The 54736-nt window shown below is 68.4% G+C and carries 63 protein-coding genes and 1 tRNA gene (3 of these 64 running past the window's edge); 28 read left to right on the plus strand and 36 right to left on the minus strand.

Annotated features, from left to right (window positions below):
- Window positions 1-569 carry the 3' portion of a hypothetical protein gene (locus tag BKA02_RS00530; RefSeq protein WP_179430290.1) on the plus strand. Its footprint begins 82 nt before the window's first position, so 569 of the gene's 651 nt are visible here — the last part of the coding sequence; its start codon lies off the left edge, out of view; its stop codon occupies window positions 567-569.
- 5 nt (window positions 570-574) lie between these two features.
- On the opposite strand, the gene BKA02_RS00535 is transcribed toward BKA02_RS00530, so the two are convergent.
- Window positions 575-1114: a Dps family protein gene (locus BKA02_RS00535; protein ID WP_179430292.1), complete on the minus strand. Its 540-nt coding sequence runs from the start codon at window positions 1112-1114 to the stop codon at window positions 575-577.
- A gap of 150 nt (window positions 1115-1264) precedes the next feature.
- Here BKA02_RS00535 and BKA02_RS00540 point away from each other — a divergent pair, with 150 nt between their 5' ends.
- Together BKA02_RS00540 and BKA02_RS00545 are read left to right on the plus strand one after the other, a co-directional pair.
- Window positions 1265-1840 (plus strand): 1-acyl-sn-glycerol-3-phosphate acyltransferase, encoded by a 576-nt coding sequence (locus BKA02_RS00540; RefSeq protein WP_179430294.1) that lies wholly within the window; start codon window positions 1265-1267, stop codon window positions 1838-1840.
- Window positions 1840-2235 carry a barstar family protein gene (locus BKA02_RS00545; RefSeq protein ID WP_179430296.1) on the plus strand — a complete coding sequence of 132 codons (396 nt, stop codon included), beginning with the start codon at window positions 1840-1842 and terminating at the stop codon, window positions 2233-2235. The genes BKA02_RS00540 and BKA02_RS00545 overlap by 1 nt, the downstream gene beginning before the upstream one ends.
- A gap of 15 nt (window positions 2236-2250) precedes the next feature.
- On the opposite strand, the gene BKA02_RS00550 is transcribed toward BKA02_RS00545, so the two are convergent.
- From BKA02_RS00550 to BKA02_RS00575, 6 genes are all read right to left on the minus strand, one after another.
- Window positions 2251-2814: an alpha/beta fold hydrolase gene (locus BKA02_RS00550; protein ID WP_179430299.1), complete on the minus strand. Its 564-nt coding sequence runs from the start codon at window positions 2812-2814 to the stop codon at window positions 2251-2253.
- A gap of 92 nt (window positions 2815-2906) precedes the next feature.
- Window positions 2907-3521 carry a class I SAM-dependent methyltransferase gene (locus BKA02_RS00555; protein ID WP_343045305.1) on the minus strand — a complete coding sequence of 205 codons (615 nt, stop codon included), beginning with the start codon at window positions 3519-3521 and terminating at the stop codon, window positions 2907-2909.
- Between the two features lie 51 nt (window positions 3522-3572).
- Window positions 3573-4319, minus strand: a complete 747-nt coding sequence (locus BKA02_RS00560; protein WP_179430301.1) for a hypothetical protein — start codon at window positions 4317-4319, stop codon at window positions 3573-3575.
- A gap of 145 nt (window positions 4320-4464) precedes the next feature.
- The gene (locus tag BKA02_RS00565; protein ID WP_179430303.1) at window positions 4465-5022 is read right to left on the minus strand and encodes a dihydrofolate reductase family protein; all 558 of its coding nucleotides are present in this window, start codon (window positions 5020-5022) and stop codon (window positions 4465-4467) included.
- Between the two features lie 204 nt (window positions 5023-5226).
- On the minus strand, window positions 5227-6384 hold the full coding sequence (locus BKA02_RS00570; protein ID WP_179430305.1) for a low temperature requirement protein A: 1158 nt from the start codon (window positions 6382-6384) through the stop codon (window positions 5227-5229).
- Window positions 6385-6458: 74 nt separating this feature from the next.
- The gene (locus BKA02_RS00575) at window positions 6459-6839 is read right to left on the minus strand and encodes a DUF2255 family protein (protein WP_179430307.1); all 381 of its coding nucleotides are present in this window, start codon (window positions 6837-6839) and stop codon (window positions 6459-6461) included.
- A 263-nt stretch (window positions 6840-7102) separates the two neighbouring features.
- Here BKA02_RS00575 and BKA02_RS00580 point away from each other — a divergent pair, with 263 nt between their 5' ends.
- Genes BKA02_RS00580 through BKA02_RS00590 form a run of 3 tightly spaced genes read left to right on the plus strand, consistent with a single transcriptional unit; the run spans window position 7103 to window position 8949 of the window.
- Complete coding sequence (locus BKA02_RS00580; protein WP_179430309.1) at window positions 7103-7288, plus strand: hypothetical protein; 186 nt, start codon at window positions 7103-7105, stop codon at window positions 7286-7288.
- A 42-nt stretch (window positions 7289-7330) separates the two neighbouring features.
- Window positions 7331-8596 (plus strand): RNA polymerase sigma factor, encoded by a 1266-nt coding sequence (locus BKA02_RS00585; RefSeq protein WP_179430311.1) that lies wholly within the window; start codon window positions 7331-7333, stop codon window positions 8594-8596.
- On the plus strand, window positions 8593-8949 hold the full coding sequence (locus tag BKA02_RS00590; RefSeq protein ID WP_179430313.1) for a YciI family protein: 357 nt from the start codon (window positions 8593-8595) through the stop codon (window positions 8947-8949). The genes BKA02_RS00585 and BKA02_RS00590 overlap by 4 nt, the downstream gene beginning before the upstream one ends.
- A 158-nt stretch (window positions 8950-9107) precedes the next feature.
- Here BKA02_RS00590 and BKA02_RS00595 read toward each other — a convergent pair whose 3' ends face one another.
- From BKA02_RS00595 to BKA02_RS00605, 3 genes are all read right to left on the minus strand, one after another.
- Window positions 9108-9407, minus strand: coding sequence for a HigA family addiction module antitoxin (locus BKA02_RS00595; RefSeq protein WP_179430315.1), 300 nt, complete (start codon window positions 9405-9407; stop codon window positions 9108-9110).
- 9 nt (window positions 9408-9416) lie between these two features.
- Window positions 9417-9698, minus strand: a complete 282-nt coding sequence (locus BKA02_RS00600; protein ID WP_179430316.1) for a type II toxin-antitoxin system RelE/ParE family toxin — start codon at window positions 9696-9698, stop codon at window positions 9417-9419.
- A gap of 678 nt (window positions 9699-10376) precedes the next feature.
- Window positions 10377-10730: a nuclear transport factor 2 family protein gene (locus BKA02_RS00605; RefSeq protein WP_218844387.1), complete on the minus strand. Its 354-nt coding sequence runs from the start codon at window positions 10728-10730 to the stop codon at window positions 10377-10379.
- Between the two features lie 70 nt (window positions 10731-10800).
- On the opposite strand from BKA02_RS00605, the gene BKA02_RS00610 reads away from it, so the two are divergent.
- Window positions 10801-11673, plus strand: a complete 873-nt coding sequence (locus BKA02_RS00610; protein ID WP_179430318.1) for a LysR family transcriptional regulator — start codon at window positions 10801-10803, stop codon at window positions 11671-11673.
- Window positions 11674-11757: 84 nt separating this feature from the next.
- On the opposite strand, the gene ychF is transcribed toward BKA02_RS00610, so the two are convergent.
- The gene (ychF, locus tag BKA02_RS00615) at window positions 11758-12831 is read right to left on the minus strand and encodes a redox-regulated ATPase YchF (protein WP_179430320.1); all 1074 of its coding nucleotides are present in this window, start codon (window positions 12829-12831) and stop codon (window positions 11758-11760) included.
- A gap of 94 nt (window positions 12832-12925) precedes the next feature.
- Here ychF and BKA02_RS00620 point away from each other — a divergent pair, with 94 nt between their 5' ends.
- On the plus strand, window positions 12926-13516 hold the full coding sequence (locus BKA02_RS00620; RefSeq protein WP_179430323.1) for an exonuclease domain-containing protein: 591 nt from the start codon (window positions 12926-12928) through the stop codon (window positions 13514-13516).
- A 43-nt stretch (window positions 13517-13559) separates the two neighbouring features.
- A complete protein-coding gene (locus tag BKA02_RS00625) occupies window positions 13560-14846 on the plus strand; it encodes a DNA recombination protein RmuC (RefSeq protein WP_179430325.1) in 1287 nt (428 codons plus the stop codon).
- Here BKA02_RS00625 and BKA02_RS00630 read toward each other — a convergent pair.
- Together BKA02_RS00630 and glpX are read right to left on the minus strand one after the other, a co-directional pair.
- Window positions 14821-15033, minus strand: a complete 213-nt coding sequence (locus BKA02_RS00630; RefSeq protein WP_179430327.1) for a UDP-N-acetylmuramyl pentapeptide phosphotransferase — start codon at window positions 15031-15033, stop codon at window positions 14821-14823. The two genes, BKA02_RS00625 and BKA02_RS00630, sit on opposite strands and share 26 nt — an antisense overlap.
- Before the next feature lie 160 nt (window positions 15034-15193).
- A complete protein-coding gene (gene glpX, locus BKA02_RS00635) occupies window positions 15194-16180 on the minus strand; it encodes a class II fructose-bisphosphatase (protein WP_179430329.1) in 987 nt (328 codons plus the stop codon).
- 186 nt (window positions 16181-16366) lie between these two features.
- Between glpX and fbaA the strand changes: the two genes are divergently transcribed.
- Window positions 16367-17395 carry a class II fructose-bisphosphate aldolase gene (fbaA, locus tag BKA02_RS00640; protein ID WP_179430331.1) on the plus strand — a complete coding sequence of 343 codons (1029 nt, stop codon included), beginning with the start codon at window positions 16367-16369 and terminating at the stop codon, window positions 17393-17395.
- Between the two features lie 65 nt (window positions 17396-17460).
- Here fbaA and BKA02_RS00645 read toward each other — a convergent pair whose 3' ends face one another.
- Window positions 17461-18222, minus strand: coding sequence for a GntR family transcriptional regulator (locus tag BKA02_RS00645; protein WP_179430334.1), 762 nt, complete (start codon window positions 18220-18222; stop codon window positions 17461-17463).
- 244 nt (window positions 18223-18466) lie between these two features.
- Between BKA02_RS00645 and BKA02_RS00650 the strand changes: the two genes are divergently transcribed.
- From BKA02_RS00650 to ehuA, 4 genes are read left to right on the plus strand one after another with little or no spacing between them, the layout of a single operon-like run.
- Complete coding sequence (locus tag BKA02_RS00650) at window positions 18467-19384, plus strand: transporter substrate-binding domain-containing protein (protein WP_179430336.1); 918 nt, start codon at window positions 18467-18469, stop codon at window positions 19382-19384.
- 24 nt (window positions 19385-19408) lie between these two features.
- Window positions 19409-20128 carry an ectoine/hydroxyectoine ABC transporter permease subunit EhuC gene (gene ehuC, locus BKA02_RS00655; RefSeq protein WP_179430338.1) on the plus strand — a complete coding sequence of 240 codons (720 nt, stop codon included), beginning with the start codon at window positions 19409-19411 and terminating at the stop codon, window positions 20126-20128.
- Window positions 20125-20781: an ectoine/hydroxyectoine ABC transporter permease subunit EhuD gene (gene ehuD / locus BKA02_RS00660; protein ID WP_179430340.1), complete on the plus strand. Its 657-nt coding sequence runs from the start codon at window positions 20125-20127 to the stop codon at window positions 20779-20781. The genes ehuC and ehuD overlap by 4 nt, the downstream gene beginning before the upstream one ends.
- Window positions 20768-21583, plus strand: a complete 816-nt coding sequence (ehuA, locus tag BKA02_RS00665) for an ectoine/hydroxyectoine ABC transporter ATP-binding protein EhuA (protein WP_370467877.1) — start codon at window positions 20768-20770, stop codon at window positions 21581-21583. The genes ehuD and ehuA overlap by 14 nt, the downstream gene beginning before the upstream one ends.
- Window positions 21584-21604: 21 nt before the next feature.
- Here the strand turns inward: ehuA and BKA02_RS00670 are convergent, their stop codons facing one another.
- Window positions 21605-22186 (minus strand): DUF6264 family protein, encoded by a 582-nt coding sequence (locus BKA02_RS00670; RefSeq protein WP_179430342.1) that lies wholly within the window; start codon window positions 22184-22186, stop codon window positions 21605-21607.
- Between the two features lie 50 nt (window positions 22187-22236).
- Window positions 22237-23283 carry a 4-hydroxy-3-methylbut-2-enyl diphosphate reductase gene (locus BKA02_RS00675; protein WP_179435077.1) on the minus strand — a complete coding sequence of 349 codons (1047 nt, stop codon included), beginning with the start codon at window positions 23281-23283 and terminating at the stop codon, window positions 22237-22239.
- An 88-nt stretch (window positions 23284-23371) separates the two neighbouring features.
- On the opposite strand from BKA02_RS00675, the gene xseA reads away from it, so the two are divergent.
- The 6 genes from xseA to BKA02_RS00705 all read left to right on the plus strand — a co-directional run bounded on the left by xseA (window position 23372) and on the right by BKA02_RS00705 (window position 28784).
- Window positions 23372-24664, plus strand: a complete 1293-nt coding sequence (gene xseA / locus BKA02_RS00680) for an exodeoxyribonuclease VII large subunit (protein ID WP_179430345.1) — start codon at window positions 23372-23374, stop codon at window positions 24662-24664.
- 61 nt (window positions 24665-24725) lie between these two features.
- Complete coding sequence (locus BKA02_RS00685; protein WP_343045306.1) at window positions 24726-24980, plus strand: exodeoxyribonuclease VII small subunit; 255 nt, start codon at window positions 24726-24728, stop codon at window positions 24978-24980.
- Window positions 24977-25633 (plus strand): DUF4245 family protein, encoded by a 657-nt coding sequence (locus BKA02_RS00690; RefSeq protein ID WP_179430347.1) that lies wholly within the window; start codon window positions 24977-24979, stop codon window positions 25631-25633. The genes BKA02_RS00685 and BKA02_RS00690 overlap by 4 nt, the downstream gene beginning before the upstream one ends.
- Window positions 25630-26295, plus strand: coding sequence for a carbonic anhydrase (locus BKA02_RS00695; RefSeq protein WP_179430349.1), 666 nt, complete (start codon window positions 25630-25632; stop codon window positions 26293-26295). Before BKA02_RS00690 ends, BKA02_RS00695 begins: the two co-directional genes overlap by 4 nt.
- Before the next feature lie 49 nt (window positions 26296-26344).
- Window positions 26345-27739 carry an aspartate ammonia-lyase gene (locus BKA02_RS00700; protein WP_179430351.1) on the plus strand — a complete coding sequence of 465 codons (1395 nt, stop codon included), beginning with the start codon at window positions 26345-26347 and terminating at the stop codon, window positions 27737-27739.
- Window positions 27740-27950: 211 nt separating this feature from the next.
- Entirely contained in the window at window positions 27951-28784 is an 834-nt protein-coding gene (locus tag BKA02_RS00705) for a type IV toxin-antitoxin system AbiEi family antitoxin domain-containing protein (protein WP_179430353.1), read from the plus strand.
- Between the two features lie 88 nt (window positions 28785-28872).
- Here BKA02_RS00705 and phoH2 read toward each other — a convergent pair whose 3' ends face one another.
- Both phoH2 and BKA02_RS00715 read right to left on the minus strand, forming a co-directional pair.
- Entirely contained in the window at window positions 28873-30180 is a 1308-nt protein-coding gene (gene phoH2, locus BKA02_RS00710; protein WP_343045432.1) for an RNA 5'-3' helicase PhoH2, read from the minus strand.
- Window positions 30181-30432: 252 nt separating this feature from the next.
- A complete protein-coding gene (locus tag BKA02_RS00715; protein WP_343045307.1) occupies window positions 30433-31215 on the minus strand; it encodes an isoprenyl transferase in 783 nt (260 codons plus the stop codon).
- Window positions 31216-31337: 122 nt separating this feature from the next.
- Between BKA02_RS00715 and trhA the strand changes: the two genes are divergently transcribed.
- Window positions 31338-32075 carry a PAQR family membrane homeostasis protein TrhA gene (trhA, locus tag BKA02_RS00720; RefSeq protein WP_179430360.1) on the plus strand — a complete coding sequence of 246 codons (738 nt, stop codon included), beginning with the start codon at window positions 31338-31340 and terminating at the stop codon, window positions 32073-32075.
- A gap of 23 nt (window positions 32076-32098) precedes the next feature.
- On the opposite strand, the gene BKA02_RS00725 is transcribed toward trhA, so the two are convergent.
- From BKA02_RS00725 to BKA02_RS00740, 4 genes are all read right to left on the minus strand, one after another.
- Entirely contained in the window at window positions 32099-33040 is a 942-nt protein-coding gene (locus tag BKA02_RS00725) for a carbohydrate ABC transporter permease (RefSeq protein ID WP_246285945.1), read from the minus strand.
- On the minus strand, window positions 33037-33987 hold the full coding sequence (locus BKA02_RS00730; RefSeq protein WP_179430362.1) for a carbohydrate ABC transporter permease: 951 nt from the start codon (window positions 33985-33987) through the stop codon (window positions 33037-33039). The genes BKA02_RS00725 and BKA02_RS00730 overlap by 4 nt, the downstream gene beginning before the upstream one ends.
- 71 nt (window positions 33988-34058) lie before the next feature.
- Window positions 34059-35378 (minus strand): extracellular solute-binding protein, encoded by a 1320-nt coding sequence (locus BKA02_RS00735; RefSeq protein WP_179430364.1) that lies wholly within the window; start codon window positions 35376-35378, stop codon window positions 34059-34061.
- A gap of 216 nt (window positions 35379-35594) precedes the next feature.
- A complete protein-coding gene (locus tag BKA02_RS00740) occupies window positions 35595-35855 on the minus strand; it encodes a hypothetical protein (protein WP_179430366.1) in 261 nt (86 codons plus the stop codon).
- 70 nt (window positions 35856-35925) lie between these two features.
- Between BKA02_RS00740 and BKA02_RS00745 the strand changes: the two genes are divergently transcribed.
- Both BKA02_RS00745 and greA read left to right on the plus strand, forming a co-directional pair.
- A complete protein-coding gene (locus tag BKA02_RS00745) occupies window positions 35926-36318 on the plus strand; it encodes a DUF4307 domain-containing protein (protein ID WP_218844618.1) in 393 nt (130 codons plus the stop codon).
- Between the two features lie 99 nt (window positions 36319-36417).
- On the plus strand, window positions 36418-36906 hold the full coding sequence (gene greA, locus BKA02_RS00750) for a transcription elongation factor GreA (RefSeq protein WP_179430368.1): 489 nt from the start codon (window positions 36418-36420) through the stop codon (window positions 36904-36906).
- A 19-nt stretch (window positions 36907-36925) separates the two neighbouring features.
- Here the strand turns inward: greA and ilvA are convergent, their stop codons facing one another.
- Both ilvA and BKA02_RS00760 read right to left on the minus strand, forming a co-directional pair.
- Complete coding sequence (ilvA, locus tag BKA02_RS00755) at window positions 36926-38161, minus strand: threonine ammonia-lyase (RefSeq protein WP_179430370.1); 1236 nt, start codon at window positions 38159-38161, stop codon at window positions 36926-36928.
- Window positions 38158-39333 carry an AI-2E family transporter gene (locus BKA02_RS00760; protein ID WP_179430372.1) on the minus strand — a complete coding sequence of 392 codons (1176 nt, stop codon included), beginning with the start codon at window positions 39331-39333 and terminating at the stop codon, window positions 38158-38160. Before BKA02_RS00760 ends, ilvA begins: the two co-directional genes overlap by 4 nt.
- A 90-nt stretch (window positions 39334-39423) precedes the next feature.
- Between BKA02_RS00760 and BKA02_RS00765 the strand changes: the two genes are divergently transcribed.
- Window positions 39424-40695, plus strand: a complete 1272-nt coding sequence (locus BKA02_RS00765; protein ID WP_343045308.1) for a winged helix-turn-helix domain-containing protein — start codon at window positions 39424-39426, stop codon at window positions 40693-40695.
- Window positions 40692-41588 carry a hypothetical protein gene (locus BKA02_RS00770; RefSeq protein ID WP_179430376.1) on the plus strand — a complete coding sequence of 299 codons (897 nt, stop codon included), beginning with the start codon at window positions 40692-40694 and terminating at the stop codon, window positions 41586-41588. The genes BKA02_RS00765 and BKA02_RS00770 overlap by 4 nt, the downstream gene beginning before the upstream one ends.
- 71 nt (window positions 41589-41659) lie before the next feature.
- Here the strand turns inward: BKA02_RS00770 and BKA02_RS00775 are convergent, their stop codons facing one another.
- From BKA02_RS00775 to BKA02_RS00785, 3 genes are all read right to left on the minus strand, one after another.
- Entirely contained in the window at window positions 41660-42238 is a 579-nt protein-coding gene (locus BKA02_RS00775) for a LemA family protein (RefSeq protein ID WP_179430378.1), read from the minus strand.
- A 69-nt stretch (window positions 42239-42307) separates the two neighbouring features.
- Entirely contained in the window at window positions 42308-43621 is a 1314-nt protein-coding gene (locus tag BKA02_RS00780) for a D-arabinono-1,4-lactone oxidase (RefSeq protein WP_179430380.1), read from the minus strand.
- Entirely contained in the window at window positions 43618-44883 is a 1266-nt protein-coding gene (locus tag BKA02_RS00785; protein ID WP_370467876.1) for an alanine racemase, read from the minus strand. The genes BKA02_RS00780 and BKA02_RS00785 overlap by 4 nt, the downstream gene beginning before the upstream one ends.
- Before the next feature lie 63 nt (window positions 44884-44946).
- On the opposite strand from BKA02_RS00785, the gene BKA02_RS00790 reads away from it, so the two are divergent.
- A tRNA-Leu gene (locus BKA02_RS00790) sits at window positions 44947-45019 on the plus strand.
- A 44-nt stretch (window positions 45020-45063) separates the two neighbouring features.
- Here the strand turns inward: BKA02_RS00790 and BKA02_RS00795 are convergent.
- From BKA02_RS00795 to BKA02_RS00830, 8 genes are all read right to left on the minus strand, one after another.
- Window positions 45064-46512 (minus strand): FAD-dependent oxidoreductase, encoded by a 1449-nt coding sequence (locus BKA02_RS00795; protein ID WP_179430382.1) that lies wholly within the window; start codon window positions 46510-46512, stop codon window positions 45064-45066.
- Between the two features lie 39 nt (window positions 46513-46551).
- A complete protein-coding gene (locus tag BKA02_RS00800) occupies window positions 46552-47865 on the minus strand; it encodes a S8 family peptidase (protein ID WP_179430384.1) in 1314 nt (437 codons plus the stop codon).
- Entirely contained in the window at window positions 47862-48386 is a 525-nt protein-coding gene (locus tag BKA02_RS00805; RefSeq protein WP_179430387.1) for a DUF501 domain-containing protein, read from the minus strand. Before BKA02_RS00805 ends, BKA02_RS00800 begins: the two co-directional genes overlap by 4 nt.
- A 56-nt stretch (window positions 48387-48442) precedes the next feature.
- Window positions 48443-48868, minus strand: coding sequence for an FtsB family cell division protein (locus tag BKA02_RS00810; RefSeq protein WP_343045309.1), 426 nt, complete (start codon window positions 48866-48868; stop codon window positions 48443-48445).
- A 207-nt stretch (window positions 48869-49075) separates the two neighbouring features.
- The gene (gene eno, locus BKA02_RS00815) at window positions 49076-50356 is read right to left on the minus strand and encodes a phosphopyruvate hydratase (protein ID WP_179430391.1); all 1281 of its coding nucleotides are present in this window, start codon (window positions 50354-50356) and stop codon (window positions 49076-49078) included.
- 110 nt (window positions 50357-50466) lie between these two features.
- The gene (locus BKA02_RS00820) at window positions 50467-51432 is read right to left on the minus strand and encodes a CPBP family intramembrane glutamic endopeptidase (RefSeq protein WP_246285946.1); all 966 of its coding nucleotides are present in this window, start codon (window positions 51430-51432) and stop codon (window positions 50467-50469) included.
- A 35-nt stretch (window positions 51433-51467) separates the two neighbouring features.
- A complete protein-coding gene (locus BKA02_RS00825) occupies window positions 51468-52514 on the minus strand; it encodes a DUF1648 domain-containing protein (protein WP_179430393.1) in 1047 nt (348 codons plus the stop codon).
- The gene (locus BKA02_RS00830) at window positions 52511-52861 is read right to left on the minus strand and encodes a GntR family transcriptional regulator (RefSeq protein WP_179430395.1); all 351 of its coding nucleotides are present in this window, start codon (window positions 52859-52861) and stop codon (window positions 52511-52513) included. Before BKA02_RS00830 ends, BKA02_RS00825 begins: the two co-directional genes overlap by 4 nt.
- A 121-nt stretch (window positions 52862-52982) precedes the next feature.
- Between BKA02_RS00830 and BKA02_RS00835 the strand changes: the two genes are divergently transcribed.
- Complete coding sequence (locus tag BKA02_RS00835; protein WP_179430397.1) at window positions 52983-53456, plus strand: PaaI family thioesterase; 474 nt, start codon at window positions 52983-52985, stop codon at window positions 53454-53456.
- Between the two features lie 45 nt (window positions 53457-53501).
- Window positions 53502-54736: the 5' portion of an APC family permease gene (locus tag BKA02_RS00840; protein ID WP_179430399.1), read on the plus strand. Its footprint extends 16 nt past the window's final position; 1235 of the gene's 1251 nt are visible here — the first part of the coding sequence; the start codon lies at window positions 53502-53504; the stop codon falls past the right edge of the window.
- On the minus strand, window positions 54694-54736 hold the end of the coding sequence (locus BKA02_RS00845) for an AraC family transcriptional regulator (RefSeq protein ID WP_179430401.1). The gene runs 761 nt beyond the window's last position; only the last 43 of its 804 coding nucleotides appear in the window; the start codon falls outside the window, past its right edge — the gene reads right to left on this strand; it ends in the stop codon at window positions 54694-54696. The two genes, BKA02_RS00840 and BKA02_RS00845, sit on opposite strands and share 59 nt — an antisense overlap.

The following is a 54736-nucleotide window of genomic DNA, read 5'->3' on the forward strand; positions in this document are numbered from 1 at the left end:
CAGCCCCGCATCCTGAGTCGTCAGCGAGTTCCACGCCGACGCCGACGGTATCCGCTTCTGCTCCCCCGGAGTCCGCGCCGTCGCCCGTCGATGCCGTCATCACGCTCGACGCTCTTGAGGTCGACGGCACCGCCATCGCCTATACGGACCATGAGGGCGTCATCGCCGCACTCGGCGATCTCCTCGGCTCGGTGCCCGCGCCCACGGAACCGGACGGGATGGGATTCCCCTTCTACGACTGGGGATCTGTCCGGCTCACCGTTCCGCAGGAAGGGCCGGCGTCGGTGTGGATCGGCGGAGAGACCGATGATGTGCGATTCTCGACCGCGCAGGGCATCGCGCTGGGCGCGTCGCGAGCGGATGCGCTCGCGGCAGGAGCGCAGGAGATCGGCCTTGACGAAGACGGCGACGGCATCGGCGACTATCTCGCGGTCGACATCGAAGAGGTGCCGAACACCACGTCACTGGTTCATCCCGGCCAGGTCGGGGTGCGCTACGTCATGCTCGCGATCGACGCTGACGTCGTGACCAAGATCTTCAGCAACGCCAACGACTACGCCGATCTCTGAGCCGCTCAGCGGGAACGAGGCGTGCGGTTCTCGGCCGACACCATCCACGCGAACTGCTCGAGTCCTTCGATCACGCCATGCAGGATGTCGGCCGTCGTCGGGTCTTCGTCATCGACGGCGTCGTGAACATCGCGGATCGTGCCGACGACGGCCTCGATGCGCTCGGTGATGAGATCGATCGCATCGGTGGTCAGCACCTCCCCCTGGGGGAAGACGGGGAGCGTGGTCGCTTTTGCAATCGTCGCGCTGCGCCCGTCGGGCACTGCGTGCAGGGCGCGCATCCGCTCCGCCACGGTATCGGCGAACTCGCGCGTCGCGTCGATGACCTCATCGAGCTGCAGATGCAGGTCGCGGAAGTTCGTGCCCACGATGTTCCAATGTGCCTGCTTGCCCTGCAGCGCGAGCTCGATGAGATCCACGAGCACGGCCTGCAGGTTCTTGGTCATCGTGGCGGACGCGCGGAAACCGCCCTCGGCGTTCTGCGGTCGAGTCCGCTTCGCCGCCCCCGTCGTACTGCCCGTCGATGTCTTCTTCGTCGGCGCCATCAGCGTCCTCCGTCCTCTCCGGGGCGCTCGAGAGCGCGCCTGGCCTCATCGTAGGCACGCATCCCCCGCCGAGAAAAGGGGGGCACTGAACCGCAGCCGCACCGCGGCCGTATGCCCCCGGACGCATACCGCTTCGCCTACCGTTGACGAATGGTGCGTCGTTTCCTCTCCCGTGTCTTCTGGAAGCTGAGCCGCTGGCGGCTCGCGACCGAGGCGGCGCCCGACCGCCCCACCGTGCTCGTCGGCGCACCGCACACATCGAACTGGGATTTCGTTCTCATGCTCGCGATCGCCTGGCGGCTCGGCGTGGACGTGCGCTGGCTCGGCAAGAAGAGCCTGTTTACCGGGTGGCGTGGACCGATCATGCGAGCCCTCGGCGGAATCCCTGTCGATCGTGCCGACCCGAGCGCGGTGGTCTCCGACGTCGTCGCCGAGATCCGTGATGGCGGCGTGTTCGGCCTGGTCGTCACTCCCGACGGCACGCGCGGTGCGCACACGCACTGGAAATCGGGCTTCTACCGCATCGCCCGCGAAACCGGGATGCCCGTGACCCTGGGATACGTCGACCGCACCACCATGACGACAGGGCTCGGCCCGACCTTCGAGCTCAGCGGAGACGTCGTCGCCGACATGGACCGGATCCGCGCATTCTATGCTGACAAGGCCGGCGTGCGTCCCGAGGGACGCGTGGAGCCCCGGCTGCGCGAAGAGCCGGCCCTGGTCTGATGACCATCGAGCGCTTTCGGATCGACGGGGCCGCGATCGGCACCATCGACGATCTCTACGACCAGCTCAATGCGCTTCTCATGGCCGACGAGGACTGGCGGATGGGGGCGAACCTCGACGCGCTCGATGATGTTCTCTACCGCTTCGACCACGATCTCGCGCGCGCGCCGCACGCCGAGTTCGTCTGGGACGGTCACGCCCACAGTGAGAGAGCCCTGGGCCTGGAGACGACGCGTCGGTGGCTGGAAGCGAAGCTCGACCGGCCCGGCATGTTCAACGAGAGCGGAATCCGTCGCCAGCTGGAGCAGTTGCTCGATGGTGAGGGGAAGACGTACTTCGAGATCGTGTGCCAGGTGTTCGGCGATCACCCGGGGGTTCGGCTCGATCTGCGGTGAGGCAAGCCCGCGGGATCAGTCCCAGTCGAGGTATTCCTCGAGGATCACGGCCGTCTCGATCGGGTGCGTCACCGGGAAGAGGTGATCGGCACCGTCGACGATCTTGATGCTCGCGCGCTCCGGCGCGGTGGCCTGCAGCGCCTCGGCGTTGGCCACGGGCGTCACGTCATCAGCCGTGGCCTGCACGATGAGCACCGGGATGGCAGGAGCCAGCGGAACATCCACGTCTTCCACGCCGAGCAGTGCGAGTCCGTTCACTCGATCCGGATGCGCCGAGGCGAATGCGCGGGCGACGGTGCCCCCGGCGCCGTGGCCGCCGATCCAGGTGTCGTCGAGACCGATCTCGTCGAGGATGGCGAGCACATCGGCCACGCGCTCATCGACGGACGAAGACGCTCCGCTGGCCGCGATCCGCACCAGGTGGAAGCCCGCCTCCTCCGCGAGGTAGTGGGCGACCACGCCCAACCCATCGCCTTCCAGTTCGCGTTCGGAGATCAGCACGAGCGAGACGGGGCCGTCGCCTTCGACGGCGTACGGCACGGCGCGTCCGGCGGGGTCGAGAATGCTCATCTGCGTCATCTGCGGATCGTCCTTCGGCATGGTCGGCGCGGGAGTGGGGAATTCTCAGTCTATGCGGGCCGCGCGACACGAACAGGGCATCGGGGTCGGCGTCATCCGTTGGAGACAGCCTCGATGGCGGCATGCGGTCGGCTGCCAGGATCGGAGCGCGTGACGACGTCCACGATCTCGAACCCCTCGTTCCGAAGAAGACGACGCATGGCGTCTACGGGCCAGAAGTATGCCGTGGTCACCGCATGGTCGAAGGGCTCGGTTCTCGGCCCTTCGAAGAATCCGAGGAGGAGGGATCCGCCGGGCGCGAGACAGCGCGCGAACTCGTGCAGGGTGGTCGGCATCCGGGCGGGTTCGACGTGGATCAGGGAGTACCACGACAGCAGGCCGGCGAGCGCGCCCGTGTCCACCGGGAGAGTCTCCAACGCGCCTCGTTGGAAGGCGGTATCGGGAAAGCGCGCACGTGCACTCGCGATGAACTCCGGCACGAGATCGACGCCTTCGATGTCAGCTCCGAGCCCACGCAGATATGCCGTCCAGTGTCCCGGCCCGCACCCGGCGTCGAGGATGCGACCATCGATCCGCGCCGCCCAGTCCGCGATCAGGGCACGGTCCCGCGGCGACATCGCGTCGATGTCTCCCAACAGGTCGACGTACTCGTCGGCGCGCTCGCCGTACGCCGCGCGGACCGCCGCGACGCTCTCGGATTCATCCACGTGCCGACGTTATCGGTTCGACCTGCCGCCCTGGCGCATCCAGGGGCGACGTCAAGAGAACATCTGGCCGAGCACCGTCAGGTCGCCCGAATCAAGCGCCTTCTGAATCTGATCGATCACTGCCGGGTTCGTGAACATGACCTTCAGGCTGTCATTCCAGATGCCGCGCATGGTGTCGACGTCGCCCGCATCGGCAGCACGGCCCATCCCCTCGATGGCCTCCTGATAGGGGATCTGCTGGAAGCCTTCTCCTGCTTCGTTCGGGTTGTAGTACGGCACCCACGCAATAGTGGGATCGGGGTCGAGCCGCAGCACCTGGTCAGGATGAATGTCCCGCGTGTGGTTGAGCGTCGCGAGCATTATCCCGTTGTAGATGCAGAGCCGGTCACCGATCACCGTCGGCACGTCACCGGGCGCAACGGTATATGACACGATGGCGCCCTCATCGTCGAGCCCCACGGTGCCGGAGGCGAAGTCGCGCGCGCCTTGATCCACGATCTCGCCCGTCACTTCTGCGCTCATCCCGCCGATATGGATGTACGCCGGTGACTCGCAGCCCGCGGTTTCGTCCGCAGGAACATAGGTCCCATGACCGACGTCCACATAGCCCTCCGGGAGGCCGGTCTCCACCTCAGGCTCGGAAGCGCTCGCCCCTTGGCTTGCCGAAGGCGTCGGAGACAGATCGTCCGCCATAGGCACCGTGGTAGCAGTGCATCCGGCGAGCGCGAGAGCGACCACCCCGAGAACGGCAAGGGCACTCGAAAGCGTGGCCGCGGGCATGACGCTTCTCGCACTCATGCAGCCAGAGTAACGCCCAGCGCAGCACGTTAAACCAGCGCAGCACGCTGAATCGGAACTCCATCGCGTTCACACACACACCAACGTCTGGCGCGAGCCGAGCCAGAGGTCGGGTCCGGCCGGTGGTCGCCTTCCGCGACGACGGTCAATTAGCCCGTCGATAGTGCATCGCAACCGCGCCGTTGCTGAGCGGATCTGTCGAGACCAGGTCGAGGCGACGGGTGCGGGGCAGCCCATCCTGATACAGGGTGGGGCCGTGGCCGGTGATCATGGGGTGGATGAGGAGTTTGTACTCGTCGATCAGATCCAACCGGTCCAGCTCTGTCGCGAGTCTGCCGCTACCGACGAGCACCCCGTTCCCCAGCCGATCCTTGAGGTCCTGTACCGCCGTGCGCAGGTCGCCGACGACGCGGTGGCTGTTGGTCCACGGGAAGTCGCTCCGGGTCGCCGACACGACGTACTTGGGCTTGGCTTCCAACTTGACGGCCCACTCGCGCATCGCCGGCGGCGCATCGATGCTTCCGCGGGCGACCGCCGGCCAGTAGCTCTCCATCATCTCGTAGGTGGTGCGGCCCCAGAGCAGTGCGTCGCACTCGTCCATCAGACGGGTGAAGTGGGCATGTGTCTCGTCGTCGGCGATGCCCTCCCGGTGGTCGACGCAGCCATCCAGAGTGACGTTGATGCTGAAGATCAGAGGAGCCATCCGGCGATTCTAGATCGCCGAAGTCGATTGCGATGCGCCTCGAAGAGCCGTCGAAGCTCTGTCAGATCGGCCTCAGAGCAATACCGCGACATCGCCCTGAACCTGCTCGCCGCCTCTACGAGCGGCACGGCTTCACTCCCGACTCGGAAGACGACATGGACGTCTGGATGACCCGCCACCGGCACCAGGGCCTCTGACGCCGGCTCACACGGCCTGGTCGAGCGGTCTGCGCCAGACGAGCACGGCGACGGCGACGACGAGGATGAGCGCGGTGAGCGCGAAGGGCACCGGGATCAGCGGATCGATGAGCACGAGGACACCTGCCAGCGGCACGACGGCATTGACGATCCGATCGGCGCGCGGCCGGATCCCCAGCACCCAGACGCCGAGGATGAAGACCGCGAGCGGGATGGTGTACGCGAAGGACGCCCAAGGCTGGTGCAGCTCGCCTTGCCCGGTCAGGACGTCGATCTCGACCTCGATTCCCGCAGAGAGCGCTCCCGCCGCCGCGAAGATGAAGTAGTGCCCGTAGCCGTAGGCCAGGGATCTGCCGAGTGAACTGATCGCGCGGTGGTGCGGCGGCCAGAAGTAGATCCACCACACCGCTGCGGTCGCGATCAACGCGAGCGAGGCGAGTCCGATCAGTGACCCGAGCCCCTCATTGTCGTGCAGGGCCTCGATGATCGCGTTCGCCGAGCCGAGCAGGCTCTCACCGAGGACGATCAGAGTGAACAGCCCGTAGCGCTCCGTGATGTGGTGCGGATGCCAGGGTGTCGTCCCTGTGCGTTCGGCAACGATCGGCACCGCGAGCTCCGCGGCGACCAGCACCACGAGCGCAACGAAGAACATCGATCTCGGAAGCAGCAGCGAGGCCAGCCACAGGGCTTGGACCAGAGTGATGCCGCCGGCGTAGATCAGCGTCGCGCGGCGGGCGGGGCCTGCCGATCGCGAGGCGCGCAGCCACTGTGCGACGAGCGCCAGGCGCATGACGACGTAGGCGATGATCAGCACGGAGAAGTCGTGGTCGTCGAAAGCCGGTTGGATGCCGGAGGCGAGGACGAGCACGCCGCCCATCTGCATAATCGTGAGAACCCGATAGAGCCAGTCGTCGGTATCGAAGGAGGTGGCGAACCAGGTGAAGTTCATCCATGCCCACCAGATCCCGAAGAACACGATCGCGTAGTTCACGATGCCGTCCAGCACGTGGCCCTCGGACAGGGCGTGATGCAGCTGGACAGAGGCGATGCTGACGGCGACCACGAAGACGAGGTCGAAGAAGAGCTCGAGCGTCGAGGCGGCGCGGCGCTCCTCGCCGGGGTCGCGAGGTCTCATGGGGACGAGGCGGAATCGGGATGTCGTCATGGTGAAGCCTTCTGTGCAGAGGAGGTCCCGGGAGCCGTCATGCGACGACTTCCGGGACCTCATCGTCGTCCACGTCAGTCCTCGGGGACAACCTCGAGCGTGTTGCGACGCACCGGCGCGGTCGACATCGTCACCGAGTACTGGCTATCGGAGTACTTCTCGAGGAAGGAGGCATCAACGTCCTGGTTCGTCTCCTCGTCCTCCGGGTCGACGGGCACGAAGCGCACCGCCTTCTCGACGCCTCCGGCCGAGATCCGGCCGCGGCCGGTCTCCAGCGCCGGCCCGTACCACTTGCCCTGCGTGCCGTTGAAGGAGCGGATGAAGATCCGGTTCCCCACCGGCACCGACCAGATGTCGACGGTCTTGGGAGTCGTCCCGTCGGGCAGGGTCGCCCCGACGGTGAAGTAGGTGTCGGCGTTGATGCGGTCGAGTTCGTCCTTCGTCCATCCAGCCATGATGTGGTCCTCTGTTCGAGATATGTTCAGTGTGCCAGGGCGACCCGCCCGCCATCCTGCTCGGCGGCCAGATATCGGCTGACCCCTGCCGTTCCCTCTTTCCTATTCAGGCAGGAGCCGAGGGCAACTGCGACCTCATCCGCCGTTCGTATTGTCGTGTCGAACTCCAACCTGTCAAGCCGGTGTCGAAATGAGCCGCGCCCGTTCGTGGTCCTGATAGCCGGGATGCAACGATTCCGGTCCGATCAGGAAGGGCGCCCTCCATGTATACCGATCCGATGTTGGCGATCACCTATCACCAGGCCGAGATCCAGCGGGCCATGGTCGAGGCGGAGCGGCGTCGCGTTGCCGCTGAGCGCGGGGCGGCCGCCAAGGCCGAGCGCCCGCTGCGGCAGTCTTCCGACCGCACGCCGATCCGACGGCTTTTCCGGAAGACTGTCGCAAGCTGAACGGCCCGGTCGGAGAGCAGATGCAGCGAGGAGATGATGACCATGCCGGAACCCCAGGACGACACTCGGGATGTCGCGACGGTGATCACGCGCACGCATCGCGAGGAGTGGGCGCGGATCGTCGCGGGACTCATGCGGCGGTTCGGAGACCTCGACCTGGCCGAGGAGATGACCGCGGAGGCGTTCGCGACCGCCGTCGAGCGCTGGCCGGCACACGGCATACCGCCGAACCCTGCCGGGTGGGTGACCACGACAGCGAATCGCAGGGCGATCGACCGGCTGCGACGTGAGGCGCGTCGAGACGAGAAGCACCGGGACGCGCTGCGGCTGCAGGATCCGGAACCCGCCGCCCCGACCGGCGCCATCGAGGATGATCGGCTTCGGCTGCTGTTCATCTGCTGCCATCCGGAGCTCTCGCTCGACGCGCGTGTTGCGCTGACCTTGAGGATCGTCGGCGGGCTCACCGTCGCCGAGATCGCCCATGCATTCCTCGTGCAGGACACGACCATGGGTCAGCGGATCAGCCGGGCCAAGGCGAAAATCAAAGCGGCCGGCATCCCCTTCGCGATCCCCGCGGCGGAGGACATCCCCGCGCGCATCGATGCGGTCCTCGTGGTGCTGTACCTCGTCTTCAACGAGGGATACCTCGCTTCGGGTCCCGACACGCCCGCGATCCGGCGCGAGCTGACCGCCGAGGGGATCCGGCTCACCCGGCTCGCACATGAACTCCGGCCTGACGATGCCGAGGTGGTCGGTCTGCTCGCGTTGATGCTGCTCACCGACGCCCGCTCTCAGGCCCGTGTCTCGGCCGACGGTGAACTGGTGCGGCTCGATGAGCAGGATCGTGGGTCCTGGGACCGCGAGCTGATCGCCGAAGGTCTGCACCTGCTCGGATCACGGGAGGGTGATGAACCCTCCGGCAGATACCGGCTGCTCGCGGAGATCAATGCTGCACACGTCACCGCCCCGCATCCGCGTGACACCGACTGGGCGCGCATCGCGCGCCTCTACTCCCGGCTCGAGGAGATCGACCCGAGTCCACTCGTCACGCTCAATAAGGCCATCGCGCTCTCCGAGCACGACTCACCCGACCTCGCTCTCGCGATCGTCGACCGACTCACCGACGAGCTCGACGGCCACCACGCCTTCCACGTCACCCGTGCGGAACTGCTGCGCGCGACCGGCCGCTCCGCAGACGCCCGAGCGGCCTATGACCGCGCCATCGATCTGGCCGGGAACACCGCCGAGACGGCTCACCTCATCCGCCGACGAAATCAGCTCGCACCATCGAATGGAGAACCCTCATGAGCAGCAAGTACCTCGTCATCCACATGTCCGACCCCACCGGCACCGATCTGACCCCGTCCGAGGACCAGGCGATGCTCGAACGCTGGGCTGCCGAGGGCGAAGCGACAGGACGTCTCGGCGAGGGGGCACCTGTCGCGGGTGCCGAGCAGGCGAAGTCCGTCGTCGTCCGTGACGGCCGAGCCCTGATTACCGACGGCCCGTTCCCCGAGTTCAAGGAGTGGTTCGCCGGCTATGACGTCATCACCGCCGACTCGATCGACGAGGCCGCCGAGTACATGACGAAGCATCCGGTCGCGACCCTCGGCCGCATCTACATTCTTCCGCAGGTGAGACTGCCGTGGGATGAGGAGTGACCGGCAACCTCGTCAACGACGCTAGACGTTGAACCGGGACTCGACCGGGTTACGTCACCGTTAGCGCTGTCACCGCAGGTGTGAAAACAAGCAACTGCTGATGATGCACGACGTATCCGACGCGACCTTTCGGACGAGTCGGCGTCACGTCCGCTCGCTCACGCGACCTTCAACGGTGTGATCTGGGCGATTTGCTCGGATACTCGATCCTCTGCGACCTCCAGTTCGTACTGCGTCTGCAGGTTCAGCCAGAACTGCGGCGAGATGCCGAAATAGCGCCCCAGCCGCAGCGCGGTGTCGGCCGTGATCGCACGCTTGCCATGGACGATCTCGTTGATGCGCCGCGGCGGCACTCCGATCGACACGGCGAGCTTGTTCTGTGTGATGCCGAACCCCTCGATGAAGTCCTCCATCAGAACCTCGCCCGGATGGATGGGCGGGTAGAGCTTCCTGGACATGATCACTCCTCAGTGGTAGTCGACGATTTCAACGTCCTCGGGTCCGGCGTCGGTCCACCTGAAGCAGATCCGCCATTGGTCGTTGACCCGTATGCTGTGTTGGCCGGCTCGATCACTCTTGAGCGCCTCCAGACGGTTTCCTGGGGGCACCCGCAACGCGTCGAGCGACGACGCGGCATCGAGCAGATGCAGCTTCCGATTCGCCGTTTTGTGTATGCGCGGATCGAATCGCTTCGCCGGTTCGCGACGCCAGACACGCGCGGTGTCACGGTCGGCAAACGATCTGATCACGGGCTCAGTCTATAACGCAATGCGTCAATAACGCTAGACGTTAAACCGGAACTCCACCTAGTTCCGGCGCGGACCAACCTCTGCTCCAGCATTTCGTCACCGTGTTTCGGCGTGCTCAGCGAGCCACAGTGCGGCTGTCTGACAATCATCGGGGGCAGCCGGCCACGACGGCAACACCCAGAGCATCCACGAGACGACGATTCGGTATATCGCTACCAGCGGCGGATCCGCGATAGAAGCCGCCCGTGTGGATCTCCAAGAGCACACCTTCGGGCGGTTGCCCCACCGGCATATGGATGCGCACACGCACGTCACGCTCGCCAGCGCTCACCGTCTCCACCGACGGAGCCGGCACGCACTCGGCTGGCGCGGGAGCAGCTTCTCGAGCCTGAGTGAGCTCACCGAGACCACGAGGCCCCTGCCCAGGACGTCGGCGTGCATAGAAAGCCTGGGACTCTTCAACCAGAGACAAGAGTTCAGGATCGATCAGAGACGACTTCTCAACCCGCATGGGATGCAACTTTACGGGGCATCACACGACCGCAACACGATCGGCAAGCGCCCATATTATGGCATCTCAACTCGTCAAAGGTTCAGTTTGAGAAGCGGAAATCCACCACGTTCCGGCAGATACGAACATCTACACTCAGGTACGTCAGCGTCCCCTGAATGAAGCGCTCAGGCGAACATCGGCCGCGGATCGAACGTCACGCGAACCGCAACGATCCTTCCGTCTTCGACGTGGGTCCAGTTCGCGACCTGCATCGGAGCTTTGTCGCCGATCCGGAGTTCCGACCAGGTGACGACGTCGTCTTCGGAGGCCAAGCGCAGCCGCACGGTGTTCGTCTCCGTCGCCGCGAACATTCCCGCCAGCCCTTCCAAGAACTCATCGGGACCGCGCGTGGATCCGAGAGCTCCATCAAACGTAACTTCCGGATGCAGCAGGTCGCGGAGCGGCTCGGGATCGCCGGCCGCCCAGCACTCGAAGTAGAACTCGGCGATTGCCGCGGGCGTCATCTCTGAGGAAGTCATGTTTCCATGCTCTCCTCCTCGATTACAGAAGTAAAACATCTACTCTTTATCTGAACTAGCATCCATGGTTATGGAACTGCATCAGCTCCGATACGTCATCGAGGTGGGCCGGCTCGGTTCGTTCACCGCGGCCGCGAGTGCGCTCCACGTCAGCCAGCCCGGCGTCTCCGCCCAGGTCGCGAAGCTCGAGCGCGAGCTCGGCGTCACGCTCTTCGACCGATCCTCGCGCACGCCACGTCTCACGCCCGAGGGCCAGGCGATGATGCCGACGATGCAAGCTGTGCTCGCAGGAATCGACGAGCTTGAGCTCGTGAGCAACGAACTGGTCGGACTCGTTCGAGGGAACGTGCGGATCGGCACGATCATCGGATGCACGATCCCGGGCTTCCTCGATGGCTTCGCGGAGTTCCGTACAGATCACCCGGGAGTGAGCGCGACGCTGGTCGAGGATGACTCGGACACATTGCTCGCGGGGTTGCTGGCGGGCGATCTCGACGTGGTGCTGCTCGCACATTCCGAACCGCTTCCGTCGACGATCACCAGTGTGACGTTCGTCGACGAGGCCATCTCCGTCGGAGTGCCGGAGGATCATCCGTGGTGCGGGAGCGGTGCGCTCGATGTCCACGAACTCGCGGATGTAGAAGTCATCACGCTCGCGGTCGGCACTGGCATCCGCGCCGCGCTGGATCAGATGAGCGACGCGGCGGAACGCGACCTCCGACCCGCGGTCGAAGCACACTCCCCCGACACCGTGCTCGAGCTAGCTGCCCGCGGCGCGGGCGTCGCTGTGCTCTCAGAATCGATGATCGATCCGCCGCTCGTCGCTGTTCCTCTGCGCCACGCAATGCATGCCGCACTTTCCGTTGCTGTTCGCCCGGGCCCTGGTCCTGCCGCCCACGCGCTGTTCAACGTCCTCCGCCGGAATCTCACTGCTGCGAGCTGAAAGCCACATCGCGCGCCGGTGCCAGACAGCGCCCCGCCCGCCCGTTGCAGACGACCGGGCGGCGAATCGCGAGCGAATCAGCAATCACACGTTGAAACGGAACTCCACCACGTCGCCGTCTCGCATGACGTAGTCCTTGCCCTCGAGGCGCGCCTTTCCCTTGGCGCGGGCCTCGAGCACGGATCCGGTCTCGATGAGATCGTCGAACGAGATCACCTCGGCCTTGATGAAGCCCTTCTCGAAGTCGGTGTGGATCACGCCCGCGGCCTGCGGCGCCTTCCAGCCCTTGCCGATGGTCCAGGCGCGAGACTCCTTCGGGCCGGCCGTGAGGTAGGTCTGCAGCCCCAGCGTCTCGAAGCCGATGCGTGCTAGTTGGTCGAGCCCCGATTCCTCCTGGCCCGTGGACGCCAGCAGTTCAGCCGCGTCCTCGGGATCGAGGTCGATGAGCTCCGACTCGATCTTCGCGTCGAGGAAGATCGCCTTGGCGGGGGCGACGAGCGCCTCCAGCTCGGCCTTGCGCGACGCATCCGTGAGCACGCCCTCGTCGACGTTGAAGACGAAGATGACTGGCTTCGAGGTGAGAAGCCCGAGCTCCTTGATGGGCCCGAGGTCGATGCCGCTGACCGACAGCAGGTGACCGCGCTCGAGCGTATCCTTCGCCTGGTTCGCGGTGTCGAGCACGGCGGGATCCGCTTTCTTACCCCGCACTTCCTTCTCGAACCGGGGAATCGCCTTCTCCAGCGTCTGCAGGTCGGCGAGCATGAGCTCGGCATTGATCGTCTCCATGTCGGATGCCGGGTTGACGGCCCCGTCGACGTGAACGACATCGTCGTCGGAGAACCCACGCACCACCTGGGCGATCGCATCGGCCTCGCGGATGTTCGCGAGGAACTGGTTGCCCAGCCCCTCTCCCTCGCTCGCGCCGCGCACGATGCCGGCGATGTCGACGAACGACACCGTCGCAGGAAGGATACGCTCGCTGCCGAAGATGCCGGCCAGCGTCTTCAGGCGCGGGTCGGGCAGGTTCACCACCCCGACATTGGGCTCGATGGTCGCGAACGGGTAGTTCGCCGCGAGCACGTCGTTCTTGGTGAGCGCGTTGAAGAGGGTGGACTTGCCGACGTTGGGCAGTCCGACGATTCCGATGGTGAGAGCCACGGGGTACGAGTCTACCGGCGCCGGACGGGGATGAATCGACTCCGTCGCGGCGCGCCTGACGTGATTCCGTCCTGCGCCCCGCGAGGGTGGATGCGTGGCCCTGGATTTCACCGCGATCGACTTCGAGACGGCGAACTCCTCCCCCGCCTCCGCCTGCTCGGTCGGCCTGGTTCGCGTGCGCGGCGGCGAGGTCGTCGCCACCGCGGGATGGCTCATCCGCCCTCCTGCCGGTCATGACGAGTTCCAGACCTGGAACGTACGCATCCACGGCATCCAGCCCGACGACGTCGCGGCGGCCGACGGGTGGAGCGAGCAGCTCGACCGACTCTGCGCATTCGCCGGCGCCGACGTTCTCGTGGCGCACAACTCCGGGTTCGACCTCAACGTGCTGCGTCGCGCGTGCGAGGCGACGGGAGACGCTCCTCCGCCCTATCGTTCGCTGTGCAGCCTCCAGGTCGCGCGCAAGGTGTACCAGCTCGACTCCTACCGTCTGCCCATCGCTGCGGCCGCCGCCGGGTTCGGCGCATTCGCTCACCACGATGCACTGGCCGACGCGAAGGCGTGCGCACAGATCGTCATCGACGCCGCGCAGCGCACGACCGCAGGCAGCGTGGATGAGCTGGCCGATGCGCTCGGCATCCGGGTCGTCGAGCCGCGGTTGCCTGCAGAGCGCGCCGCTGCCTGATCCTCCCCGCGGCGATGTCGGTGCCCCGCGCCATGATGACTCCATGGACGCTCTGACCATCATCGTCATCGCCACGGCGGCACTGCTGTTCGGCGCGGCGCTCGGCTGGCTCATCGGCCGAGCGCGCAATGCCGCCGCTCTCGCGCGCGCCGAGGCCGAGACCACCGCGCTGCGAGAAGAACGCGATCGGCAGTACGACCTCTACCGCGACGCCGTCGAGCACGCCCGCAGTGAGCAGCGCGAGAACGCCGAACGGGCGCAGCGCGAGAACGCCGTCATCACGGCTCTCGCGCCCGTCAGCGAGTCGCTCCATCGCATGCAGCGTGCCGTCACGACCCTCGAGCAGGATCGCCAGGCGCAGTTCGGCGCGCTCAGCGAACAGCTGCGGCGCGCCCACGAGAGCGATGAGGCGCTGCGTGCCACGACGGAGTCGCTCGCCGGCGCACTGCGCTCCACGTCGACGCGCGGCGTCTGGGGTGAGACGCAGCTGCGCCGTGTCGTCGAGGCCGCGGGACTCACCCGGCACGTGGATTTCGATCTGCAGGAGACGATCCGCTCCGACCACGGGCGCGGTCGCCCCGACATGGTGATCCGCCTGGCCGGGGGCGCATCGATCGCCGTGGATGCGAAGGTCCCCCTCGACGCCTACCTCGAGGCCAGCGCGCTCAACGGCACCGATGAGCCGCGCCGTCGCATCCTGATGCAGCAGCACGTGCGCGCCGTGCGCGCCCACGTCGACGCCCTGTCGAAGAAGGCGTACTGGTCGGGGCTGGAGTCGAGCCCCGAGTTCGTCATCTGCTTCCTGCCGAGCGAGTCGTTGCTCGCCTCGGCCATCGACGAGGACCCAGCACTGCTCGATCACGCCTTCGGCAAGCGGATCGCGCTGGCCTCTCCGGTCAACCTCTGGGCGGTGCTTAAGACCGTCGCCTACACCTGGACCCAGCAGGAGGTCTCCAGCGAAGCGCGCGACCTCCTCGCACTCGGCACGCAACTGTACGAGCGGGTGGGCGTCATGGCCCGTCACGCCGACGACCTGCGCAAGGCGCTGGAACGCACGGTCGACAGCTACAACCGCTTCGCCGGCTCGCTCGAGAACCGCGTGCTCGTGACCGCACGGCGCTTTCCCGGGATTGATCCGAACGGCCTGGACACTCCGCCGGCGATCACCGATAGTACGCGTCGATTCGGCGCCGAAGAACTGAATCTGCCCGAACCCCGTGCACACGAACCCGATGCGGAGTCCCCGCTGACCGCCGAGATCGGCGATCTGAGAGCACGTCTCGACGATGCGGATGCGGTGGAGGTCAGGCCCCGCCGGGAACCCAGCTGAGCAGAGCGACAACGGCGCCGGAGAACACGACGAAGGCGCCGATCATCCACCACGCGCTGACTTCGTGCCCCTCGTCGTGACGAACCCGGAACAGTACGTCGGTGCGGCGCTTCGCATCCATCTCGACGACGGTGATGCTGCCGGTGTCGGTGACCGTCGTCTGCCGGTACACGTTCTCGGTTGTCATCATGTCCCCTCTCGAAGCGGTTCTCGCAGCCGCGATCCGCAACGAATGCCGCCTCTATTGTGCCAGCCGCGCGGGAAGCATGTCGGAGAACAGCCCGAATCGGCCATACCGGCTCGATAACGAAAGCATCCGGCTCAGCCGTGCGATCGTCAGAGCAGGATCAGAGCCACTTCGAGACGAGGTGATCGGAGGACACGCGACGCAGCGTTCCGGAGGCTCCGCGGAGCACGACGCTCTCCGTGTACACGTATCCGCCCTCACGGCGCACACCGGCCACGAGCTGTCCGTCGGTGACGCCCGTGGCGACGAAGATCGTGTTGTTGCCCTTGACCAGGTCGTCGGCCTCGTAGACCTTGTCCATGTCGAGGCCGGAGTCGATGCCGCGCTGACGCTCGTCGTCATCGCGCGCCCACAGGCGGCCCTGGATGTGCCCGCCCAGCGCCTTGATGGCGCACGCGGTCACGATGCCCTCGGGGCTGCCGCCGATGCCGACGCACATGTCGGTGCGCGCGGCGTGACGTGCGGCATTGATACCGCCCGCGACGTCGCCATCCGACATGAGGCGGGTGCCGGCTCCCGCCTCGCGGATGTCGTCGATGAGCTGCTCGTGGCGGGGACGGTTGAGCACCGAGACGACGATCTCATCGACCGGCTTGCCCAGCGCCTCGGCGAGTCGGCGGATGTTCTCGCCGATCGGCAGGCGGATGTCGACGACGCCGACACCGGCGGGGCCGGTGACGAGCTTGTCCATGTAGAAGACACTCGACGCGTCGAGCATCGTGCCCCGATCGGAGACGGCGATCACCGAAAGCGCGTTCTGACGACCGGCCGCCGTGAGCGAGGTGCCATCGATCGGGTCCACCGCGATGTCGCACGCCGGGCCCTTGCCGGTGCCGACGTGCTCACCGTTGAACAGCATGGGAGCGTTGTCCTTCTCGCCCTCGCCGATGACGACCCTGCCGTCGAAGGCGACGGTGCCGAGGAACGCGCGCATGGCATCGACCGCGGCGCCGTCCGCCGCTTCCTTCTGCCCTCGACCGATGAACGGCACGGCGCGGATGGCCGCGGCCTCGGTCGCGCGCACGAGCTCGAGAGCGAGGTTGCGATCGGGGCGAAGAGGGCTGAGGTCTTCAGTCAGGCTCACCATGCCTCCAAGCCTAGGGCGGTGCGTCGTGCACGACGGCGAAATTCACAAGCGCAGTGAGCGAAAGTTCGACCGTTCTTAACATCGCTCACACCATCCGGTGCGGACGACCCCGCTCATCGCCGCTCGTGCCTGCACAGCACGGCGATAGAGTGTCTCTGACCCCCGCCGTACAGCACAGGAGATGCCATGCCCGTCGCCACCCCGGACCAGTACGCCGAGATGCTCGATCGCGCGAAGGCGGGCGGATTCGCCTACCCCGCGTTCAACGTCTCCAGCTCCCAGACGATCCACGCCGTGCTCCAGGGCCTGACAGAGGCCGGCTCCGACGGCATCATCCAGGTGACCACGGGCGGTGCCGACTACTTCGCCGGCCACACTGTCAAGGCGCGCGCCACCGGCGCCCTCGCGTTCGCGAAGTTCGCCACCGAGGTCGCGAAGTCGTACCCGATCACCGTCGCGCTGCACACCGACCACTGCCCGAAGGATGCCCTCGCCGGCTTCGTCGAGCCCCTCATCGCCGCCAGCGAAGAAGAGGTCAAGGCCGGCCGCAACCCCATCTTCCAGTCGCACATGTGGGACGGCTCGGCCGTGCCGCTGCAGGAGAACATCGAGATCGCCAAGGATCTGCTCCCCCGCATGAAGAACATCAACGCCATCCTCGAGGTCGAGATCGGCGTCGTCGGCGGCGAGGAGGACGGCGTCTCGCACGAGGGCTCCAACGAGGCCCTGTACACGACCTTCGCCGACGTCGATCAGGCGGTGCAGGCCCTGGGCCTGGGCGATCAGGGCCGTTACATCGCCGCGCTCACGTTCGGCAACGTGCACGGCGTCTACAAGCCCGGTGGGGTCAAGCTCCGGCCCGAGCTGCTCGGCGACATCCAGGCCGACGTCGCCGCCAAGTACGGCACGGGCCCGAAGCCGCTCGATCTCGTCTTCCACGGCGGCTCGGGATCGACCGACGAGGAGATCGCGCTCGCGGTGGCCAACGGCGTGATCAAGATGAACATCGACACCGACACGCAGTACGCGTACACCCGTGCGATCGCCGACTACATGTTCAAGAACTACGACGGCGTGCTCAAGGTCGACGGCGAGGTCGGCAACAAGAAGCAGTACGACCCCCGCGCCTGGGGCAAGATCGCGGAGTCGGCCATGGCCGCCCGCGTCGTCGAGTCGACCAAGCAGCTCGGCTCGGCGGGTCAGTCGCAGAGCTGACGCACCGCCCTCGAGTGCCCCGGTCGCTTCGGCCGGGGCACTTTCGTCTTCCCTCTCCGCCGTCGCTACTCGGCGGCGGGCGCGTCGATCGGCTGGAAGACCTGGCGATCCTCATCGACGTCGGTCTCGACCGTGTCGACGGTGTCGTCCTCGCCGTGCAGGCGCAGGGCGGCGTCGGCGAACTGCTCCTCCAGCGCCCGGATCCCCGCCGGGGCGTCTCCCGCGGCGAGCGCAGCCAGCAGCGTGTCGTACGTGGGCGAGACGGAGCGGCGCACGGTGTACCCGTCGGCGACGCTGAAGCTGGCGATGCGGGTCTGCATGACCAGGGCCGCCATGGCGCGGGAGAGCCGTTCGCTGCCGGCAGCGTCGACGAGCACCTGGTGGAACTCCAGATCGGCGTTGCCGATGGTCATGGCGTCCTCGCCGCGGCTGGCTCCAGCGTATTCGTCGAAGGCGACGCGGATGCGCTCGAGCACGGCGGCATCGCCGGTGCGGGTGATGATCCGCACGGCCTGCGCTTCCACGGCGAGGCGCATGGCATAGACGTCGTCGATGTCGTCGCCCTCGATGACGGCGACGCTCATGCCGCGGCCGGGGACGGAGACGAGCACGCCGTCTTGCACGAGCCGCTGGGCGGCCTCGCGCAGCGGGCTCCGACTCACGCCCAGCTGCGAGGCGATCTCGACCTCCCGCAAGGGCGCCCCGACGGGAAGCGCGCCGGAGAAGATCGCCTTACGCAGCTCGATCGCGATGAGATCGACCGTGGACAGGCGTGGCACGCGCAGCACGGACGCCCGGCCGACGGATCGGGGCATCTCACGGGGCATTCACGTCTCCTCTGCTCGCGGACGCGCGGAGCGTCTGATGATCAATTGTCGCCCCATCGGAGCCGTAAGACATGCACGACCCTTCGGCAACATTTTTGTCTCATTGTCGACAATCCGCGCGTCTGATTGTACTTGCATCGACAGAATCCGTATCGTGAACCGCGGCCGTCGCGCCCGAGCACGGTTGTCCAATCCGCGAGCACCCTCGCATGTTCACGAGGCCCCGCGACGAACAGGGAGCACTATGAGAAAGCGCACAGCAGCACGACTCGCACTCGCTACCACGGGGGTGCTGACGCTCGCCCTCGCCGGATGCGCATCCGGCGGCGACGGCGGTTCCGCATCCGGCGAGGACAGCGGCCAGAGCACCCTCGAGCGGCTGCAGGAGGAAGGCACCGTCACGCTCGCGATCAACGGCGAGCAGCCCTACTCGTGGATCGGCGACGACGGCGAGCCCACGGGCGCGACCATCGCCATCCATAAGGAGATCTTCTCCAACCTCGGCATCGACAACATCGAAGTGGAGCAGGTCGACTGGGACAACCTGATCCCCGGTCTCAACGCCGGGCGCTGGGATGTCGTCAGTGCCGGGATGTCGATCCTTCCCGATCGATGCGAGCAGGCCGCCTTCAGCGACCCCGAGATCATGTACACCACCACGCTCGCCGTGCCCGCGGGCAACCCCAAGGGCCTCAGCGACCTCGACTCCGTGCTGGCATCCGGCGGCGACGTGAAGCTCGCCATCCAGTCCGGCGCGATCGAGGCCGGGTACGTCGAGCAGCTGGGCGGCTACAGCAACACCGTCGAGGTCGACAGCGCCGCCAATGGGCTGGAGACCGTGGCATCCGGCCGCGCCGACGCCTTCGCGCTCACCGCCGTGTCGCTGAACTGGATGACGGAGGACATGGACGACCTGGAGACCACCGAGGCGTTCGTGCAGGAGATCGACGGCGTCAAGCAGATCGGCGCCGGCGCCACCGTGTTCCGCGCCGCGGACTCCGAGCTGCGGGAGGCATACAACGAGGAGCTGGCCAAGATCACCGGCGACGAGCAGGCCTACCTCGACCTCGTGGAGCCGTTCGGATTCACCGCCGAGAACCTGCCGCCCGAGAACGTCACGACCGAGAAGCTCTGCGCCGGCGACCTCGCCGACCTGCAGTGACGACGAGAGGCTGAACCGACTCTCGTGAGCGAGAACCTCGACGCGCTCGGGAGAGCGCTGCCGCGGCTGTTCGACGGGTTACTGATCACCCTCGAGCTCAGCATCGGCGGCGCTCTCCTGGCGTTCCTCATCGCCGTCGGCCTCGGGCTGATGGCCCGGCTCGACAACATCGTGCTGCGCGGCATCGCCCGCACGATCATCGAGTTCTTCCGCGGCACGTCGCTGCTGGTGCAGCTGTTCTTCCTGTTCTTCGTGCTGCCGCTGCCTCCGATGAACGTCGAGCTGCCCGCCGTCGTCGTCGGCATCGTCGGGCTCGGCCTCAACTACGGCGCCTATGGCGCCGAGGTGGTGCGCGGCTCCATCAACTCCGTGCCCGTCGGCCAATGGGAGGCGACCACCGCCCTCAGCATGGGACGGATGCAGCGGATGTGGCGCATCATCTTCCCCCAGGCCTGGGCGCTGATGCTGCCGTCGCTGAACAATCTGCTCATCCAGCTCATCAAGGGCACCGCCGTCGTGTATCTGATCACGATCATCGACCTCACCGCCGTGTTCAACGACCTCCGCCAGGAGACGCGCGACGTCTTCTTCACATACTCCCTCGCGCTGGTGGTCTACTTCGGCATCGCCTACGCGTTCTCCGGTCTGATGACGCTCCTCGAACGGCGTGCCAAGCGTCGCCTCGGCCAGGCGCCGCGGCGCACAGCCTCGGCCGTCGCCGCCGCGGTGGGAGGCGCACCATGATCGACGACTCGCTCTGGAACTGGCAGCACGTCTGGGCGGCGCTGCCCGACATGCTGTGGAAGTTCCTCACCGTGACTCTCCTCGTCACGGTCGTCGGCAGCGCCATCGCCGCACTGCTCGGCCTGCTGATCGCGCTCGCGCGCCGCACCGCACCGCGCCCCATCGCCGCCGTCCTCACGTTCGTCATGAACTTCGTGCGGATGACACCGCTGGTGGTGCAGCTGCTGTTCATCTACTTCGCCTTCACGAGCATCGATCCGCTCGTGATCGGCATCGTCGTGTTCGGCGTGCACTACGCCACATACATGGCGGAGGTGTATCGAGCCGGCATCGACTCGATCCCGGTGGGGCAGTGGGAGGCGACGACGGCGCTGTCGATGTCGCGCCGCCGCACCTGGGTCGCCGTCATCATCCCCCAAGCCGTGCGGGCGACCGCTCCGGCGCTGGGCAACTACGTCATCTCGATGTTCAAGGAGACGCCCTTCCTCGCCACCATCACGGTGGTCGACATGCTGGGCGCGGCGCAGACCTACGGCGGCAACCACTTCCGGTACATCGAGGTGATCACGATGGCGGGCATCCTGTTCCTCGTCGCGAGCTACCCGACCTCCCTCCTCGTGACTCGATTGGAGAAGCGCCTTGCCTACCACTGAACAGACCCACACTGGAGCCCTCCGGCTGGACGACGGCGACGTGCCCGCCATCCGCTTCGACAAGGTGGTGAAGCGCTTCGGTGACAACGTCGTGCTGGACCAGCTCGACTTCACCGTCCGCCAGGGCGATCGCGTCACTCTGATCGGACCGTCGGGATCGGGAAAGACGACCATCCTGCGCCTCGTGATGACTCTCGAGGAGGCCGACGACGGCTACATCCTCATCGACGGGCGACCTCTCACGCACGAGTCGCGCGACGGCAAGCGGGTCGAGCTGAAGGAGAAGCACAAGAACGAGATGCGAAAGCGCATCGGCATGGTCTTCCAGCAGTTCAACCTCTTCCCGAACATGACCGTGCTGGAGAACATCATCGAGGCACCCGTGCATGTGCTTCGCCAGTCGAGGGCGCAGGCCGTCGCCCGCGCGCACGAACTGCTGGGAATGGTGGGCCTGCCCGACAAGGCCGATGCGCACCCCACCCAGCTCTCCGGGGGTCAGCAGCAGCGCGTGGCGATCGCCCGCGCCCTCGCGATGGATCCCGAGATCCTGCTGCTCGATGAGGTCACCAGCGCCCTGGATCCCGAGGTCGTCGGCGAAGTGCTGGGCATCCTCCGCGATATCGCGAAGAACACCGATGTGACGATGCTCATCGTCACCCATGAGATGCAGTTCGCCCGCGACGTGTCGAACCGGGTGCTCATGTTCGACGGTGGTCGCATCGTCGAAGAGGGCTCGCCCGAGCAGATCTTCACCGACCCTCAGGAGCGGCGCACGAAGGACTTCCTCTCGGCCGTGCTCTGACCGCTCGGGTCGCGGCGGCTGTCAGGATGCGCCGCCCGCCCCGGCGTTCAGCGCGTCGAGGAAGGCGGGGTCGCCGAGCAGCGGCACCGTCAGGCACACGGATGCGGCGACGGTGAACACCACCGCGCCGACGAGCGGCACCCACCACGCGGAACGGCCGGCCCGCAGACGCATCGCCGCCCATCCGGCGGTGAGTGTCCACCCGGCGATGAGCACGACCGCGGCGATGATCCCCCACAGCTTGCCCTGCGCGTGATTGGTGAACTCGCCCTGCGCACCCATCATCGACAGCGCCTGGTTCATGAGCGTGGTCATATCGCTGTACGCGACCGCCGACGAGACCACGGTGAACAACCCGTAGCCCAGCAACGCCAGCGTGATGATGCGGTCCGCCGGATGCGTCCGCCGCGCTTCCCCGGCTGACGAACGCGGCGCCGCAGACGCGGTCGACGCGCTGCCGGGCCGAGCCGTCGGCGCGGACGTCGACGGTTCCGCGTCCGCGACCGGCTCAATCGATCGGCCTGCGCGGCGGGCCTGCTCCTCGGGGCTGGCGTACTCGCCGAACTGAGGATGGGAACCGGAGGCGGCAACGGGGTCGGACACGCCGCCATCGTATAAGCGCCGCCTTGGAGCGCGCTCAGCGATTGAAGCGCTCAGCGGCTGCGTCCGCCGAGGCCGCGGGCGTCGCGCTGGCCCGACGCATCCTGGCGCAGCTCCTTGGGCAGGGAGAACATGAGATCCTCCTCGGCCGTGCGCACCTCGTCGACGTCGCCGTATCCGGCGTCCGCGAGCGCGGCGAGCACTTCGTGCACGAGCACCTCGGGAACCGAGGCGCCGCTGGTCACGCCGACGGTCTCGACGCCATCGAGCCATTCCTGCCGGATCTCGTCGGCGTAGTCCACCCGGTACGCGGCCGCGGCCCCGTATTCGAGGGCGACTTCCACGAGGCGCACGCTGTTCGACGAGTTGGCAGAGCCGACGACGATCACGAGATCGGCATCCTTCGCGACCTTCTTGATCGCCACCTGCCGGTTCTGCGTCGCGTAGCAGATGTCGTCCGACGGCGGGTCATGCAGCTCGGGGAAGCGCGCTCGCAGCCGTTCGACGGTCTGCATCGTCTCATCGACCGAGAGCGTGGTCTGCGACAGCCAGACGACCTTGGACGGATCGCGCACCTCGACCGTGTCGGCCTCGGCCGGAGAGTTCACGATCGTGACGTGCTCGGGGGCCTCGCCCGCCGTGCCCTCGACCTCCTCGTGGCCCTCATGGCCGATGAGGAGGATCTCGTAGTCGTCGCGCGCGAAGCGCACGGCTTCACGGTGCACCTTGGTCACGAGCGGGCACGTCGCGTCGATGGCGTTCAGCCCGCGATCGGAGGCGGCGTCGACCACCGCCGGAGAGACGCCGTGGGCACTGAAGACGACGTGCGCGCCTGCGGGCACCTCATCGACCTCGTCGACGAAGATCGCGCCCTTGGCCTCGAGCTCGGTGACGACGTGGATGTTGTGCACGATCTGCTTGCGCACGTACACCGGCGCGCCGAAGCGCTCCAGCGCCTTCTCCACCGCCACCACAGCGCGATCGACGCCGGCGCAGTAGCCGCGCGGGGCCGCCAGCAGTACCCGCTTGTGTCCGTCCACCGGGATATCCTGAAGGCGCACGTTCGCCTCGGCTCGACGCGAACGGGGAACGCGCGGCACGGGAAGCGGAACAGCGGTCGAAGTCACGGCTCGAGTCTACCGGCGCGCACTGCACAGAAGCCCGGAACAGCCCACGGAAGGAGCCGGCATGACCTCCTTCCGATCCGACGACGTCGCCGGCGAGGCCCCACCGGCCGATGCCGTGGCTCCTCGCGACTCCACCGCCGACGCGCCCACCTCGGTCGCACGGCTCAACGCCACCATCCGCGACTTCGTCGCCCGCTGGAACACGGTGTGGGTGGAGGGCGAGATCACGTCATGGAACCTGCGCGGCGGCAACGTCTTCGCGCGGATGAAGGACACCCGCTCCGACGCGCAGGTCTCGCTGCGCGTCTGGTCGACCGTACGCGCGCGCATCCCTGCTGATCTGGGCGTGGGCGATCACGTGATCGCCGCCGTCAAGGCCGACTACTTCGTCAAGGCGGGTGATTTCAGCTTCATCGTGTCGTCGATGAAGCCCGTGGGCCTAGGCGATCAGCTCGAGCGTCTGGAGAAGCTGCGCGTGCAGCTGCGCCATGAGGGGCTGTTCGCCGCCGAACGCAAGAAGCCGCTGCCGTTCCTCCCCCACGTGATCGGACTCATCACGGGCGAGAGATCCGATGCCGAGAAGGACGTGCACCGCAATGCCGAGCTGCGCTGGCCGCATGTACGCTTCCGCACCGAGCACGCCGCCGTGCAGGGCGACCGCTGCGTTCCCGAGACCCTCGCCGCACTGGAACGACTGGATGCCGACCCCGACGTCGACGTGATCGTCATCGCACGCGGCGGCGGCGATCCGCAGACCCTCCTCGGCTTCAGCGACGAACGCCTCATCCGCGCCGTCGCCGCTGCGCGCACCCCTGTCGTGAGCGCGATCGGGCACGAGAACGACCACCCGCTGCTCGACGACGTCGCCGATCTGCGCGCGTCGACCCCCACGGATGCGGCCAAGCGCGTCGTGCCCGACGTCGGCGAGCAGCGCGCGCTCATCGCGCAGCTGCGCTCGCGCGCGACATCGCGCGTCTCGCAGCGCATCGCACACGACATCGCCCAGCTCGAGCAGCTCCGCTCGCGCCCCGTGCTGCGCTCGCCCGAGCCCGTGATCGAGCGCCGGGCGCAGGAGGTCTTCCTGCTCGCCGCGCGCGGGCGCGACGCCGTGACCCGCGGTGTGGAACGCGCGGGCCGGCACACAGATGAGCTGCGCGCCTCACTCCGCGCGCTGTCTCCCGCCGCGACCCTCGCCCGTGGCTACGCGATCGCACATCTGGATGGCGGGGTCATCCTCCGCGATGCGGCGGATGCCGAAGCCGGCACGGCGTTGACGGTCACGCTGGATCGCGGATCGATCCGGGCGACATCCGAGGGCGAGATCGGCGAAGGCACTGCACCCGTCTCCGAGTGACGATGGGCCGAGTGACGACGGGCCGAGCAACCGCGGGCGGGAGCGCCCGTAGAATGGAGAGGTGACCGTGAGCGAGGATTCCGCGCCCGAGGCGCCCGACGACGCCGACCCCGCGACCCTCACCTTCGAGCAGGCCCGCGACGAGCTCGTCCGCGTGGTCGGCGAATTGGAGCAGGGGGCGCCCACCCTCGAGCACTCCCTCACACTCTGGGAGCGCGGCGAAGCCCTCGCGGCGCGCTGCGAGGAATGGCTGCTCGGCGCCAAGCGGCGTCTCGAGGCAGCCCGCGACGACGCGAGCGGAGATACGCCGTCATGACCCGCGAATCCGCACCGATCGTCGCCGAGCTCGGCCGCCCCGAGACCGCCGAAGAGACCGCCGGCCGCAAGGCCGCCGCCTCGGCCGCGTACCGTTCGAGCCAGACCTTCCGCAGCCTCATCGCCGCGCTCATCGTCACGGTCGGACTCGTCGCGATCATCGTGTTCATCGTGCCGCGCGGCGAACCGGCCACTCCCGCGTCCGTCGATGTGGCCGCCGCCGCGGCCAACGTCGAATCAAGCCTGGACCGCGCCGCGATCGTGCCGGATCTCGGCGACGAATGGCGCGCCAACGGGGCCGTGCTCGAGGGCGGCTCGCCCTCGGTCTGGACCGTGACGCTGGCGCCCGCCGCCGAAGACGAACGAGGATTCGTGCGCCTCGCGCAAGCCTTCGACGCCGAGGCCTCCTGGGCCGCGACGCAGCTCAAGGGCGCATCCCCTACGGGCACCGTGAACATCGACGGCCGCGACTGGGACGAGTACTCGATCTCGCATCCCGACCAGACCGGCAACATCTCCTACGCGATCGGTATACAGGCCGGCGCCGATTACATCCTGTTGGCGGGATCGCGATCGGCGACCTCCACGGCGCAGTTCGCCGCGACACTGACCGCGCAGATCGACCGCATCGCAAACGCAGAGGAAGCCCGATGACACTGACGACGCTCAGCCCCGACGAAGCATGGACCGAGATGCTGGAGGGCAACCGTCGCTTCATCGCCGGCGCCCCCGCGCATCCGCATCAGGATGTCGACCGCCGGGCCGAGCTCGCGAGCGGCCAGGGCCCCATCGCGACGCTGTTCGGATGCTCCGACTCGCGTCTGGCCGCCGAGATCATCTTCGACAAGGGTCTCGGCGACCTGTTCGTCGTGCGCAACGCCGGCCAGGTGACGGGCGAGTCGATCGTGGCGAGCCTGGAGTACGCCGTGGAGATCCTCAGCGTGCCGCTCATCGTCGTTCTCGCGCACGACTCGTGCGGCGCCGTGCGCGCCGCGATCGACGGCACCGCCATCGACGCCGCGCCCCTTCCCCCGCACATCTGGCGCCTGATCGCCCCGATCGTGCCCGCGGCCCGCAAAGTGCTCGCCGCCTCGGGCGGCACGACGCCCGCCGACATCGACGCCGAGCTCGTCGGCCGCGAGCATCTGCGCAACACCGTGGCGAGCATCCTGCACTCGTCGGAGTTGATCTCCACCGCCGTCGCCGAAGGGCGCGTGGGCATCGTCGGCGCCAACTACAAGCTCGCCGAGGGCACCGCGGTGCCCATCGTCTCCGTGGGGCTCGCGACCGACGCGGCCCTCGCCGATCAGGCCTGAGGCCCGTCAGGGCTCAGACCGCCACCCCGTCACATCTGGAGGAACAGCAGTGGCTGACATCGAGTACCGGATCGAGCACGACACCATGGGCGAGGTTCGCGTGCCCGCGAACGCGCTCTACAGCGCCCAGACGCAGCGCGCCGTGGAGAATTTCCCCATCTCCGGCAAGGGCCTCGAATCCGCGCAGATCGCCGCCCTGGCACGCATCAAGAAGGCCGCCGCCCTCGCCAACAAGGATCTCGGCACTCTCGACGGCGCCATCGCGGATGCGATCGCCCGGGCCGCCGACGAGGTCGCCACGGGCGTGCACGACGGTGAGTTCCCCGTCGACACGTACCAGACCGGGTCCGGCACGTCGTCGAACATGAACATGAACGAGGTGCTCGCGACCCTCGCCACCCGCATCCTCGGCTCCGAGGTCCACCCCAACGACCACGTCAACGCCTCGCAGTCGTCGAACGACGTGTTCCCGACCTCGGTGCACATCGCCGTGACCCAGGCGCTCATCGACACGCTCATCCCCTCGCTCGATCACCTCGCCGTGGCGCTGGAGAAGAAGGCCGAGCTGTGGAAGGGCGCCGTCAAGTCTGGCCGCACCCACCTCATGGACGCCACGCCTGTCACCCTGGGGCAGGAGTTCGGCGGCTACGCCCGCCAGATCCGCCTGGGCATCGAGCGGGTGCAGTCGGCGCTCCCCCGCGTCGCGGAGGTGCCGCTGGGCGGCACCGCTGTCGGCACCGGCATCAACACGCCGCTCGGGTTCCCGCAGAAGGTCATCGCGCTGCTGGCCGCCGAGACCGAGCTGCCGATCACCGAGGCGAAGGACCACTTCGAGGCGCAGGCCAACCGCGACGGCCTCGTCGAAGCATCCGGCGCCCTGCGCACGATCGCCGTGTCGCTGACGAAGATCAACAACGACCTGCGCTGGATGGGCTCGGGCCCGAACACCGGGCTGGGCGAGCTGCATATCCCCGACCTGCAGCCGGGTTCGTCGATCATGCCGGGCAAGGTAAATCCCGTCATCCCCGAGGCCGTGCTCATGGTGAGCGCCCGTGTCATCGGCAACGACGCCACGGTCGCGTGGGCCGGTGCATCCGGCGCCTTCGAGCTCAACGTGGCCATCCCGGTCATGGGCACCGCGCTGCTGGAGTCGATCCGGCTCATCTCCAACGCCGTGCGGGTGCTCGCCGACAAGGTCGTCGACGGTCTGGAGGCCAACACCGAGCGTGCGGCCGCGTTCGCGGGCATGAGCCCCTCGATCGTCACCCCGCTGAACAAGGTCATCGGCTACGAGGCCGCAGCGAAGATCGCCAAGCACGCGGTCGCCAAGGGCATCACCGTCCGCGATGCGGTGATCGACCTCGGCTACGTCGAGCGCGGCGAGATCACCGAAGAGGTGCTCGACCAGAAGCTCGACCTGCTCTCGATGACGCACGCCGGCTGATCCGCCGCCGTTCGGGGTCGAAACTTCCGCCCGATCTGCACACCGTGCCCCGTTCTGCATAGGACCTGTGTGGAACCGGATGCTGTCCGCAACACGGTGTGCAGATCGGGCGCCACCGCTCGTCCTCCACAACCTCGCGACGACGCCATCCTGTCCACAGACCGAGGGATACCGGGGTTCACGTCCTGTCTCCGCTGACAGGGTGATCGTCATGCTCTCCGCTTCCGACACCATCCGTCGCCTGGGCGGTCTCGCCCGCGGCGCGGACCTTCAACGCATCGGGTTCGATCGCGCTGCTCTCTCCCGACTCGTCGCATCGGGCCAGATCGAGCGTCTCCGACCCGGTGTCTTCGGCGTCGCGCCGATCTCTCCCGCCGTACGTGCGGCCACGATGCATGGCGGGGCTCTCACGTGCGTCAGCGTGCTCCGGGCACACGGGGTGTGGACCCTCCCTGCCGACGACGGTCCGCACGTCTGGCTGGGTGCGGGCCGCCATGGGCACCCGCACGACGGATGCTCGTGCACACCGCACTACTATCGCGGCCGTCCTCCGCTCGGCACCGCGACCATTCCCACGGCTCTGCTGCATCTGCGTCGCTGTGCGGGAGACGAAGCGTTCTTCGCCGCGCTGGAGTCGACTCGAGCCAAACGACTTCTGAACCGAACAGCGGTCGCAAGGATCCGATCTGCCCTGCCCGCCAACGCACGCTGGTTGGTCGATCTGTCGCGCAGCGATTCGGGCAGCGGATTGGAATCCCTTCTGCGACTGAGGATGCATGTTCTCGGTATCCGACTCGACTGCCAAGTACCGATCGCGGGCGTGGGTCGCGTCGACTTCGTGATCGAGAAGCGCCTCATCATCGAAGCAGACGGACAGGAGAATCACGCCGGCCCCGACAAACGGCACAAGGACCTCGTGCGGGATGCCGCGGCATCCGCTCTCGGATACGAGACCCTTCATTTCGACTATGCGCAGATCGTGCACGACTGGCCGACGGTGCAGAGGTCGATCCTGGCAGCCCTCCACCGCGGACAGACCTTCTGACTCCGCCCGATCTGCACAACGTGCCCCGTTCTGCACACCAATCGACGCCGACGGTGTGCGGAACGGGGCACGGTAGGCAGAACCTGGCTCAGCTGAGCTCGTCGCCCTCCAGCAGCTGGGTGACGAGTGCGGCGATCGCCGAACGCTCGGAGCGCTGCAGCGTCACGTGCCCGAACAGATCGTGGCCCTTCAGCGTCTCGATCACGCTGGCGACGCCGTCGTGCCTGCCGACGCGGAGATTGTCGCGCTGCCCGACGTCGTGCGTCAGCACCACCCGCGAATTCTGCCCCATCCGGCTCAGCACCGTCAGCAGCACATTGCGCTCCAGCGACTGCGCCTCATCCACGATGACGAAAGCATCGTGCAGGGAGCGCCCGCGGATGTGCGTGAGCGGAAGGACCTCGAGCATCCCGCGCTCGAGCACCTCGTCGATGACGTTGGTCGAGACGACCGAGCCCAGCGTGTCATAGACGGCCTGACCCCACGGGTTCATCTTCTCGCCCTGATCGCCGGGGAGGTATCCCAGCTCCTGCCCGCCGACGGCGAACAGCGGCCGGAAGACGATGATCTTCTTCTGCTGCTGCCGCTCGAGCACCGCCTCGAGCCCGGCGCAGAGGGCGAGCGCCGACTTGCCCGTGCCGGCACGACCGCCCAGCGAGACGATGCCGACCTCCGGATCCATGAGCAGGTCGATCGCGATCCGCTGCTCGGCGGAGCGGCCGTGCAGCCCGAAGACCTCCTTGTCGCCGCGAACGAGCGAGAACTCTCCGTCGCCGGTGACCCGACCCAGGGCCGAGCCCCGCTCGGAATGGATGATCAGACCGGTGTTGATCGGCAGGCCGAGCGCCTGCTCGCTGGTGCCGACCTCGCTCTCGTACAGATCACTCATCTCGTCGCCCGACAACGCGAGCGGGGCGATCCCGGTCCATCCGGAGTCCACCGCCTGCTCGGCGAGGTATTCCTCGGCGCTGAGTCCGAGAGACGCGGCCTTGACCCGCATGGGAAGGTCCTTGGACACGATCGTGACATCTTGCCCGTCGCGCTGCAGCGTGGCCGCCGTGGCGAGGATGCGCGTGTCGTTGTCGCTGAGGCGGATGCCTGCGGGAAGGACCGAGACGTCGATGTTGCCGAGTTCGACGCGCAGCGTTCCGCCGTCGCCCACCTCCACGGGGAAGTCGAGCCGACCGTGCTCGATGCGCAGCTCGTCGAGATGCCGCAGCGCGCGTCGGGCGAAATAGCCCAGCTCCGGATCGTGGCGCTTCGCCTCGAGCTCGGAGATCACGACGACGGGCAGCACGATGGAGTGCTCCGCGAAGCGGAACAGCGCCTGCGGATCACTCAGCAGCACGGAGGTGTCGAGCACATATGTGCGAAGAGCCGTGTCATCCTGCGACACGGCTCCGGACTCTGCGGCCTCTCGGGTGGGCTGCTGCGCTGAACGTGTGGTCACGATCCACTCCCGACCCCGGGATCACTCCCGGTTCATAACGAGTCGACCAGGGCCACGAGTCGCGATCCTGAAGGCCGACTCGATCGGGCGCCGTGCCCGATGCACTGAACGTACGACTGCGCGGCGACCCCGGCGTGCTCCGACACGCGGCGAACACGTTAAGAGCCGATGAATTGCCGGTGCGACGACGGCTGGTGCTCACTTGCCGAAGCGGCGGTCGCGATCGGCGTAGTCGCGGATGGCGCGCAGGAAGTCGACCTCGCGGAGATCGGGGCCGAGCGCCTCGACGAAGTAGAACTCGCTGTGGGCGCTCTGCCACAGCAGGAAGTCGCTGAGCCGCTGCTCACCGCTCGTGCGGATGACGAGATCCGGATCGGGCTGGCCGCCCGTGTACAGGTGCTCACCGATCATCTCCGGTGTCAGCTGCGAGGCGAGATCCTCCATCGTGCCGCCGGAGGCGTCGTGCTGCGCGATGATGCTGCGCACCGCGTCGACGATCTCGTTGCGCCCGCCGTAGCCGACGGCGAGGTTGACGTGCAGCCCGGTGTTGCCTGCCGTGCGCGCTTCGGCGTCGGCCAAGAGCCTGGCCAGCTCGTCGGGCAGGATCTCGGTGCGCCCCACGTGCTTGACCCGCCACGAGCGCGCGTGAGAGAGCGCGTCGGCGAGCTCTCCGATGATCTCGATCAGATCTGTGAGCTCGGCGGAGTCGCGCTTGCGCAGGTTGTCGGCCGAGAGCAGGTACAACGACACGACGCGGATGCCGAGGTCATCGCACCAGCCGAGGAACTCACGCATCTTGGCCGCACCCGCCCGATGCCCGTGCGCGGGCGATGCGAAGCCCAGCTGCCGTGCCCATCGCCGGTTTCCGTCGATCATCATCGCCACATGGTGAGGCACGGTCGCCGGGTCGAGCCGGCGGCGCAGCCGACGGCTGTACAGCCGGTAGAGCGGACCGCTCCCCTGCTCCGACGCTGCATTCACATCCCTACGGTATCGCGCAGCGCCGGCTCCACCGCGACGTTCCGACCATCGGTGCAAAGGTCGTCGTGGAGCGCACAGGTCATGTGCCATGCAAGGAATGCGCGAACGCATACAGTGGGCGCATGAGCAGTGATACCCGGCCCGGCGGTCCCGATGTCCCGCAGCTGCCCCTGCTGGAGGCCGCCGCCGCCGATGCCGCAGTGGAGATACGTCCCACGTGGCGCGGCTGGATCCATGCCGGCACGTTCCCGGTGGCCATCGCGGCCGGGATCGTGCTCATCGTGCTCGCGCACGGCACGCCCGCCAAGTGGGCATCGGCGGTCTTCATGGCCAGCTCGTTGCTGCTGTTCGGCAATTCGGCGCTGTACCACCGATTCGACTGGCGGCCGGCCGTCAAGGTCGTGCTCAAGCGCATCGACCACGCGAACATCCTGCTGCTGATCGCAGGCACGTACACGCCGATCGCCGTGCTCGCACTGCCCCCGCAGAAAGGCACGATCCTGCTGTGCCTGGTGTGGGGCGGGGCCGTGCTCGGCATCCTGTTCCGGGTGTTCTGGATCAACGCCCCGCGCTGGCTCTACGTCGCGCTCTACCTGCTGCTGGGCTGGGCCGCGGTCATGTACCTCGTCGACCTCGTCACCGCGAACATCGCCATGATGGTGCTCGTGTGCGCGGGCGGCCTGCTGTACACCTTCGGCGCGGTCGTCTACGCGATGAAGCGCCCCAACCCGTGGCCGGGACGCTTCGGCTTCCACGAGATCTTCCACGTGTGCACCGTGCTGGCGTTCCTCTGCCACTGGACGGCGTGCCTGCTCATCGCGCTCAAGCCGCTGTCCCCCTCCCTCGGCATCCCGGGCTGACACTGGGAACCCGTGGAGGCGCGTCAGCCCTTGACGGCGCCCGAGACGAGTCCGCTCGTCATCCGCCCCTGCACGATGACGAAGAACACGATGACCGGAAGGGCGACGATCGTCGAGGCGGCCATCACCTGGGCCCAGTCGATCGCTTGGGTGGCGCTCTGCTGCACGAACCCGCGCAGCCACAGCGGGAGGGTCTTGTTGTTCTCCATGGTGACCAGTGCGATGGTGAACTCGTTCCAGCACTGCAGGAAGGCGAAGACGCCCGAGGCGACGAGTCCGGGAGCCAGCAGCGGCAGGGTGATGCGGATGAAGGCCTGCGTGCGGCTGAGTCCGTCGATCATGGCGGCCTCTTCGAGCTCGGCGGGCACGCCGGCCACGAAGCCGCGCAGCATCCAGATCGTGAAGGGCACGACGGCCGCGACGTAGAGGATGCTCAGACCGAGCACGTTGCTGAGCAGACCGAGCGTCGACATCATCTTGTACTGCGCGATGAACAGGCCCTCAGCCGGAAGCATCTGGATGAGCAGGATCGTGACGATGAAGCCCACGCGGCCGCGGAACTTGAACCGACTGATCGCCACCGAGGCGAGGAATGCGCAGACCAGGCACACCGCGACCGACAGCAGCGTGACGGTGACGCTGACGCCCAGTGCGGAGAAGAACGCCGGAGTGAGCACGCGCTCGAAGTTGATGAACGAGCCGCCGATCGGCACGAAGGTCGGCGTGGCCGATTCGAGGTCGGCGGTGGACAGCATGGACGAGTTGATCATCCAGTACACCGGGAACGCCCAGAACGCGGCGAGGACCAGCGCGAGGATGCTCCACAGCCATACCGAGAGGCGGAACCGTCGGCGGCGCCGCGGGATCCGGTGCGACGCCGCCGCGGCGTGGGTGACGGACGCTGTCGTGCGCGGGACGGACGACGCGGCCGTGGTCGGTGATGCATGGGCGGTGACGGTCATCATCGGGCCTCTTCCTTGACGAGACTGCGCACATAGAACCAGCTGATGGCGATGGTGAGCGCGAGCACGAAGATCGACATCGCCGCTCCCCCGCCGTAGTCGAATCCGGCCACGCCGGTCTTGTAGATGTAGGTGCCGAGCAGGTCGTAGTCGGTGGACTTGGGGCCGGCATCCTGCAGCAGGGTGATCTGGGCGAACACGCGGAGGTCCCAGATGAGGTTGAGCAGCAGCACGATCGCGATGATCGGCTTGAGAACCGGGAAGATGATGAAGCGGAAGCGCTGCCAGGCTCCGGCGCCGTCGAGCTGCGAGGCCTCGACGACCTCGCCGTTGACCTGGGTGAGGCCCGCGTAGGCCGAGAAGGCGACGAAGGGCACCGACATCCACGTCACGATGAGCCCCGCGACGAGGAAGAACAGCACCGGTGTGGTGCCGATCCAGTTGAAGCCCGTCATGTCGACGCCGGGAATCAGACTGAGCAGGTAGTTGATGACGCCGCTGCGGCGGTCGAAGAGCCAGATCCAGACGGTCATGGCGGCGATCACCGGCATGGCCCAGGCCAGCAGCAGCGCGATCTGGAGGATGAGCCGCACGGCTCCGGGGACCTTGCTCATGAGCAGCGCAAGGAGCACTCCGATGACGATCGTGATGACCGCCGTGATGATGCAGAAGGCGATGGAGCGGAAGGCGACGCCCCAGAAGGTGGAGTTGGTGGCGATCGCGATGTAGTTGTCGAACCAGACGAAGTCGGGGGCCTTGCCCCCGAGCTGCTGCATCGCCCCGTACTTCTGGAACGAGGTGACGACCTGCCAGATGACCGGGTAGCCCATGCCGAGCAGGAGCACGGCGACGGATGCGGAGATCAGCAGGTACGGCGCCCACGAGCGCCGGCGAGGCGACGCGGCCTCCGCGCGGGTGCGGGAGGTCGTGGCTGTCACGGTCGAGGTCATGGATTCACCTTTGCATCCTCTGGTGGGGAGACGAGACGGGGGCGGGCTGACGCCCGCCCCCGTCCAGTGCATCAGCCGTTGATGATGGCGTCGATCTTCTTGTCGTACTCGGCGGCCAGGGCGGTGACGTCGCCGCCCTCCGCGATCTTGCCGAAGAACTCCTCGAGGATCTTCTGGCCCTCGACTGCCGCCCAGCCCGGGGCCGCCGGGGTGAGCTTGGAGCCCAGTGCCGAGTCGATCAGCGCGGTGGCGAACTGGTCATCGCCGAGCGACGACACGAAGTCGGTGTTCGCCGGGCCGAGGCCGTTCTTGCCGAGCAGTTCCTGGTACTCGTCGGAGAAGATGATGCGCAGCAGCTCCTTGGCACCGGCCTGCTTCTCGCTCTTGGCCGAGATGGCGACATTCGAGCCACCGGCGAAGACCGGGGCGACCTCGCCCTCCTTGACGCCGGGGAGCGGGAAGACGCCGAACACGTCGTCGTTCCACTCGCGGACCTCGGCACCCTCGTCGTTGTCACCGGTGTAGTCACCCACCGACCAGTGCGCCCAGCCGGGTGCGATGATCGTCGCCGCCGTCGGGGCCGCGCCGTTCTTGTCGTTGTTGATGTTGACCCACGGCGTGGAGTCGTCTTCGGTCGACGGAGCGTTCGAGGCGTTCTCGAAGAGGTCCTGGAACTGCTCCAGGCCCGTGATGCTCTTGTCGTCCGACAGCGTGGAGACCCACTTGTCGCCGTCCTTCTTGGCGAGCTCGCCGCCGTTGGCGAAGATCCAGGAAACGCCGTTGCGCCAGTCCTGGCCGCCGATGTAGAAACCGGACTGGCTGTCGGTGCGCAGCTTCTTGACGTCCTCGTTGAACTCGGCAAGGGTCTTGGGCTGCTCGAGGCCGGCGGCCTCCCAGATGTCCTTGCGGTAGGTGATGTAGCGCGAACCGAAGTAGTACGGCAGGGCGTACTGCTTGCCGTCGACCGTGCCGACGTCGACGAACGACTGCAGCAGCTTGTCGCCGCCGAGGTCCTTGTAGATGCCGCTCAGGTCGGCGAAGGCGCCCGCGGTGGTGAAGGTCGGCGACCAGGTGTTGCCGATCTCGGTGACGTCCGGCGTGTTCTTCGCGTCGGGCAGCTGGTTGCTGAGCTTGGTGAGTGCGTCGCTCCAGTCCTGCTGCTCGATGGTCAGCTTGCCGCCGGTGGCCTCCTTGTACTGGTCGACCAGGTACTGGCGGGCCTCGTCGGGAGTGTCGCCGCCCATGACCCAGAACGTGATGTCCTGGCCCTTGGCGCCTTCGGTGTCGAACCCGCTGGCGTCGCCGCCGCCCGATGCGCCGGCGGTGCTGCAGCCGGCGAGGGTGATTGCCGCGATCCCAGCGATCGCGACGGCTCCGAGCTTCCTGTTCATTCTTCTCTGCCTCTCGGTTTCCCCGGCTTCCATGCCGGAGGTGTGCTGTCGGATTGAGAACCGCACGTCATCGTGTTCTCGCGGTTCGGTTCGTGTCGATGTTTTTGTTAGTACAGCTGACGAACTAATCCTATGCAAGCCGTTTTACCGAACCGTTATCAACGACGGACGACCCGGAACGGATCCGGGTCGTCGAAGGCAGGGGAACAAGGGGCGCTACGACTTCGGCCCGGCTTCATCCGCGTCGCTGTCGGGAGCCGATGCCGCCTGCTCCTCGGCGTCCAGTTCGGCGCGCACCTCTTCGCGGTAGCGCACGCGGCGCACTCGGCGCAGCATGTCCCAGATCAGCAAGCCGACCACGACGACGAGCACCGCCACGATCGCGAAGCCCACGGGGCCGGGCGTGACGAGCTCGGGATCGACCGTGGGGGTGGGAGTCGGCGTCGCCGCGGCAGCTCGTACGAGGAGCTCGATCATGTATCCGCCTCCCGGCATCACGCGTTAACCTGGAACTCCAGCCTAACGATCGGAAGACGCCCCCGTGACGATGCCCGTGACGACCCCCGCCGAACTCGACGAGCGGTACGGGCGCACCGGTTCGAAGCGCGTCCCGTGGATCGTCGGCGGCGCCCTCGCCGTCGCCGTCGTGGGCGTGGCCGGATGGATGACCGTGCGCTCGGCGATGGACGACGTCGACATCACCGGAACCGGGTACCGGGTGATCGACGAGCACTCCGTCACGGTCGACTTCCAGATCACCGCCCCTCGCGACCGAGACGTGCACTGCATCGTCGAGGCGCAGGACGAGGAGTTCGGCGTCGTGGGATGGAAGGTCGTGGAGTACCCGGCATCGGCCGACCACGCCCGCGCCTTCTCGGAGACCGTGCCCACCGTCGCGCTCGCGACGACGGGTTTGGTGAACTCATGCTGGGTCGCCTAAACTCGGTCTGAAGAAGTCGACGCCCCGGCAGGTGCCGGGGCGTCTTGGCATATCCCGGCCAGGATGCCGGATCGCCCTCGTCTCATAAGGAGTATCGCCGTGCCGAACGACGCTCAGGTCCCCTTCCTCACCCAGGAGGCGTACGACCGCCTCGTCGCCGAGCTGGAGAACCTCTCCACCGTCGGTCGAGAAGAGATCGCCAAGCGCATCGAGGCCGCGCGCGAAGAGGGCGACCTCAAGGAGAACGGCGGTTACCACGCCGCCAAGGACGAGCAGGGCAAGCAGGAGGCGCGCATCCGCACCCTCGAGCAGCTGCTGAAGACCGCCAAGGTCGGCGAGGCCCCCGCGAGCCGCGGCGTCGTCGAGCCGGGCACGGTCGTCACCGCGATCGTCGCCGGCGGCGAGGAGACCTTCCTGCTCGGCAGTCGCGAGATCGCCGGCGGCACCGACCTCGACGTCTACAGCGAGGCCAGCCCGCTGGGGACGGCCATCCAGGGCCTCAAGGTCGGCGAGAAGACCTCGTACGAGGCGCCCAACGGCCGCTCCATCCCGGTCGAGATCGTCAAGGTCGACACCTTCACGGGCTGACCGCCCGCGGCATGACGGCCTAATCCGGAACGACGACCGGCTCGAAGCCGGCGTCGCGCAGCGTCTGCAGCGTCAGCTCGGAGTGCTCGACGCCGCGCGTCTCGACGCTGAGCTCGAGGATCACATCGCTGATCTGAAGGCCGTGGCCGTGCCGCGTGTGCATCGCCTCGATGACGTTCGCGCCCGCCTGCGAGATGAGGGCGGACACGCGCGCGAGCTGCCCGGGGCGATCCGGAAGCGGGATGCGGATCGTCAGGTAGCGTCCGGATGCGGCAAGGCCGTGGGAGACCACCCGCTGCAGCAGGAGCGGATCGATGTTGCCCCCAGAGAGAACCGAGACGGTCGTGCCCGTGTCGGAGACCTTGCCCGCGAGGATCGCGGCCGTGCCCACGGCTCCGGCAGGCTCGACGACGACCTTCGCCTGCTCCAGCAGCACGAGGATGGCGCGGGCGATGTCGTCGTCCGTGACGGTGATGACCTCGTCGACGAGTTCCTGAACGATCTCGAACGGCACTCCCCCGGGCTGCGCCACGAGGATCCCGTCGGCGATCGTGGGCTGCGTGGTGATCTCCACCGGGTGTCCAGCGGCCAGCGACACCGGCATGGCAGCGGCGTTCTCGGCCTGCACGCCGACGATCCGCACCTCGCGGCCCCGGGCAGCGGCAGCAGCCTTGACCGCCGTCGCCACCCCGGCGATGAGCCCTCCCCCGCCGATGCCGATGAGCACCGTGTCGACGTCGGGCACATCGTCGACGATCTCGAGCCCCAGCGTCCCCTGCCCGATCACGATGTCGCGGTGGTCGAAGGGATGGATGAGCACGGCGCCCGTGCGCTCGGCGAACTCGTCGGCGAGGCGCAGCGACGTCGCCACCGTCTCGCCCTCCAGCACCACCTCGGCGCCGTACCCGCGCGTGGCGAGGAGCTTGGGCACGGGAACCCCGATCGGCATGAAGATCGTGGCCGGGATGCCCAGCGCCTGGGCCGCCAGTGCGACGCCCTGGGCGTGGTTTCCGGCCGACGCCGCGACGACGCCGCGGGCGCGCTCCTCGGCGGTGAGGCGGGACAATCGATGCGCCGCACCGCGGATCTTGAAGGAGCCCGTGCGCTGGAGGTTCTCCATCTTCAGCAGCACGGGTGATCCCAGCGCCTCCGACAGTGCGCGCGAAGGCAGCATCGGCGAGTGCATCACGACGTCGGCGAGTCCGCGTGCGGCCTGCTCGATCTCCTCCAGTGCCGGTATCGCGTCTCGCGTCATCCCGCTGTTCCCTTCCGTGCCCGTGGCACCGTGCTCCAGATCAGATCTCCGCCTGGCGGGGCACCCGTGCGCCACGACCCGCTGCTTATCGTCACCGCGAAGACGTTCACGAACGCGGCGAGCGGCACCGCGAACAGCGCCCCGGGGATGCCCGCGATCATCGCGCCGCCGGCGACGACGAGCACGACGGCGAGCGGATGCACCTTCACCGCTGCGCCCATCAGCAGCGGCTGCAGCAGATGACCCTCGACCTGCTGCACGATCAGGACCGCGACGAGCATCCACAGTGCGATCCACGGGCCGTTGTAGACGAGGGCGAGGAAGACGGCGAGCGCGCCGGTCACGACCGCACCGACGATGGGGATGAACGAGCCGAGGAAGACGAGCACGGCGACCGGGATGGCCAGCGGAACGCCGAGGAAGAACGCGCTCAGGCCGATGCCGATCGCGTCGATCGTGGCCACGAGAAGCTGCGTGCGGGCGTAGTTCACGACCGTGCGCCACCCGTTGTGCGCGGCCGCGTCCACGCCGGGGCGCGCGGTACGGGGGAACAGCCGGAGCGCCCAGCGCCAGATGCCGGCGCCGTCGGCGAGGATGCACAGCAGGATGAACACCGCGAGCACGGCGCCGGTGAGAACATGACCCGCCGTGGTGCCGATCGCCAGGGCGCCCGACCACAGCAGCTCGGCCTGCTCCTGGATGAACTGGAGCGCCTGCTGGAGATACCCCTCGATCTCAGCCGACGACAGGTGCAGCGGTCCGTCGATGAGGTACGCCTGGAAATCGTCCAAGGCCTTGAGCGTGCGGTCGCGCACCTCCGACCACTCCCGCACGATCTGCCACACGACCAGCCACAGCAGCCCGGCGACGATCGCGAGGGTGCCGACGACCGCGATGACGATCGCGAGCCATCGCGGCATGCGCGTGCGCAGCATCGCCTCGAACACCGGCCACAGCAATGCGGTGACGAGCAGGGCCACCATGAGCGGCACGACGATGAGCTTGAGCTGGATCACCAGCCAGATCAGCACCCCGATCGCCGCGGCGAGCACGAGGAAACGCCACGCGTACGCGGCGGCGACCCGCAGTCCGTTCGGCACCGTCTGATCGGCCTCGTTCGGCGCGGCCGCCACGCGCAGCAGGTCGCGGAGCCGCGGCTTCTCCGGTGTCATCCGCCCATTCTATGACCGGCCGTATTCCCGTCCCGGTATCGCGAGGGTCACGGCGGGGTCATGTCGTCGGCCGTGGGTACGCTGGCCGATGTGACCGATACGCCGCGATCCACGGATACGCTCAGCGCCGCCGATGCGCGCCGGATCGCCCTGGGCGCCCAGGGTTTCTCAAGGCGCCGGCCGCAGAATCCGTCGCCGCGGCACGCACATGCGGCCATGGCGCGGATGGGCGTGCTGCAGATCGACTCCGTGAACGTCTTCGCACGCTCGCACTACATGCCGCTCTACTCGCGGCTGGGCTCGTACGAGCCGGCGATGCTCGATCGCACGTTCATGTCGCGGTCGTCGCGATACGTCGAGTACCTCGCGCACGAGGCCACCTTCCTCCCCGTCGAAGACTGGCCACTGTGGCGCTTCCGTCGCGAGGGGTTCGCCCGCAAGTACGACCCGGAGTGGCACGGCGACCGCGCGCGCACCCTCCAACGCGTGCGCGAGGTGCTTCACGCCCAGGGCCCGTCGCGGCCCGCCGACATCCGCGACGAAGCCCCGCGCAACCGCGGACCATGGTGGGACTGGGACGACGTGAAGCACGCCCTCGAGCACCTCTGGCGCACGGGCGAGGTCGCGATCGCCGGTCGTGAGGGCTTCGAACGCCGATATGCGCTGGCCGAGCACGTCGTTCCCCGAGAGGTCCTGGGGCACGAGATCGCCGTCGACGATGCGATCCGCGAACTCGTGCGCCGCGCGGCGCGCTCGCACGGCGTGGCGACCGCAGCCGATCTCGCCGACTACTACCGCATCCGGGATCGCGTCGCTGTGCAGACCGCCGTGCAGGAGCTGGTGGATGCGGGCGAGCTGAGGCCGGTGCGGGTGCGGGGCTGGGAGCGCGGCGGCCGGCCCATCCCAGCCTGGCTGCACACCGAGGCGGCGATCCCCCGGCGCATCGGCGCCACGGCGCTGCTCACCCCGTTCGATCCCGTCGTCTGGTTCCGCGAGCGCGCGCTGCGCGCCTTCGAGCTCGACTATCGGATCGAGATCTATACACCCGCAGCCAAGCGGCGCTTCGGCTACTACTCGCTCCCTGTGCTCGTCGGCGATCGGATCGCCGCCCGCATCGACCTCAAGGCCGACCGCGCCGCGGGCGTGCTCCGCGTGCAGTCCGCCTGGTGGGAGCCGCAGGCCGACCCCGTCGCCGACGTGGAGCGGATCGCAGCCGAGCTGCGCACCGCTGCGGGATGGCAGGGGCTGGACGGCATCTCGGTGGCGCAGTGGGGAGACGCGACCGATGAGCTGCACGCGGCGCTCGACGCCGATGGCGCCGTCACACGCCACGCCGGCCCGAGGGACGAGGTCGTGGCGTGAGCAGGCGCGCACGCACGGCGCTGATCGCCGTCGGCGCCATGATCCTCCTCGGTGCGGTCGCCGGTATCTGGTGGATGCTGCGCCCCGCCCCCGGCCCGGCGGAGACGGCACTCGGCTGCTTCGAGGCGCTCGCACGAGCGGATGCGCAGGGCGTGCGCTCGTGCGGAGCCGATGTCGACGAACAGCAGGCCGCCGCCCTGGCGGCCGCCGATGCCACCGTCTCCGATCCCGTCGCCGTCGCCGAAGAGGTCGACGGCGATCGGGCGCGGGTGACGGTGTCATACACGCTGGACGGCGACGCCCACCGCACGACCGTCGAGCTGCGACGCGGGTCCGCCGGCTGGTCACCGTCGACGTCGCTCGCCGGCACCGTCTCGGTGACCCGACCATGGGGTGCCGTCTCCGTCGCAGGCATCGACGCCTCGGTCCCGATCGCCCTGCTGCCCGGCGTGTACGAGGCGAGCGCCGCGCCCGCCCCTTACATGACAGGCTCCGTGGGCATCGCGGTGCATCCCGGCGAGACGACGAAAGCCGAACTCGCCCCCGAGCTCACCGACGAGTCCACGACGGCGGCACAGGCCCAGCTCGAGTCGTACTTGGGCGAGTGCACCGCCGAGGCCGCGGAGATCCGGCCGCACTGCGGCATCCGCATCCCCTGGGGCGCCGATGCCGCGTCGCTCACCTCGGTGGCGTACCGCGTCGAGGCTATGCCGCAGATCGTTCTGACACCGGAATCGGCGTCGTTCGCGGCGACGGGCGGCGTGCTCATCGCCACTGTGCACGGGCTCGATGCGAACGGTGCTGAGGTGCAGAGCACCTACCGCACCGACGCATGGAGCGTCTACGGAGATGTCGTCTTCACCGTCGAGGCCCTGCGGATCGCGGTGCGCTGACGACCGTCAGCTCGCCGTCTTCCGCGGCTGAGAGATCCGGCCCAGAGGTCCAGAGCTGAGAACTTCGGGGCTCAGAACTGCACGCGAGGCGGCTCCGCGATCGCTGCACCGTCGACGACCTCGAAGAACTCGCGCTCGGAGAAGCCGAGGTTGCGGGCGAAGAGGTTGTTGGGGAAGACCTTGATCTTGGTGTTGAGTTCGCGCACGCCACCGTTGTAGAAGCGGCGGGAGGCCTGGATCTTGTCCTCCGTGTCGACCAGCGCGTGCTGAAGCCCCAGGAAGTTCTGGCTCGCCTGCAGCTGCGGATACGCCTCGGCCACGGCGAACAGGCTCTTCAGCGCCTGCTGGAGGTGCCCCTCGGCGACTCCCGCCTCTGCGGGGCCCGTTGCCGACAGCGTCTCGGCGCGCGCGCGGGTGACGTTCTCGAACACGGCCTTCTCATGCGCTGCGTATCCCTTCACCGTGTCGATGAGGTTCGGGATGAGATCTGCGCGCCGTTTGAGCTGCACCGTGATGTCGCTCCACGCCTCGTCGACGCGCACATTGAGCTGCACGAGCGAGTTGTAGGTGGACCAGAGGTAGATGCCGACGACGAGCGCCAAGAGCACGACGACGCCCACGACGATGAGCACTGGTACCAGAACGTCCATGAGCGACCCCCTTCAACTCGTTCGTCTCATCCTATCCCCGGCTCCCGGACGTCTCCTGAGCGTCTGCCATCACTCGCCGAGCACGCGCTCCAGGTAACGGTTCGCGAACCGGCGCTCGGGGTCGAGGCGGTCGCGCACGGCGATGAAGTCGTCGAAGCGCGGATAGCGCTCGCGCAACGAGTCGCGTGTCTGGGCGTGCAGCTTGCCCCAGTGCGGCCGGCCGCCGTGTTCGAGCATGATCGCTTCGACCGCCTCGAAGTACTCGCGCGGATCGTGCCGCCAGTACCGGTGCACGGCGACGTAGGCCGAATCGCGGCCGTGCGCTGTGGAGAGCCAGATGTCGTCGGCAGCCGCGAAGCGCACCTCGATGGGGAACTCGATGCGCCACCGGCGCTCGGCGATGAGCGCGCGCACGGCGCCGAACGCGGGCACGACGTTCTCGGCGGGCAGCGCGTATTCCATCTCGCGGAACCGCACCGTGCGACTCTGCGTGAGCACGCGGTGCGAGATGTCGGTGTACTCGCGGTCACCGGTGAGCTTCACGGCGAGCCGGTTGAACGGCGAGGTGACGGCGGGCAGCGCGGTGCCCGCCGCGCACACGGCCCGGTAGACGCCGTTGGAGAGCAGCGTCTCGTCGATCCACTTTCCCACGGCCGGCAACGGATGGCGCACGGCCGATTCGGGCAGCCGCTCCGCGCTCTTGGTGAGGGCGATGTCGGTGTGGGGGAACCAGTAGAACTCGAAGTGATCGGAGTCGGCGACGAGCGCGGGAAGGCCGTCGAGCACGTCATCGAGCGGCTGCGGGCGGTCGACCGCGTGCAGGACGAAGGCCGGGACGCACTGCAGCGTGACCTCGACGAGGATGCCCAGGGCGCCGAGCCCGAGGGCGACGGCGGGCAGGAGCTCGGGCTGGTGCTCCTCATCGATGCGCAGGAACTCCCCCGCGGCAGTGATGAGCGTGGCGCCGACGACCTGGGTCGTGATGCCGCCGAATCGCGCACCGGTGCCGTGGGTGCCGGTGGAGATCGCCCCCGAGATGGACTGCCGGTCGATGTCGCCGAGGTTCTCCATGGCGAGACCGTACGGAGCGAGCAGCCGCGGGATTCGATGCAGGCGCGTGCCGGCGAGCAGGGTCACCCGCTTGCGGTCGGCATCGACGCCGACCAGGCCCTGCATGTCATCGAGGTCGAGCAGCACATCCGGCGCCACGGCGATCCCGGTGAAGCTGTGCCCGGCGCCGACGGCCTTGACCCGCAGGCCCTGGGCAGCGGCGGCGAGAACGGCGCGCTGCACGCCTTCAGGGCTGCGCGGATGCTCCACACGCACCGGTCGCACCGATGCCGAACGCCCCCAGTTCCGCCACACTCCGCCGGGTCTCGTCACAGGAATGCCTTTCTTTCGCCGCGATAGGTCCTCAGCTCGTCGATCACGCGGTCGCCGTCGACGAGGTGGTAGGCATCGATCCGCTCGGCCGCCTCGCCGCTCTTCGCGTGGCGCCACCACACACGGTCGCCGATCCGCAGCGTGCGCGCCGCCTCGCCGCGCAGTGGGGATTGCACCTCGCCTGCGCCCTCGCGCGGCATGGTGCGCAATCCCGTCGGCCACACCGGCTGCGGCTGACGGGAGGCCACGGGCGGGCCGGAGGCGATCCAGCCGCCGCCCATCACCGTGGCGATGTCGTCGGCGGGGCGCCGCACGACATCGAAGGCGATCGCCGCAGCGGGCGCGGGCCGGAACGCACGGTAGTCGTCGAAAAGGTGCCCGGCGAGCAGTCCGCTGCCCGCCGTGATCTCGGTGAGCACGGGATCGGATCCGCTGTACTCGAGCGAGCCCGTGCCGCCGCCCGTGACGAACTCGAGGGGCACGATGGCGCGCACGGCCTCGAAGATCCTGGTGCGGCGTTCGCGCAACTCGCGCCGCGAGCGCTCCTGCACGACACGGATCAGCCCGTCTCCGCTGCCGGTGTCATCGGGCTGACCGGCGATCTGCGCCTCGTACATCTGCACGCCGACGAGTCGGAAACCCGGCCGTTCGGCCACCGCGCGGGCGAACCGGGCGGCATCGTCGGCGCTGAACAGCGGCGACCGGCGCACGCCGATGTGCCCGAGGGCGGCCGAGCGCCACGACGCATCCAGATCGATCGCGACGCGCAGTCGCGGACGGCTTCCCGGCGCGGCCACGGCGTCGATGAGGTCGAGGTGGGCAGGATCGTCGACCATGAGGGTGATGCGCGCCGCCGCCTGCTCGTCGGCGACGAGTCGGGTCAGGGCGGCGCGGTCGACGCTGGGGTAGGCGACGACGATGTCGTCGTGCTCCTCTGCCAGCCACAGCGCCTCGGGCAGCGTGAAGGCGAGCAGCCCCTGATATCCCGGGACCTTCAGCGCGGCGTCGATGACGGAGCGTACCCGCACCGATTTCGTCGCGACACGGATGGGCAGCCCGCCGGCGCGCACGACCATGTCGAGGGCGTTGTAGCGCAGCGCATCGAGATCGATCGCGCCGACCGGCGCCGGAAGGTGCGCCGTGGCCTCTGTCAGGCGCGGCCACCAGTGGTGCGGGTGCTCCCAGGGACGGCGCACCGTCGTGCGGATGCGCGGGTCGGCGGGCGTCGTCGCGGCGCCTCGGTCGGCGATGAGATCGAGCACTCCCCTACCCTACGACGTACCCGCATGCGGTGAGCCGCTCGACGCGATTAGGCTTCTGGGCGGGCCCCCGTAGCCCAATGGCAGAGGCAGGCGACTTAAAATCGCTTCAGTGTCGGTTCGAGTCCGACCGGGGGTACGTCACACGCATGGCTCGCGCCTCGAACCCCGGTTGCCCGGACGTCAGCCGGCGACCTTCTCCGACTTGCCGCGTGCCGCGGCTTTGGCGGGGCTCTTCTTCGCCGCGGTCTTCTTGGCCGGCTTCTCGTCGGCGCTGCTCTCCTGCGTCTTCCCCGCGGAGGCGGGAGATGCCGGTCGCGGCCGCGCTGCGAACTCCTCGAACACGTAGCGCGGGTCCTGCACCGTCTGCAGGTTCACGAAGTCGCGACCCAGCCACAGGTTGTTCCACCAGCCCCACAGCACGCGCCACTTGCGCTCCCACGACGGCATGGCCAGGCCGTGGTAACCGCGGTGCGCGAGCCAGGCGACGAAGCCCTTCAGCGCGATGCCGCCCGACTGGAAGACGCCATTGTAGAGGCCGAGCCCTGCCACGGCGCCGAGGTTCTTGTGCACGTAGTCCTTGGGCTCCTCGCCGCGCAGCACGGCCACGAGGTTCTTCGCGAGCAGTTTGGCCTGACGCACCGCGTGCTGCGCATTGGGCACGCAGAAGCCGCCCACGCCGCCGCCGGTGAGGTCGGGCACGGCCGAGACGTCGCCCGCGGCCCATGCGCCCTCGACGACGTCGTCATCGGTGCCCACGCGCAGGTCGGCACGGGTCTGGATGCGTCCTCGCTCCTCGACCGGCAGGTCGCCGCCGCGCACGACGGTCGGGTTGGCCATGACGCCCGCGGTCCAGACGATGAGGTCGGACGGGATGACCTCGCCCGTGGAGAGCTCGACGTCGCCGTCCACGGCGCCGGTGACCTGGGTGTCGAGATGCACGCTGGCGCCGCGCTTGGCGAGGTCCTTGAGCACCCATTCGCTCGTCTTCAGCGAGACCTCGGGCATGATGCGCCCCATCGCCTCGATGAGGTGGAAGTGGGTGTCCTCGAACGAGAGCTGCGGATACTTGCCCACCAGTGCCGAGGCGAGGTTGCGCAGTTCCGCGAACGCCTCGATGCCTGCGAATCCGCCGCCGACGACGACGACGGTGAGCAGACGGTCGCGCTCCGGCCCGGCGGGGATGGAGGCCGCCTTGTCGAAGTTCGACAGCAGGCGGTCGCGCACGGCGACGGCCTCTTCGATGGTCTTCAGTCCGATCGCGTTGTCGGCGATGCCGGGGATCGGGAAGGTGCGCGAGACGGCGCCGGCCGTGACGACGATCTGGTCGTAGGCGAACTCATACGGCTCGCCGGCCTCGGGCGTGATCGTCGCGACCTTGTTCGCGTGGTCGATGCCGGTGATCTTCGCCGTGACGACGTTCGTCCGGGTGAGGTGTCTGCGATGGGCCACCACCGCATGACGCGCCTCGATCGACCCCGCGGCGACCTCGGGGAGGAACGGCTGATAGGTCATGTACGGGAGCGGGTCGACCATCGTGACCTCGGCCTCGCCCTTGCGCAGATGCTTCTCCAGCTTCCACGCCGTGTAGAAGCCCGCGTAGCCTCCGCCGACAATCAGGATCTTGGGCACAGAAGAATTCGTGGCCACGTGCGGGACAGCTCCTCGTCGTCAGGATCTCGGCGTGCGTGGGGCGCGCGCCGAACGGATGCGCCGGGCAGCAGCGGTGACACCAAGCGCTATCAGAATACCAGGGACTGTGAGAGCGATCAGCGGCAGCGTGCCGTACAACAGGCTATCGGCGCCGGGGATCAGCGGCGAACCCTCAGCTGCGGGCGGGTCGGCGGCCGGCAGCGGGGGCAGGGTGACGGGGGCCGCGCTCGGCACCGGGGCGGGTTCGGCGGCGCCGCGCCGGTGCACGCGCACCCATTCGGCGAGATCCCCCATCGGATTCGCGTCGACGGGGGCGACGTCGTCCTTCACCGCGGCGGCGGCGTCGAAGAGTCCGTATCCGTACAGCGGATCGGGGTTCTGCGTCGCCTGATCCGATGGTCGCGCGGTGCGGATGATCCGGTTGATCACGTTGGCGGCATCCAGCTCGGGATGCGCGGCGCGCACGAGGGCGGCGACCCCGGCGATGATCGGCGCGGCCCCGCTCGTGCCCGGCCAGCGGATGAGATCGCCGTCGGGCGTGATGCCCAGCAGCGACTCGCTGGGGGCCATGACGCCGATCGTGATGCCCTGGGTGGACGCCGCCCGACTCGCGATGCCGTGCTGATCGACGCCGCCCACGGTCAGCACGCCCGGGATGGTGGCGGGGGCACCCACGGATGCGGTGCCGCTGCCGCGGTTGCCTGCCGCGGCGATGATGACGACGTCGTGTTCGTAGGCGTACAGGAACGCGTCATCCCAGCTCTTGTCCCAGTCCAGGGTGTTCGTCGTGAACGAGAGGTTGATGATGTCGGCGCCGTTGTCGACGGCCCACACGATCGCCTCAGCCACCTGCTGCACGAACGGGACGGGAGCGGACGCGCCGAACCCCAGCGACACCGAGAGCAGGTTCGCCTTCGGCGCCACGCCGATCATGCCCGTGCCGTCGGCGGCGGGACGCGCGGCGGCGAGCGAGGCGACGAGCGAACCGTGGTCGGCATCCACCGGACCCACCGGCGTGCGCCCGTCGGGAGAGCCGAGGCCCGACACGTCGGTGCCGCCGACGACGGCGCCCTCGAACGCCGCCGGCCCCTGGGCGATGCCGGTGTCGATGATCGCGATCGTCACGCCCTCGCCCCGCGTGGTCTCCCACGCCTCGCGTACATGGCCGCCATCCAGCCAGTACTCCGCCAGCTGAATCGGATCGATCGTCGGCGTCGGCGTGGGCGTGGGCTCGGGCGTCGCCGCCACGAGGGTGGATGAGGCCGCCGCCACGAGGACGGCCGCGAGGATCCGCCACGGCGCCGCGACGCCGCGCGCGCTGCGCGCCGTCATCGTGCCGCGCTCGCCGCCCCCGGCTCGAGGCACTCGCACCGTCCCGGCGACCACCGGGAGCGTCGCAGCGCCTCGTCGCCGATCGGATTGACACCCGCGCCGGCGGCGAGGGCGTGCCCGGCCAGCGCGTGCAGGCACTTGACCCGCGTGGGCATGCCTCCCGCGGAGATCCCGGCGATCTCGGGCACATCTCCGAAACCGGCACGGTCGGCGAGATAGGCCTCGTGGGCGCGGAGATAAGCGGCGGCCGTCGTCTCGTCATCGAGGAGCGCAGCGAGCTCGGGCATCACCTGCTCGGCCTCGAGCGTCGACATCGCCGCGGTGGCCGCGGGATGCGTGAGGTAGTAGAAGGTCGGGAAAGGCGTGCCGTCGGCCAGGCGCGGAGCGGTGGCCACGACCGTCGGGTTTCCGCACGCGCATCGGGCGGCGATCCCGACGACGCCGCGGGCGGTGCGTCCGAGCTGGGCCGAGACCACCGCGATGTCGGCCTCGGAGGGCGGGTCGAACGGCGGCGTGGTCACGCACCCAGGGTACGGGACGCCTCCTGTGCGAGACCGCAACGACGAGCCTGGAGCGCTCAGCCGTCGGCGGCGGTGGCCGGTTGCGCGAGCCCCGCTCCGGTGAGGCTGCGCAGCAGCTGCGGCATCCAGTCCGATCCCTTCTCCTGCACCTCGTCGCTGACGGGAGCGGGATCCTTCGGGCGCGCGGCGGGGTCGAGGTCGTTCTGCACGAGGTAGAGGATCTCGCCGGGCTGGTAGTAGTACAGCCGCTCCCTGGCCTGCGTGGTGATGTAGGCCGGGTCGTCCCAGCGATCGCGCTCCTGCTCGAGCTCGGCGATGCGCTCGCCGCTGAGCTTGACAGTCTGCTCGAGGGCGGCGATCTTCTGCCGCTGGTCGAGGTACGTGCCGAAGGTGGGCACGAGCACCCAGGCGCCGAGGATGACCAGCGAGAGCATGATGACCATGAAGCCGGACAGTCGGATGCCGCCGACCCACTCCCGCACGTCGACGGTGCCCCGCGGACGGCGCGCAGCGGTACGCGACGTCGCGGCAGGACGCGCCTTGACCGACGAGGAGGGCGCGGACGAGGAAGGCGCCGACGAGGGCGCCGAAGTACGGGACGACGAAGGGGGAGCCGGTCGTCGTGCCATGGCTCCCCCTCCGTCAGAATCGCGTCGAGATCGTGTGCGGATCCATGATCCGCCGGCCGATCAGCCCTTGTAGCGCGGGAAGGCGCTGCGTCCGGCGAAGACCGCCGCGTCGCCCAGCTCCTCCTCGATGCGCAGAAGCTGATTGTACTTCGCGACGCGCTCGCTGCGAGCGGGCGCGCCGCTCTTGATCTGGCCCGAGTTCACCGCGACGACGAGGTCGGCGATCGTGGTGTCCTCGGTCTCGCCCGAACGGTGCGAGAGCATCGTCGTGTAGCCCGAGCGGTGCGCGAGGTTGATCGCGTCGAGGGTCTCGGAGAGCGTGCCGATCTGGTTGACCTTGACCAGCAGCGAGTTGGCGACGCCGAGGTCGATGCCCTTCTGCAGGCGCTCCGGGTTGGTGACGAAGAGGTCGTCTCCGACGAGCTGGATCGAGGATCCGAGCTTCTCGGTGAGCGCCTTCCAGCCGTCCCAGTCGTCTTCGGCCAGCGCGTCCTCGATCGTGACGATCGGGAAGTCGTCGACGAGGCCGACGTAGTAGTCGGTGAGCGCGGCGGCGTCCCAGTCCTTGTCGTCGAGGCGGTACACGCCCTTGTCGAAGAACTCGGTGGCCGCGGCATCCAGACCCAGGGCGATGTCGGTGCCGGGCGTGAAGCCGGCCTTCTCGATCGCCTTGACGAGGAACTCCAGTCCCTCGCGGTTGTTCGGCAGATCGGGAGCGAAGCCGCCCTCGTCGCCGAGGCCGGTGGCGAAGCCCGCCGCCTTCAGCTCGCCCTTGAGCACGTGGTAGACCTCCGTGCCCCAGCGCAATGCCTCCGAGAACGTGTCCGCGCCGATCGGGGCGAGGAAGAACTCCTGCATGTCGATGCCGTTGTCGGCGTGGGATCCGCCGTTGATGACGTTGAACAGCGGCACCGGGAGCAGGTGCGCGTTGGGGCCGCCCAGGTAGCGGAACAGCGGCAGGTCGGCCGAGTCGGCCGCCGCCTTGGCGACGGCCAGGCTCACGCCGAGGATCGCGTTGGCACCGACGCGCTTCTTGTTGTCGGTGCCGTCGACCTCGATGAGGATCTCGTCGATGACGCGCTGCTCGCTCGCCTCGACACCCTCGATCGCGGGCCCCAGCTCGTCGATGACGGCCTCGACGGCCTTGAGCACGCCCTTGCCGCCGTATCGGCTCTTGTCGCCGTCGCGCAGTTCATACGCCTCGAACGCACCCGTGGATGCGCCCGAGGGGACGGCGGCGCGCTGCACGATGCCGTCGTCGAGGAGCACCTCCACCTCGACGGTCGGATTGCCCCGGGAGTCCAGGATCTCGCGTGCGCCTACAGCCTCGATGAGTGCCACGGATGTGCTCCTTCGTGAGTGAACGGTCGTGTTCGGAGGGGATGGTGGACGGAGCGTCGTCGATCCGCAGTCAGTCTAGCCGCGGGGTGCACCGCGCCGAGGAGCGGATCTCACGCGGCGAGCGCAGGCTGGCGACGGAACTGCCCGGTCAGCAGCAGGATGACCGCGGCGAGCGCACACACGATCCACCCGGATACGCCCAGCGGACCCGCCAGCGCCATGTCGGGCGTGGAGGCCGCGAGGATCAGGACGAGCCCGCCTGCGGCATTGAGCGTGCCATGGGCGAGCACGGCCGGCCAGACCGATGCCGAGCGCAGCCGCAACCAGCCCAGTAGCACTCCCCAGGCGATGGATCCGCCCGTCATGAACACCACGCCGGTGAGGTCGGTGCGCCCGAAGTTGTACCCGAGCAGGATGACCGGCGCGTGCCAGAGGCCCCAGATCGCGCCGCTGAGGATGAGCGCCGGCCAGGTGCCCAGCGGGCGCAGCGCCGGCACGAGGAAGCCGCGCCAGCCGAGTTCCTCCCCGAAGGCGAAGACGGCGTTGAAGAGGGCGGCGAAGGGGATGACGGCCAGCTGCACGACGGCGGCGATCATGGCGGACTGGGCGTCGATGTCGACCCCGCTCGCGGAGGAGAGCAGCGCGGCGTATGAGGCGAAGGAGAAGTCCAGGGCGACCCACCCCGCCGCCGCGGCGAGCGCGAGCGCCGCCATGACGATCACGATCGGCGACAGCCAGCCCAGCACCATCAGCCAGACGACGCGCCTGGCGGGTCGCAGCGGCCACATGCCCAGGAATCGCAGGCGCTGCCCTTTGGGCACGGCGCGCAGGGCGAGCACGACGATGAGTGCGGCGATCAGCGGCGTGAACATCATGAGCGGGACGAGCACCGTCGCCAGCGGGTTGCCCAGGCCGCTATCGAGCCACAACGGCAGCGCCACCAGCCACGCCAGCGCGCACGCGAGCACGACGAACACGATCGTCGCCGCCGGGCTGATGCGCACCGGTGGCGCCGCGGCGACCGCTCGCTCATTCGGCATGTTCTCGTTCTCCGGTGTGTTCTCGTGCTCAGGCATCGTCCCGCTCCCTGTCGTCCTTCCGTTCCCTGTCATCATTCCGTTCCCGTCGCGTCATGCCGCACCTGTCCGCGAAGGCTCTCGAGCACCGTCGCCGCCTCGGAGGCGCCGTCCACGGTGACGACGAAGACCCGGCCGCGCGTATCCGTCACCTGCAGCGCCTCGCCCGCTCTCAGCACGACCCCGCGGCGTCCGTCGACGGCGATGCGCCACCCCCACCCGCCGAACTCGCGGAAGGGATCGAGCGGCGTCGTCTCGATGCGGGCGATCCGCTCCAGCGGGATCTGGGCGCGCGGCCAGCCGATGATGGAGCGCACGAGCAGCCCCTCCCGGTTCACACGCACCCGGAAAACGAATGTGCCGCCGATCAGGAGTGCGACCAGGGCCGTGACCGCCCCGATGATCCAGGCCGCCGACGAGCCGCGCGCCGCCGCGAACGCGGTGACGACGATGAGCACCGCCAGCGTCGCGAGCAGCACGACGACGCCGGCCCGGTTCATGCTCGCCGTGCCGAACCATGCCGCGCGCACTCCTGCGGCCAGTGGGATGCGCGGCTCCGACGCGACGCCGCTCGCAACAGGGGTGGGGCTCGCCGGCTGGAGGAGCCAGCCGACGACGACGAGCACGACGGCGAGCACCAGACCGGCGATCACGGCACCCGTCACGTCGGGCGCCTGCTCTCCCGTGCTCAGACCGCGCTGCACCGCGGTGGTGACGAGGGCGATGAACGCGATGAGCCCGGCCGTGCCGAGGCTCATCGCGCCGAGGAAGCGCGCCGTCGACGACCACCGCGGGGCGGCGCCGTCGGCTCTGGCCGACATCCGGCTCGACACCAGGGTGATCACGGTGAGGAGTGCGACGACCGCGACGCCGATCAGCGGGTTCAGCGCCAGGGTCCACCGCGGACCGAACGCGTCGGCGCCCTCCGCACCCCAGTGCGTCGCGGCGGGGTCGGGAAGCTCGGGCAGCCAGGCGATGATCACGGCCGTCGCCACCGCGAGGATCACCACGGGGACGATCGCCCCCACCCAGACGAAGGCGGTGCGCGAACGGCGAGCGGCCGCCGTGGCGTCGAGAGTCATGCGGAGGTCTCCTTCACGAGAGCGGCGAGAGTGGCGGGCGAGACGCCGAGCGCCGCGGCGCGATCGACGAGAGATCGGATGTCGTGCGCGAGCGCTGCCAGCGGAGCAGCCGCCGGTGAGATGACGGCGCCGCGGCCGCGCCGCAGATCGACGAGTCCCTCATCGCGCAGAACCTGGTAGGCGCGCAGCACGGTGTGCACGTTGATGTCCAGCGCCGCACCGACTTCACGGGCGGGCGGCAGGTGATCGCCGGGACCGGCGCGGCCGGCGAGTATCTCGGCGCGCACCGATGCGGCCACCTGCTCGTAGAGCGGGCGCCCGACGTCGTCGCTGATCCGGATGAGCACGGCTTCTTTCCTCGTCTCCTCTGCGTCTCCGCTTTGTCTGATAATTCTAGCTCAATTAGAACTATTGTCACCACCCTCCAGCTGACTTCCGCTCTCCGCAGCGGTCGACCACACTGGCGCCATGCGCATCACTCCCCGACGACTCGCGATCGGCATGAGCCTGTGGCTCCCGAATCTGTTCAGCGGGATACGCGTGCGGCGGTTCAACGACGACTGGACCCGGGCGACGGTCGAGCTGCACGTGAATCCGCTCACCCGCAATTACGTCAAGACGGCGTTCGGCGGCTCCATGTCGGCGATGACCGACCCCTACTTCTTCATGCTCGTGATGCATCAGCTCGGTCGCGACTACGTCGTGTGGGACACCCGCGGCGAGATCGAGTTCGTCAAACCCGGCCGCGGCGTGCTCACTGCCGAGTTCCACGTGCCGCCGGAGAGGGCGCAAGAGCTGCGCGAGCGGGCGCACGGCGGGGCGAAAGTCCTCGAGTGGTTCGAGACCGACATCGTCGATGCCTCCGGCGACGTGGTCGCGCACGTGCGGCGCGAGGTCTACATCCGCGAGAAGAAGCGCGTGACCGAGGCCCGCGCCGACTGACCTCGCCGACTCCCGCCGTTCACCGCGCCGTGCCACGCTGGAACCATGCCCCTCGCACGACGTCTCCGCCTCGCCGACGCCGTCGCGATCGGGCTTGGCTCGATGATCGGCGCAGGCGTGTTCGCCGTGTGGGGCCCTGCGCTCGGTGTCGCCGGCTCCGGCGTGCTGATCGCGCTGGGTGTGGCCGCATTCGTCGCATTCTGCAACGCCACCTCCTCCGCCCAGCTCGCTGCCGCCCACCCGGTCTCGGGTGGCACCTATGCCTATGCACGGGCCGAGATCGGTCCGTGGGCGGGGTTCGTCGCCGGGTGGTGCTTCGTCATCGGCAAGGTCGCCTCGTGCGCCGCCATGGCGATGACCTTCGCCGCATACGCCGCCCCCGAGGGCTGGGCGAGGCCGGTCGCCGCGGTCGCGGTGACCGCACTCGTGATCGTCAACTGTCTCGGCGTCACCCGTACGGCCGCGCTGACGCGCGTGCTGGTCGTGGTCACGCTGATCGGCCTCGCCGTCGTCGTCGCGGCCGGTGCCGGTGCGGCGACGACGACCGCAACCCCGCCCCCGCTGCACGCGCCCACCGCGTACGGGGTGCTGCAGGGGGCCGGGTTGCTCTTCTTCGCTTTCGCGGGCTACGCGAGGATTGCGACGATGGGCGAGGAGGTCGTCGATCCCGCCCGCACGATTCCCAGAGCGATCGTTCTGGCCCTCGGCGGCGCCGTCGTCGTGTACCTGCTCGTCGGGAGTGCCGTGGTGCTGACGCTCGGCGCGGACGCGCTCACCTCTGCGGCGCCCCTGGCCGACGTGATCGCCGCCGCAGGCTGGCCCGTCGGCGCGACCCTGGTGCGAGTGGCCGCGGCGGCGGCCTCGCTCGGTGCGCTCCTCGCGCTGCTGACCGGGATCGGACGCACGGTGCTCGCCATGGCGCGGGAGAGCGACCTTCCGCATGTTCTCGCCCGCATCGCTCCGCGACACCAGGTGCCTCGGCGCGCCGAGATCGCGATCGGGGCGACCGTGATCGCGATCGTCCTGATCGCCGACCTCCGCGGCGCGATCGGCTTCTCCTCATTCGGAGTGCTGCTGTACTACCTCCTCGCGAATGCCTCGGCGCTGCGGCAGCCGACCGCCGCGCGGCGGTACCCCCGCATCCTCCCCGTGCTCGGCGCCCTCGGATGCCTCCTCCTCGTGAGCAGCCTGCCGATCGAGGCCTCGCTCATCGGATCAGCGGTCGTGCTGATCGGCGTCACGGCGCGAGCGGTGCGCCTGAGGATCGGACCCCGCTCCGG

Origin of the sequence: Microbacterium pseudoresistens, assembly GCF_013409745.1 — a bacterium.
GTDB classification, from domain to species: domain Bacteria; phylum Actinomycetota; class Actinomycetes; order Actinomycetales; family Microbacteriaceae; genus Microbacterium; species Microbacterium pseudoresistens.

Bases quoted from the DNA above. Each gene is read 5' to 3' on its own strand.
- BKA02_RS00625 (WP_179430325.1), top strand. From the start codon at position 13,560: ATGGACGCTCTGACCATCATCGTCATCGCCACGGCGGCACTGCTGTTC.
- BKA02_RS00560 (WP_179430301.1), bottom strand. From the start codon at position 4,319: ATGAGTGCGAGAAGCGTCATGCCCGCGGCCACGCTTTCGAGTGCCCTT.
- BKA02_RS00605 (WP_218844387.1), bottom strand. From the start codon at position 10,730: ATGACTTCCTCAGAGATGACGCCCGCGGCAATCGCCGAGTTCTACTTC.
- BKA02_RS00800 (WP_179430384.1), bottom strand. From the start codon at position 47,865: ATGACGGCGCGCAGCGCGCGCGGCGTCGCGGCGCCGTGGCGGATCCTC.
- BKA02_RS00695 (WP_179430349.1), top strand. From the start codon at position 25,630: ATGACACTGACGACGCTCAGCCCCGACGAAGCATGGACCGAGATGCTG.
- BKA02_RS00735 (WP_179430364.1), bottom strand. From the start codon at position 35,378: ATGAACAGGAAGCTCGGAGCCGTCGCGATCGCTGGGATCGCGGCAATC.
- BKA02_RS00740 (WP_179430366.1), bottom strand. From the start codon at position 35,855: ATGATCGAGCTCCTCGTACGAGCTGCCGCGGCGACGCCGACTCCCACC.
- fbaA (WP_179430331.1), top strand. From the start codon at position 16,367: ATGCCCGTCGCCACCCCGGACCAGTACGCCGAGATGCTCGATCGCGCG.
- BKA02_RS00535 (WP_179430292.1), bottom strand. From the start codon at position 1,114: ATGGCGCCGACGAAGAAGACATCGACGGGCAGTACGACGGGGGCGGCG.
- BKA02_RS00580 (WP_179430309.1), top strand. From the start codon at position 7,103: ATGTATACCGATCCGATGTTGGCGATCACCTATCACCAGGCCGAGATC.
- BKA02_RS00630 (WP_179430327.1), bottom strand. From the start codon at position 15,033: ATGACAACCGAGAACGTGTACCGGCAGACGACGGTCACCGACACCGGC.
- BKA02_RS00540 (WP_179430294.1), top strand. From the start codon at position 1,265: ATGGTGCGTCGTTTCCTCTCCCGTGTCTTCTGGAAGCTGAGCCGCTGG.
- ilvA (WP_179430370.1), bottom strand. From the start codon at position 38,161: ATGACGCGAGACGCGATACCGGCACTGGAGGAGATCGAGCAGGCCGCA.
- BKA02_RS00610 (WP_179430318.1), top strand. From the start codon at position 10,801: ATGGAACTGCATCAGCTCCGATACGTCATCGAGGTGGGCCGGCTCGGT.
- BKA02_RS00550 (WP_179430299.1), bottom strand. From the start codon at position 2,814: ATGACGCAGATGAGCATTCTCGACCCCGCCGGACGCGCCGTGCCGTAC.
- BKA02_RS00545 (WP_179430296.1), top strand. From the start codon at position 1,840: ATGACCATCGAGCGCTTTCGGATCGACGGGGCCGCGATCGGCACCATC.
- BKA02_RS00595 (WP_179430315.1), bottom strand. From the start codon at position 9,407: ATGTCCAGGAAGCTCTACCCGCCCATCCATCCGGGCGAGGTTCTGATG.
- BKA02_RS00705 (WP_179430353.1), top strand. From the start codon at position 27,951: ATGCTCTCCGCTTCCGACACCATCCGTCGCCTGGGCGGTCTCGCCCGC.
- BKA02_RS00650 (WP_179430336.1), top strand. From the start codon at position 18,467: ATGAGAAAGCGCACAGCAGCACGACTCGCACTCGCTACCACGGGGGTG.
- BKA02_RS00825 (WP_179430393.1), bottom strand. From the start codon at position 52,514: ATGACTCTCGACGCCACGGCGGCCGCTCGCCGTTCGCGCACCGCCTTC.
- ehuD (WP_179430340.1), top strand. From the start codon at position 20,125: ATGATCGACGACTCGCTCTGGAACTGGCAGCACGTCTGGGCGGCGCTG.
- BKA02_RS00760 (WP_179430372.1), bottom strand. From the start codon at position 39,333: ATGACACCGGAGAAGCCGCGGCTCCGCGACCTGCTGCGCGTGGCGGCC.
- BKA02_RS00570 (WP_179430305.1), bottom strand. From the start codon at position 6,384: ATGACGACATCCCGATTCCGCCTCGTCCCCATGAGACCTCGCGACCCC.
- BKA02_RS00645 (WP_179430334.1), bottom strand. From the start codon at position 18,222: ATGCCCCGTGAGATGCCCCGATCCGTCGGCCGGGCGTCCGTGCTGCGC.
- BKA02_RS00820 (WP_246285946.1), bottom strand. From the start codon at position 51,432: ATGCCTGAGCACGAGAACACACCGGAGAACGAGAACATGCCGAATGAG.
- BKA02_RS00575 (WP_179430307.1), bottom strand. From the start codon at position 6,839: ATGGCTGGATGGACGAAGGACGAACTCGACCGCATCAACGCCGACACC.
- trhA (WP_179430360.1), top strand. From the start codon at position 31,338: ATGAGCAGTGATACCCGGCCCGGCGGTCCCGATGTCCCGCAGCTGCCC.
- BKA02_RS00745 (WP_218844618.1), top strand. From the start codon at position 35,926: ATGCCCGTGACGACCCCCGCCGAACTCGACGAGCGGTACGGGCGCACC.
- BKA02_RS00835 (WP_179430397.1), top strand. From the start codon at position 52,983: ATGCGCATCACTCCCCGACGACTCGCGATCGGCATGAGCCTGTGGCTC.
- BKA02_RS00690 (WP_179430347.1), top strand. From the start codon at position 24,977: ATGACCCGCGAATCCGCACCGATCGTCGCCGAGCTCGGCCGCCCCGAG.
- xseA (WP_179430345.1), top strand. From the start codon at position 23,372: ATGACCTCCTTCCGATCCGACGACGTCGCCGGCGAGGCCCCACCGGCC.
- glpX (WP_179430329.1), bottom strand. From the start codon at position 16,180: ATGGTGAGCCTGACTGAAGACCTCAGCCCTCTTCGCCCCGATCGCAAC.
- BKA02_RS00725 (WP_246285945.1), bottom strand. From the start codon at position 33,040: ATGATGACCGTCACCGCCCATGCATCACCGACCACGGCCGCGTCGTCC.
- BKA02_RS00565 (WP_179430303.1), bottom strand. From the start codon at position 5,022: ATGGCTCCTCTGATCTTCAGCATCAACGTCACTCTGGATGGCTGCGTC.
- BKA02_RS00730 (WP_179430362.1), bottom strand. From the start codon at position 33,987: ATGACCTCGACCGTGACAGCCACGACCTCCCGCACCCGCGCGGAGGCC.
- BKA02_RS00585 (WP_179430311.1), top strand. From the start codon at position 7,331: ATGCCGGAACCCCAGGACGACACTCGGGATGTCGCGACGGTGATCACG.
- BKA02_RS00590 (WP_179430313.1), top strand. From the start codon at position 8,593: ATGAGCAGCAAGTACCTCGTCATCCACATGTCCGACCCCACCGGCACC.
- BKA02_RS00775 (WP_179430378.1), bottom strand. From the start codon at position 42,238: ATGGACGTTCTGGTACCAGTGCTCATCGTCGTGGGCGTCGTCGTGCTC.